Origin of the sequence: Methanoregula sp. (assembly GCF_028679125.1) — an archaeon.
Classification (GTDB): Archaea; Halobacteriota; Methanomicrobia; order Methanomicrobiales; family Methanospirillaceae; genus Methanoregula.
Genome location: NZ_JAJRCG010000013.1, coordinates 1 through 57671 on the forward strand (window position 1 = coordinate 1; position 57671 = coordinate 57671).

Genomic DNA, 57671 nt, shown 5'->3' on the forward strand with positions numbered 1-57671 from the left:
AAAAGAAGTGCCCCAGGCCTGATTTGAACAGGCGACAACCAGATCTTCAGTCTGGCGCTCTCCCGGGCTGAGCTACTAGGGCAGGGATACAAATGTTGTTCCTGTTGACTAATAAATGATCTGGTATTGCGGGCATCATTCCCCGCGACCCGGCCCGGCGTGCGGCAGTTCTTATTTATATGCCGGGATATCAGTATTAACCCATGGCATCCCCGAAGAACAGTGAAGATTCCGGTCTTGCGCAGGCAATAAAAAGCCGCGCAGCGCATGTCGTGCACCTGACGCACAATGATCTCGATGCAGTGGGTGCGGATGCGGTGCACCGGATGAAGTTCGGGAACGACGGAGTCTTCACCATCTGGAGTTCGGTGGGAAAATTTGCTGCCCTCTTCTCGCTTGTTGCAGCCTGTGACGGGAAGGGAGACCTCCTCTCGATCTCGGATCTCGGGTTCCATGCGGATGCAGAGTCCATTGCGGCGAAGGCAAAGAAGAACGGCTGGGTTGTCGAGTGGCGGGACCATCACCGCTGGCGTGAGGAAGAGGTGAAGAAGATCGAGAAGGCGGTAGCGCTGCTCCGGATCGATACCTCGGCCTGTGGTGCCGGTATCGTTGCCCGTGATCTCCTGCCCGGTGATCCGGTTGCAACGGAAGTTGCCCGCGTTGTCTGCGATTACGATCTCTGGAAACATGCGGACCCCCGCTCCGCGGTGCTCGGGCAGGTGCTCCAGAGAAAAGAGAACCGGGAGCACGTGCGGGACTGTCTGGTCAAAGGCGTATTCTCGGACGAGCAGATTGAGCGCGAGTACCAGGATATCAAAGCCGAGATGACCGGCATGATGCAGAGGAGCCTGCAGCACGCCACCTTCACCGGCACCAGATACCGGATCGCGTTTGCCCCGCTGTACGGGTACCCGAGCGAGACCGCCCATTTCATCCGGCACGAGAAGCAGACCGATATCGAGGTGATTATAGGTAAGGACGGGAAGTTCTCGATCCGGTCCGTCCCGCCCATCAGCCACCTCATTGCCCGCGAGTTCGGCGGCGGCGGCCACCCGAACGCGGCCGGCGGATCGTTCAGGTTCTCGGTGGTGGAACGATTCACCTGGTGGCTCTTCAAGAAGAGCCGGCATTTCGATGAACTCGTGAAGGTGGCAGAGAGCCACTAACACCGTTTCCGTTTTTTCCCTGTTTTCATTCCAAAAGCCCAACCATTAAATCCGTGTGAAGGAAAATCCGGTGAGGAACATACCATGAAATATTTCATTCCCATACTTCTCCTTGTAGCTCTCTGTCTCGGTGCTCTGCCTGTCTCGGCATCCGCACCCGCAGGGGGATCAGGCTGGCTGACGATCAACTGCGATACCAACGGGGCATCGGTCTATCTCGATGACACCTACAAAGGCGTTATCTCAGGGGGATCCCTGGATATTGCCGATGGGGCCTACGCTGCCACGTATACTGTGAAGATGAGTGGTTATTACGATGCCAGCGGCGAGGTTAACTATGTCCCGGGCGGGGATGCAAACCTTGAGATCGCGGTTACACTCACGCCCAAGCCCGTTGGCAACAGCAGGGGATGGATCAACGTGTACTGCAATGTCGACGGCGCAGCAGTTGCATTCGATGGCGTAACAAAGGGGAAGACCTCGGCCGGGGTCTATTCGCAGGAAGTCTCCACAACCGGAACACCCTACACCTCCTATACCGTCAGCAAGAGCGGGTACGAGACCTACTACGGAACTGTCTCTTCCATGCCCACGGAAGATGAGACCATCTCGCTGTATGCTACCCTGAACAAGGCTGCAACAACCGTGGCGACAACCTCGCCCACGCTCATTGGCGGCGCCAGCGGGTTTTACCAGGTTACCTGCAACGTGAACGGGGCATCGGTGTACTTCGATTCAAACTACCAGGGAAAAACTTCTTCCGGGTCGCTCACGGTCCCGGTCTATCTCACCGGAACGCCCTACAAGACCTATCGCGTGGAGAAGAGCGGGTATACCACGGTCACCGGCACGATGCCGTCCCTGCCGGCAAAAGACAAGACCGTGACCTTTGCTGTCACGCTCAGCCCTTCCACAACGCAGACCGTCCAGACAACGGCAACAACCGCCAGCCCTGCCGGCAGTGAACAGGGTTACATCGTCATCCACTCGAATGTTGACGGTGCAACGGTAACGATTGCATCGTACCCTGCCGGTGTCATTAAAAACGGCGTGCTCAGGATCCCCGTCTCGACCACCGGGACCCCCTTCTCCGAATTCACGGTCTCCAAAACCGGGTATGCAACGACCACCGGCACGGTTCCCCGCCAGCCTTCAGCAGGAGAGACTGTGGATATTTACGTAACGCTGACCGCCCAGCAGGCAACAACGACCCCGACACAGGAGGCCCCGGTGTCTGTTCCCGTCATCATTGGCGGGCTGTTCGGAGCAGCACTTCTTGCCGGAACCAGCCGGATCAGGAAATGAATCCTTACCAATCATCTTTTTCGCACCAGTCTCCTGGTTCCCGGTTGTTTTCGGACCGGGTCGGGCAGCAATTATTATCGCCCCGGCCATCCACTGATTTTTTATACCGCATCAACCAATGACAGGATACTATGAAAATACAATATATTGTCATAACCGGCCTCTGCCTCATGGCGCTGGCGGTGATGCCTGTACAGGCATTCACGATGAAGTCGCTTGCTATCACTGTTGACCAGAGCGGCGCAGCACAAATCGACATGCAGTACGACCTCAACTTTATCGAACAGACTGCGGTCTTCTTCAGGATTGCAGACCCGGCACAGGAACTCCAGTCTGCATTCAATTCGGCAAGCTCAAAGCCGGTTACGGTGACCTCGGCAACATCCTCCTCCTCGCAGATACTGGTGCCATCGTATGCATCCATTGCAGAGAAGGATGGCTCGACCGTGATGACAACCCCGTCACTCTCGTTTGAGCGTGCCGAGGCAGTCCTGAAGAACTACTGGTTTGCCCCGCTGGTATCCCCGGACTTCTCGCCCGCGGTGACAACCGTCACGTTCCCGGACGGGTACCAGGAGAGGTTCTATGACCAGATCAGTATCCCCGCGGTCACGCACCAGGTAGCCTGATCCGGCTCTTACGATAATCACTCACTTTTTTTCACATCCTGAATATTTTCCCATGCCAAATTCCTGTAAGACAGGTACCGTTTAAAATCATCCTTTACCAACCCGTTGTTAATCCCTGACGGGAATGATTAGCCCGAAAATCCGGGAACGTTGAACATTTGACAGGAAGGACTGCCGGGTGCCTGTTCCGGCAGTGCAAAACCGTCATCAAAAACATACTCTTAAAAACCCGGTTTTCCCACCATTGGTACACGCACTGCAGGGAGGCCCGCGGTACGGGGATCGCGGGTGGATTGCCCGGGGGTGTTTTTCATCGACAGGAAAAAAAACGGCTACATCGCGCTCGTCCTCATTATCCTGATTATCGGGATATGGGGCGGTTATACCATCAGCCATTCCCTCACCCCGGTCCGGGTCGGTGTGCTCCTCTCCATGACCGGTGACCTGGAGAACCGCGAACCGCTCGAATGGGCACAGGAGAACATCAACCAGAACGGCGGGATTGGCGGAAGGCCCCTTGAACTCGTGTACAAGGACACTGCCAAAGGGGATACCCTGACCCTTGCAAAGGAACTCCTCGCAGATGGCACGATCCACGTGGTTATCGGGCCGGACACCAGCGATGATACCTATACCCTCGCCCCGTTATTTGCGGAGAAGAATAAGATTCTCATCAGCCCGTACGCAACCTCCGGCGACCTGTACCGGGCATTCGGGAAATCCGGCACGTTCTGGCGGACCACCCAGGGAGATGTTGCACAGATAAAAACGATCCTCTCGATCCTGAAGAGCCGGAATGCCGGACACGTGGCCCTGCTGGTGGAGAACACGTCGTACGGCGATACGTTCTATGACTGGACCGGGTTCTTTGCCATCGAGTACGGCATCAACCTGACCTCCATCCAGCAGTTCGAGCGGGAGACCGGCCGGGTCGGCGAAAACGTGGACCTGGCACTTGCACAGGACCCGGACTATATCATCGCCATCTGCGGCCCGGTCGATGCGGCAACGATCAAACAGGCCATGGATCGTTCGGGGACGCAAACGAAACTCTTCCTTGCCGATTCCGCAGCATCGCCGCTGCTCGTGAGCCAGCTCGGCAGAGCTGCCGAAGGGATGGAGGGCACGACACCGACCGCTGACCCGGCAAGCGGTTTTGCGAGTGCCTACCAGGAGAAATTCGGGCACGCCCCCTCGGATTTTGCTGCACCGATCTATGATGCCCTCCTGCTTGCTGCCGCAACCGAGGCCCGGCAGGATGCGGTCTTTTCAGAGATCCCTGCCGATTCCCTCCGGCATGTCGTATACGGCAACGGGACTCTTGTCGGATGGAATGCAACAGGAATCCATGATGCGCTGAAATCGATCCGGTCCGGGGGAAGCCCGGATCTCTCCGGTGCAAGCGGGCCGCTCAGGTACGACGCCGAATACGGTGTTGACCCGTTGGTTGCCTATTATTCCATCTGGGTTGTCGAGAACGGCACCCTCTCCGCCCATGACGTGATCGGCTCCGAAAAGACCGGTTCAGCCGGCGTGGAAGGGGTGTCAGCATCCGGGTCACGTGCAACACGGACGAACATGGGCTCCGCGACATCCGGGACATCCCGTTATACCCCTCTCACGGAACGGAAGGATTTCCAGGCGGTTATTGTCGGATCATCCCGGGGCTGGAATAATTACCGGCACCAGTCCGATGCGCTGGCCGTATATGCCCTGCTCCGCAAAAATGGTGTTCAGGACGATCATATCATCCTCATGCTGTATGATGACATCCCGAACCTCCCGGAGAATCCGATCAAGGGGGATGTCCATAATACCCTGAACGGAATCAACCTCCGGTCCGGGGCCCGGACCGATTACACTGGCAGACAGGTGACTGCTGAGACCTTCGAGAATGTGATGCTGGGCAACCTGACCGCTGACACACCCGTGGTGCTGGAGAGCAACACCAGTACGGATGTCTTTGTATACATTGCAAGTCATGGGACACCGGGACGAACGCTCATCACCGGTAGTACCACCAGCCTCACGACAGAGGAGTTCACGAATCTGACCAACCGTATGGAGCGGGAAGGGAAATACCGGCAGATTGTGTACCTGGTGGAGACCTGCTTCAGCGAGGGTATTGCGCGGAACAGTACGGCAAAGGGCATGCTGTACCTTACCGGCGCTTCCGCCACGGAGCCTTCGCTCGGGGCAGTGTACGACATGGGGATAAAGCAATGGCTCTCGGATGAGTTCACGGCAACATTCCTGAACGTAATCCGGACCGATCCCGACATCACGTTCAGGGAACTCTACATCACCACGTACGAGCGGGTGACGGGCTCGCATGTCCGGATGCTGAATACGGAGAACTTCGGGAATATCGACATCCCGGTCCGGGAGTATCTCACACCCTGAACAGGAACAATCTCCCGTCCGCAACAACGGTCGCTGGCGCGCTCGTTATCCCCCGACTCTTCCAGACCCGTTCCCGCATGCGACACTCGTGCATGACGAAAAATGTGGGCCACAGTTTCACCATCACCTCACGTTTCGGCAGATCGTGGTGAACCCGGGGCAGAGTATTACATCCCGCACCCGGATCTGGCAAGGAGATGAGACCGGTATGCCTGCAGGATAGTTGCCGGTGTCACCGCACGTATGCCGCGTGATCGAAAAGATCCTTCCAGTACGTGTCGCACTCCATCGTACAATATCCCCCGGCAACAATCTGGTCCGGGTCAAGATGGGTGAGAGCGAGTGCAATGGCCTCCTTGTCGGGGTCGATGATGAACACTTTTTTGAGAGTGTATTCGCTCGTGAGATTGAAAAGAGTCTTCAGGCATTCCTTCCCGACCGCCACCTGGTCCTGGTGCTCCATCAGGAGGGCGAGATCTTCGGGGTTCGGTTTTGGCTGGAAGAAGACGATTTTCTGGCGGGCCAGCGCGGCGAGCTCGGTCTCCTGCATGGCATCGCAGACCAGGATATTCCCGGCAATACCCGTGTCCCGCATGGTCCGCATCAGGGTGCCGTATGCCTCGCAGATCGCACCCGACCATTCGTCGTTGTCATGGTAATACCGGTCTTCAATATCCAGGATATGGGGCGCGGGCATCGCACACCATGCACCTTTCTTCCTTACAACAATGCCCGCAGCATCCTCAACAATGTCGCGGGTATCAACATGGATCTCTCCGGTTGCCTTCCGCTCGCAGACATCTGAAAAAGCGGCCAGGATCCGGTCAGCGTAAAATTTCCCCCCGGCACAGGGTGTTTCTATCCCGGCTTCGACCTGCGGGGCAAGCGAACGGTCGAGCTGGTACGTGATGATGTCAGCCATATGGCCCCTGTGTTCTGCAATCCAACCAGCCAGTGCGCCCGCATCCGGCTGCCCGGGTTCAGCCCCGAATCCCCGCGTTGGGAGTTTCACCCGTTTTACCATAGTAGAGATCTTATTACTCATAAACATCTAAAAAGTACTGATGACTCAACAGCCGCTGCTCGTCACCTGCGGGTTGCCGTACACTAACGGCCCCTGCCATTTAGGACATCTGCGAACGTACGTCCCTGCCGACATGTACGTCCGCTACATGCGGCGGGCAGGCGAAGAAGTCCTCTTCGTCTGCGGTTCGGACAACCACGGCACGCCTATTGTGGTCTCCGCGGAGGAGCAGGGGATCTCCCCGCGTGCGCTCTCGGAACGCTATCACAAGCATTTCGATGAGACGTTCAAACGAATGGGTGTCATGTTCGACCGGTTCGGGATGACCGATGACCCGGCCACCCATCACCGGGCGCAGTCCATTGTTGCCGAACTCGAGAAGAAGGGCTACATCTACAAGCAAACCGTCCACCAGGCCTACTGTACGAAGTGCAAACGGTTCCTGCCGGACCGGTACGTGGAAGGGATCTGCCCCCACTGCGGCAAACCGGCCCGGGGCGACGAGTGCGACCAGGGATGCGGCAAGCACCTTGAGCCCGGCGAGATCAAGGACCCGGTCTGCAAGGTCTGCGGAACGAAAGCGGAGTTCCGCGACCAGGAGCACTACTTCTTCAAACTCTCGGAGTTCAAGGACTTCCTTCTCCCCTTCCTCGACCAGGTCCGGGGCACGAGCAATGCGAAGAATTACGCGATCGGCTGGATCAAGGAAGAGCTCCATGACTGGTGCATCACGAGAACCCTTGAGTGGGGCGTGAAGTTCCCGGGACGCGACGATCTCGTGGTCTATGTCTGGGTCGATGCCCCCATCGGCTATATTGCCTTCACCGAGGAATGGGCCAGGGCGAACGGCCAGGACTGGAAGCGCTACTGGTGCGGCGAGAACCGGGTCACCCATTTCATCGGCGGCGACATCATCTACCACCACTGCATCTTCTGGCCTGCGCTGCTCAAGGGAGCCGGCTATGGCGTGCCGCATGCAATCGTTGCGAGCGGGATGGTGAAGGTTGATGACCACAAATTCTCCAAGTCACGGGGATACGTGGTCTGGACCAACGACGATTATCTCGACAAGGGCCTGCCCGCCGATTATCTCCGTTACTACCTGCTTGCGTACACCAGCCACACCAAGGAACTGAACTTCTCGTGGAAGGTCTTTTCCGAGCGAATCAACAACGAGGTTGTCAATATCTTCGGCAACTTCGTATACCGTACGCTCTACTTTGCCCAGAAGGAATTTGACGGCATTCCGGCCGGCACGGTCGATCCCGCCATCATGGACGAGATCGGGAAGTGTCTTGCAAACGTGGACCAGTTCATGCGGGACTACGAGTTCAAGGGCGCTGTTGACGCGATCATGGCGCTCGCCGCGTTCGGCAACACCTACATCCAGACCAATGCCCCGTGGAAACTGATCAAGACCGACCGGGCTGCGGCTGCACAGGTGATCCTGAACTGTGTCCAGATCACAAAAGCGCTCGCGCTCCTGATCCAGCCGGCAATGCCCGATACGGCCGAGCGGTGCTGGAAGCAGCTCGGGTACTATGACAGCGTGGCAGCACATCCGATCAGCGATGCCACCCGCCCGGTGCCCGAGGCATGCATCAAACCCCCCACCCCCCTCTTCGTGAAGATGGAAGAGACGCAGGTGAAAGAGCTTGATGCCCTGCTCCAGAAACGAGTCGCGGAGGCGAACAGGAAGATGGAAAAGACACCCGCTATATCAATCGATGATTTTGCAAAAGTTGAGATGAAGACCGGAAAAGTGCTTGCGGCAGAAGCGATCCCAAAGTCCAGCAAGCTCCTGAAGTTGCAGGTGGATGTCGGTGGCGAGACGCGCCAGATCGTGAGCGGTATTGCCCAGTTCTACAAACCGGAAGAGCTCGTGGGCCAGAACGTGATCGTGCTGACCAACCTTGCGCCGGCAAAGATCTTCGGCGTCGAGAGCAATGGGATGATCCTCGCTGCCGGGGATGCGGCCTCTCTCCTCACGCCCCTGAAAGCGGTGGAACCGGGAACGAAGATCCGGTAATTCTTTTTTTATAAAACAGATCCGGGCTTTTTTATTTTTTTTAAGAAAAGTATGTTGAATCTATGCTGCCGGACAGACGTCGAAATGTACAGAGCGGTAATTAACTTGCCGGATGAGCCATCTGCGACTTTTTCAGATTCGTTACATCGTCAATAGCGACAACAACAAATCTCGCTTTATCAATCGAGACCGGCTCGGCATTCACCCTGAGCCAGCAGGGACAGAGCTTCCCATCGATCCGGAGGGTAAGTTCAATCATCGCATCCCGTATGCTACTACCGGTTGCGATCACCTGTTCCAGCCCCTTTCGGAGCGGACACGTCGGGCACATAGTTGCATAACCACATCCCCTTGGATCTTCCTCACTATTGACGCACCCGAGTCCTCCCCCTCCCCGGTTCCCGATCACATCTGCCGGTTCCCGCAGGACCATCCCCGCAATGAACCGGCTTGCGTGGGTGATGACGGTATCCTCATTCAGGAGCAGGACACCCACCGGAAGCGCTGAAAAGATCTTATTGAGGTTATCAACCGATTGTTCAGCCTTCTTTCTCAGGATAGCCTGGAGGGTTTTGTGCCCGAGCTCTGCATACTGGGCCGAAGGTTCCCCACCCTTCTGGACATAGAAATCCGCACCATTATTAAGGGCCTCGATCACGATCTCCTCCCTTCCTTTTCCGGTGTAAATAATGACCGGGATATCCCCGTACTGTTTCCGGATCTCTTTTAAGAACTGGATGCCGTTCATCTCCGGCATCTGGTAATCGGTGATGATCGCATCATACGTTGGAATCGTGGATGAATCCAACATCTTTTTTGCCGAATCACAGGTATCGACCCGGAAATTCCCGCCGTCTTCAAGAAAAATCTTAGTGATATCAAGAATATCCGGTTCGTCATCAACATACAGGAGTGTATACATGAAGCGTCTCTCCAGAATTCTCATTATCATAGAATCTGCGGGGGTATGAGGATATCGCACTGATGCAGGAGTGGTAACACCGGTGTCAACCCGGACCGGATTGCGCGGGTTTACAAGACACCGGGTCATACTCCGGGCACACGTGATTAATGTACCCGTTATCGGAATTTCCGGGCAGCATTTCCCACGGGGATTTTATTAAATCTCAACACCAAGATCAGCTAGTAACAGCCGGTATCCGGCTACCGGGAGAGTGCGTGCGTATGGGAAAAGTATTGGTTATTGATGATTCCTCGTTCCAGCGGAAAATTATTTCCGGTGTGTTAACCCAGAACGGGTACAACGTTGTCCTGACGGAGAACGGCAAAGAAGGACTTGAGCGGGCATTACAGGAAAAGCCGGACCTGATTTTTACCGATCTGCTGATGCCGGAATATGACGGGTTCTGGCTGTTGGAACAGTTACAGTCCCATGACCTGTCCATCCCGGTCATTGTCCTCACATCGGACATCCAGAAGACTACTGAACAGCGGTGCCGGGGTCTGGGGGCTGTCACAATTCTCAACAAACCAGTCAACAAAGAGCAGGTAATCTCAGCGGTCCGTACAATTCTCGGGAACCCGTGATGCTCAATGATCGATAAAGACTCCCGTGATGCCATCACCGAGATGATCAATATCGGGGTGGGACGGGCTGCCGGCATCCTCAATGAGATCACGGGTTCAAACATCAAGCTCCGGGTTCCCCATCTCCACATCATCCGGTTTGGTGACCTTTCGGATGCACACATCAACCTCATGGGAAAAGAGAGGCTCTCGACAATCATGCAGGAGTTCCACGGTAATTTTTCCGGGACAACCTCGCTTGCATTTTCCGAGGAGAGCGCAGCCTCGCTTGTGAAACTGCTCTCCGGTGAGTCCGGGCCGACACCCGATATGGATACCGTTCAGGTCGAGACATTAAAAGAGGTGGGAAATATCATCATCAACGCGGTGATGGGCTCGATCTCGAACGTTCTTGCAGAAAACCTCGTCTTTACCCTGCCGGAATATTGTGAAGGGAACATAACCGAGATCGCCTCCGGTCGCCACGCCATCAAACCTGACGACTGGATTATCCTCGCTCAGACCCAGTTCCTGATAGAGTCCATGAGTATCGAAGGCATGATCCTGCTGGTGCTGGAAGTCGGTTCGCTCGACCGGCTTGTTCAAAGTATTCATCAGCAACAATCCTGAAGGTGAAGAGATGAGTGGGACTGCAATTAACCGGGAGTGTCTTGTTCTCTACGATCATCTTTACATTGGGGTTCTTGTCGTACGAACGGATTTTACCATCTGTTTCTGGAACCGGTGTCTGGAAGAATGGACCGGGATAAAAAGAGACGATGTCGAAGGTGTCAACCTCTTCTCCCGCTTTCCTCAGCTCGACACTCCCTCGATCCGCGCGAGGTTCCCCGCAGTGTTCGAAGAGGGGCCCCCGGTGTTCCTCTCCTCACGGTTCCATCCCCACCTCGTCCCGTCGCCCCTGCCAGACGGTTCCTTGCGTGTCCAGAAAGGATCCATCCTGCCGCTCCGGCTGGAAGAGGAGACATTCGCCATGCTCGTCATCGAAGATGTGACAGATCAGGTACACCAGGTGACCGAGTACCGCAAAATGCGGGACATCGCACGGCTGGAACTTGACGAGAAGAAGAATGCCCAGGTCGCTCTCCGGATAGCCAATGCGAAACTCAGTCTTTTCTCTGATATTACTCTTCAGGACATCCGAAGTCAGGTAGTAGCCGCCCGGGGATTCGATCATTTACTTAAGATGAATCTGTCAAATCTCGAGAAGAGCAAGTCCTTCTCTGATAAGATCGACCATCAGCTTACCCTCATTGAGAAATATGTAACGATGATGCTTGAGTTTGTCCAGTTGGGTGCAGCGGTTCCCACGTGGCATCTTCTGGATCCGATTCTCCGGAAAGCAAAACTGGATGCGCAGCTGAAAAACCTCGAAACCGACTCCGGGCTGGAGGGTCTTGAGATTTTTGCGCCTCCTCTTCTTGATCGTATCGCAATAAACCTGCTGGAGAATGCACAGCAGCACGGTGAAAATCCAGAGGTCCGGGTAAAAATCTCGTTTCGGGAAGAGCCGGAGTATGGTGTTCTCCTGGTTGAGGATAACGGAGCGGGTGTGAAGCCGGAGGACAAGACCGCTATTTTCAAACCCGGCTTCGGGACAAAGGTCAAGCTCAGTCTTTACCATACCCGGGAGATTCTTGCGATCACCAGCATTACCATCGAAGAGACCGGATGTTATGGGACGGGTGCCCGGTTTGAGATGCATCTCCCGAAGGATACCTACCGTTACGTGCATACCTGATGTAATAACGGAGATCAATCCCCGGATGTGGTCATCCATTCGTTTAGAGAGAAGCAACAAAGACCGGAGAACTCTACGGTGGATATACAATTATTGACCGGGTCTGCCGAGATCAAGAATGTAGTAATTGAGAGGACCTTTTTTTTCGATAACAAATCATAGTAGTGTTTTGGACTTGAAACGCAGTACTCCCCGACAGGATTTTATCTTTTTATAAATATCTTCAATCAATTGTGTGTTATTTCAAAAAAGCTGTGACCGCATCCTGCCGGTATTTTCCCGATATTTCAGGATAGGTGAAACCATGCCGGGTTGGTCTCCCGGCATGGGTATGGATAAAGAGATATTCGGATCCTATGTGTGCAACAGGACCGGTTCACAATGGCACAGGTCTCGCAACGAGGTCGCGATGGCGCTGGACGATAGTTGTCGTGCGCCAGTTCTCGCTCGTTGCGATCTCCCGTATCCATCCCCCGACAGGCATCCGGTCCGGGTGGGCTCCGGTGCCTGCGGGTATGTTCTCACGGAAGGGAAGGCACATGGTGTACCGCTTCCTGCTCCCGAATGTTGCTCTTAGAGTTCATGGCATGGTCTCCCGGCCGCCCGTTGCAGATCTCTGGTGCATATCCTGCAATTGCGGCCTGCATGTCTCCTGTGCTATCCGCCACCGGCAGCACGGCCGCAGGAGAGATCTGCCGGGGAAAGTGAGCCGGCGGATATCTCCCGGGACCGTATGCGGGGTGGTTCGGATACGAGTGTTTCGTGTCCTGTATCGGTGACACAACACTCTGATCCCTATGTCGGGTGCGGCTGCACTTATATTGGTAAAATAGGGCTGGTAGGAGACTCATACTCCGCGGTTATACCAGATAACCGGGCGAACCGGAAGCGTATTTATCCAGATTGTGATCCGGCGGGATCCCGGATTGCCCGGATCCTGACCGGCGAAAGAAATGGTCCTGGACAGAGTGTTACTTCCGTCCCGCCATCTGCTTTGCAGTCAGGAACCAGTGCAGTTCGCCGGAGGGATGTCCGGTGAACGAATAATTCCGGATCTTTGCCAGGGCGCCCTTTGTCATCGCAATACCAGCATCGTTGTTACCGGAAATGATCCGGCTGATCAATGCCGAGAGCAGGGGTTCGTGGCCAACCAGCAGGACTGCGGAAGTATGGTGGTGCCGGTCGATCTCGCGGCAGATCGTATCCGGGTTCCCGCCCGGAACCAGTGTCTTCCACGTGACGATCTTTTCCGGGACGCCCAGTACGTCTGCAACAATCGCTGCGGTCTCCTGCGCCCGGACAAGCGGACTTGCCGCAATGAGATCGAACGTCAGTTGCTGCGCTGCGATCCAGTACGCAACGGCAAGGATATCGTCGCGTCCCTTTTTCGTCAGGTGACGGTCAGCATCGCTCCTGCCGGCCCCGGTATCCTCTGCCTTCCCGTGCCGTAAAATAAAAACATCCACACATGGACTGTTGCACGGCGGGGGATAAGTATTGTGATTTGAAAAAAACAAGGGAACGCCAGCGCTTAACGCTTCCCGGTCTTCTGGTGCCGGATCGCCATCAGCAGCGCCACCGCGGCCAGCACCACCGCCCCTTCAAACCCGGGCGTCGGTTTCGTTTTTGAAAGCCCGGTCACAAACTCGGATGTGGTTCCCGCCGTGATATCGGTTGTTGTCTCAAGATCCTGGTAACCGTCAAGGATCAGTCTGATGGTATGGGTTCCCGGTGTCAGCCCGGGGATCGTTGCCGGGGAGATCCCCTTCATCTTCCCATCGATATACACCAGTGCACCCACGGGGGAGGTTGTTACGGAAAGGGAACCGGTACTGGCGGAAACCGGGGTTCCGGTTCCTGTGATTGCGGTCGTTGCTCCTGCACCGGCCGGGGTTGCTGCCGGTGTGGCAGTCTGCGTCGGAGTCCTCGTATACAGGGTGACCTGGATATCCGTAAATCCGCCATCCACGGAAACATCCTGTGTATAATCTGCGTACCCCTCCGCTCTCAGGAGTACCGTGTGGCGGCCGTTTGGCACGGCATCGAGCGACATGGGGGTAATGCCCCTGATCGTGTTGTCGAGATAGACCGTTGCGCCCCTGGGATTCGAACTGACCGTGATGCTCCCGTACGCCGGTGTGGGGGTTGGCGTGGGCATGCCGACAAGATGCGTATACTCGGTCATGGTCGACGTGATCACGTGACTCCGGGCGTCCAGTTCCTGTACCTTGAGTACCGATATGTTCGATCCCGTTGCAGTACTGTCAGGCACCTGCCCTTTCAGGGAGAGTCGGACGATCACTTCATCCTTGGCCGGGTAGGAGAGTTCGTACCCCGCGAGAGTAAGGATCTTTCCCCGTTCGTTTGGCCGGGTATTCTCCACCCGGTCGATGATCACCGTATAGACCCAGATCGGGTCATCGAGCGCGGTAACGAACTGAAGGTCGTCATAGGATGAGAATGACGTGCCGGAAGCCGCGTACACCGTGGCGGTCACATTGACCGGATCGCCGGCATCCATAGTGTCCGGGCTGATCGTTACCGAAGAGACTGAAAATGCCATTGCACCCGGCACAAGAAGGAGTACAACAAGTGCGATGAGCCAGAATGTCCGGGAATACACAGGACTACACCTTGGTAAAGGTGAATCGCTGGTAGTATAATATCCTGGCGGCAGGAAAAAAAGAGGATTATTCAAAGAGCCGGTAGTTCGGCGCTTCGTCGGTGATCATGATATTGTGGGGGTGACTCTCGGTCATGCCGGCGTTCGTGATCCGTACGAACCGGGCTTTCGTGTGCATATCATCAATTGTCTTTGCACCCGAGTATCCCATCGCGGACTTGAGGCCGCCCACGAGCTGATAGATGACCTCTCCCACGTGACCGACATACGGGGTAACACCTTCCACGCCTTCAGGCACGAACTTCGTGCTGCCGATACCCTTCTTCTGGAAGTACCGGTCGCTCGATTCGCCGGTGCTCATGACCCCGAGCGATCCCATACCGCGGTACTGCTTGTACCGCCGGCCTTTCATGGTGATCACTTTGCCGGGTGACTCATCCGTGCCGGCAAACATGCTGCCCATCATCACCGTACTTGCACCGGCAGCGATTGCCTTTGCCACATCTCCACTGTACCTCACACCCCCATCGGAGATGATCGGGATGCCCGCGTTTCTTGCCACATCTGCAACCTGCGCAACAGCGGTTACCTGGGGGACACCCGTACCGGCAACGATCCGCGTGGTACAGATGGAGCCCGGTCCGATACCGACCTTGATACCGTCAACACCGGCATCCAGCAGCGCCGCAGCTGCCTCTTTTGTTGCAATGTTGCCTGCCACCACATCCGCCTTTACGCTGCCCTTGATCTCCTTGACTGCCGCCACGACTTTCATGTTATGGCCGTGGGCACAGTCCACGACCAGCGCATCCACGCCGTGCTGGTCAAGGAGCTCGGCCCGGGCGAAATCGAACGGGCCGACTGCCGCTGCAACCCTGAGGCTGCCGCTGGCATCCCGGCTCGCGTGCGGGTACTGGCGTTTTTCCAGGATATCCTGCAGGGTGATGATACCGATCAGTTTTCCATTCTTGTTGACAACAGGGAGACGTTCGACCTTGTTGGTATACATGATCTCCAGCGCTTTCTCGGCAGTGATCTCTTCGTTTGCGACAATGGGGTTCTTTGTCATAATGGTGGTGATATTCTCGTCGCCGCGTTTCACCACGATCGCCCGCACGTCCCTCCGGCTGACGATACCGATGATTTTTCCCTTGTCAACAACCGGCACGCCGCCGATGCTGTACTGCTGCATCAGCCGCTCTGCGTCCGAGACCGTTGCCGTGTCTTCAACGTAGAGCACATCACGCTCGATCATCTCTTCTGCCTGTTTGACAGCAACAACTTCCTGCATCTCGTGCTCGGCGGTCATATTGCGGTGGATGACACCGATGCCACCCATGCGGGCAAGCGTTATCGCCATCGTTGCCTCGGTCACGGTATCCATGGCGGCCGAGACCAGCGGGATATTGACATCGATCTTCTTCGAAAACCGTGAACGTGTGTCAACCTCGGAGGGTTCAATCCACGATTCCAGCGGTTCCAGGAGAACATCATCAAAGGTTAAGGAGAGAGGTACATCCAGTTTTTCGTTAAACATATGGTCACCTGATCATTGCGAGTGCTTTTTTGATCAAATCTTCCCTGACAGTTGCGGTACGGTCGCCCCCGCAGACCATGCCACGGACACCGATGATCTCCGGATCGATCCGTTTGAGCGCATCAATGTCCTCGAACTTCAGGGAACCGGCAAGAGCGGTTCCGAGTCCGAGTTTCCTGTTCTCCTCCGTAAAAGAGCGGAGTGCTTTCTCGTCCATGAAAGCAAACGTGCTCTGCCGGTCCTTGAGGCCGGTATCGACCATGGCAAAGTCTGCACCGCATTCCGCGGCAATGGGAGCCATGTCGAAAGGAGAGATGGCGTGCATGCGTTCGAAATCCGAGTATGCTGCAATGACGACATACTTCTCCGGGAACTCGTCCTTTACGGCCCGGACCACGGCACCGATCAGTTCGCGGGCCTCGTTCTTTCCTTCAAAGGCAAGCCCGATCTTGATGTAGTCAGCTCCGGCATGGGCAGCGCCGTACGCGGTGAGGGCAGCCCCGCCCGGTTTGAAGTCGAAATCGCCAATGGCTGCGCTCACGGGTTTTTTCACGTACTCCTTGATCTCACGGATGACCCAGGGAAAGTTGGCGCCGAGCGAGCCTTCGGACGGTTTCTTGACGTCAATAATGTCAGCGGCAGTAGAGTTTTTCGCCTCAGTGATGGAGCTGGGGCTGACCAACAATTGCATAAAGTTTAATGATCTTTTATCCTAATAGTGGTTTGCTTCGTCTATGGAACTGATTCTTGCAATGGATTTGAAGAATAATCTGGTCGTGCACGGGAAATCCGGGCAGCGTGAGGGCTACAAACCGCTGGACTGGGGCTGTTCACCGACGGCAGAGCCGCAGGGGTTTCTCCGGGCGATCCGACCCAGATCTATTTACATTGCGGATCTCGACCGCATCGGACGGACCGGTTCGCATGACCTGATTGTCCGGCAGTGCGCACGGGAAGTCCATTCCTGCTACATTGACCGGGGATGCCGGTCGCCGGGCGATCAGCTCGAAGGCTATCATATCCACAATATTGTTGGCACCGAGACCGGGGGAGACGATCTCGCACAGTACCCGGGCGGCCTCTTAAGCCTCGATATCAAAAACGGCCGGGTCATCCCCTCAGGCCGCGATCCGGGGGACGTGCTCCGGCAGGCCAATGGCTGGAAGTTCGAAGGATGCATCATCCTCAACATCACCGCGGTGGGAACGGAGTCGGGCATCGACCGGCAACGGCTCGATGCAATGCGGGCGGCCTATCACCGGAAATTATACTATGGCGGCGGGGTCTCGACCATTGCCGATCTCGAAGCGATCGAGTCTGCCGGGTTCGATGGTGCGATCATCGCAACGGCCTTACACCACGGGACCGTTCCGATCGGATGGATACGGAGGGGACGGATGTGTTAGTCACGCTTGAAGGCATTGACGGGAGCGGGAAGAGCACGCTCCATGCAGCGCTCAGGGACCTGCTCGCAGATCTCGATCCTCTCATGACCCGGGAACCCGGGGCAACCTGGGTCGGGGAGCAGGTGCGCCGTGCGGTCAAAGAACAGATAGACCCGGTAACCGAAGCAACCCTCTTTGTCGCGGATCACGCAGCTCATCTCGCGAAGGTTGTCCGCCCGGCCCTGGCGGAGGGGCGGCTCGTGATCTCCGACCGGTACAGCGACAGCCGGTACGCGTACCAGTCCGTGACCCTGCAGGGCATCGTCCCGGAGCCGGAGAAGTGGCTGCGGGCCATGCACAATGGCTGGACGATCATTCCCGACCGGACATTCCTCTGCGTTCTTCCCGTTGACGATGCCCTGACCCGGCTGAAACCGGATGCCCAGCGCGAACACTTCGAGAAGCGCGAGATTCTGGAGAAAGTCCAGAACAATTATCTTGCGTATGCCCGTGCGGAGCCGGGCCGGTTTGTGGTTGTGGATGCGATGCTTTCTCCTGAGATTGTTGCGGGGTTTGTGGCGGATGCTATTCGGTTGGATCTCTCTTCTGGAAAGAGGAAGCGGAAGAAGTAAATCGATCGGATCCTGATTGAAAATTATTTGATTTTCTTTTGTTCCGCTGACCGCAGCGGATTTGCGAGAGTGCCCACCCCCTGATGGGGGTCGCTCGGCCGCCTCGTCGGGGCCTCGCTGGGCAAGATTCTGTAACGTTGATTGTAGGAAATTGCCAAACCGTGAAATTCCCTGTCCACGGGGGTGTGTTAGGCCTGCAAACTCTTGTGAAATCATCTCCGCGTAAATCGCTCCGATTGGCGAACGGAGCCCATTTTGAAAAACGGGTTTTCTGATACTCGCGTTTTTTTGCGAATTATAGAGCAGTGTTTTTGAAAGAGGGCCATATCATCGATATTTTATGGATATGGGGGGTATTTCAGCCCCTAAAAAACGTCTAAATATTGCCTTTTGGAGGGCCATGGGATTGAAATCCTGTGGAAAAGGCTGCCCGGAGAAATGGCGGGGGGTAAATCCGGGGCTCTCTTTGGAAGAGATTCCGTCTTGTCGATTGCAGGTAAATGAGCCGCCGCGAGAGGCAATGGTCGCTCTTCCGAAAAGGCACACCGCATCCTGTACGAGGACACCACATACTATGTTGGTGGAGATCAGAGTACCTGGAGTATGCCGTGAAATCAGATTCTGGGAGTGTCCGTTCTGACGAGCGCAAACAAATATAAATGTTTAATATAATGAGCAATCAACAACAGCGTAGGGAATACTATGCCGGTTAGAAAATGTCCCAAATGTGGAGAAGATATTACCTGTCGTATGTGTAATGGTGTCGGTCTTATTCGTGAAAAATTAATGGGTGTTCCAGTAAATGAAAGAAAGTGTCTTGATTGTAAGGGAACGGGCAAACAACGTTATCATCGGTGCCGCAAGGGTGTAAGCAAAGGAACCCCGCGAGTACCGAGCGGTGGCATTCATATTAATAACTATATTCAAAACACTAACAAAAAATAAAAAACCCCTGCAGTATTTTGTAAGAGGACATTCAAAAGTTCGGCAAGAGAGTCATTGATGTATGACTTTTACGAGATGTCAAGAGATTTTTTTGCATAATTAAATCTGTTTTTTGCATGAGGATAATTCTTTGAAAAATTAAAATTTTTATTCCTTCTTCGCAATCGTCACGATCACATCGCCAACCGTCAAAACATCCACCTTCGCCCCTTCCTCCATGTAGGAGTATTTGGGCGTGAAGACGTTCTCCGGCAGGGCGACTTCGGTACCACCGAGCTGGATCGTCTTGGGCGGATTTGCCAGCTGCTCCGGCGAGAGCGCCTTCACCGCGTCCATGAATGCCTGCCCCTCCTTGCGGAAGGTCTTGCCGACAATCGAGCGATTGAACTCGATGTCGGAGATCACGCGGTCGAGCTTTGCCACATCGGTGCGCCAGTGGACATCGGCATTGAGCGTCCGCCCGGTGTCGCCCTCGTCATTGACCGAGTGCGGGGCATAGATGGTGACCTTGCCGAGCGGGGCATTGAGGGCCATGCCATTGTCATGCTTGTACTTCCGCACTTCCGCAACCACCTGGATAAGCGTGTTGCCTTCCTTCCGTGCAGCATCGTCCTCGTACGTGAACGAGACCCACGGCTGTTTGTGCACGCTCTGGCCCGGGTTGAAGTAGGAATAGCACTCCTCGGCAAAGTAGGGCGTGAACGGTGCAAGCATCCGGCAGAGCGCGTCGAAAGCTGTGTGGAGCACGAGGCAGGCGCTTGCCCGTGAGGCGTCCTGCTGGTAGAGCCGTCCCTTCACGAGCTCGATGTAATTGTCGGCCAGCACATCCCACGCGAACTCCCGGATTGCCTTGAGCGCGGTGTCGAACTGGTAGGACTCCATGGCCTTGCTCACCTGTTCGATCGTATCCGAGAGCCGGACAAGGAGCCAGCGGTCGGCAAGTGCGATGACCGGTGTGTCATTGTCAAACCCGCCCTTCTCCAGCTGAATCAGGGCGAACTTGGTGATGTTCCACATCTTGGTCTGGAAACGTGACGCGGAGACCACGTCGTTCCAGTTGAACATGATGTCGGAACCGGTTGCAGCTCCCATGGCGCCCCACTGGCGGAGGGCATCGGCGCCGTACTTGACGAGGATCTCCTCCGGGACGATGATGTTGCCCCGGCTCTTGCTCATCTTGAACCCATCCTCGCCCAGCACCATGCCGTTGACAAGGATCTGGTCCCAGGGCCTGCTGCCGGTGAGGGCAACGGCCCGGAGGATCGAGTAGAATGCCCAGGTGCGGATGATGTCGTGGCCCTGGGGACGGATCTGGGCAGGGAAGTACGGCGGTTTGCCGCTGCCGTCCCAGCCGGTAACGTTCATGACGGAGATGGAGGAGTCCATCCAGGTATCGAGCACATCGACTTCTCCGTCAAACTCGGTGCTGCCGCACTTTTTGCACGGGTGCTTCGGCTTGGTGAGGGTGGGATCGATGGGCAGATCCTTCTCGTCCGGTACTGCCAGCTCGCCGCACTTCTTGCAGAACCAGACCGGGATCGGGGTGGCGAAGATCCGCTGCCGTGAGATACACCAGTCCCATTCCATCTGCTCGACCCAGTTCTCCATCCTAAGAAGCATGTGTTCGGGATACCACGTGACCTCATGGGCTGCCTTCTGGATCTCGTCTGGCTTGATCTTGATGAACCACTGCCGCTCGGAGAGGATCTCGATGGGCGTCTTGCAGCGCCAGCAGGTTCCCACGCGCTGGGCGAGTTTCTCCTGCTTGTGGAGGATCTTCTTCTCCTTCATATCGGCAAGGATTGCGGCCCGGCAGTCCGTGGTGTTCAGGCCCTGGTATTTGCCGGCAATCGCGGTCATCTTACCCTGGCGGTCGATGGCCTTCCGGAGCGCGAGGTTGTGCTGCTTCCACCAGTGGACATCCTGCTTGTCGCCGAACGTACAGATCATGACCGCGCCGGAACCAAATGCCGGGTCAACGGCTTCATCGATGATGACCGGAACATCATGGCCGAAGAGCGGGACTTTCATGGTCTTGCCCTTAAGCTTTGTGTAGCGCTCGTCATTGGGGTGGACGGCAACGGCAACACAGGCAGCGAGGAGCTCGGGCCGGGTGGTCGCGATCTCCACGCCATCGAAATCAAAGTAGTTGAGCTGGGTCTCGCGGTCTTCGTACGAGACTTCCGCAAACGCGATCGCGGTCTCGCACCGGGTGCAGTAATTCACCGGGTGCTCGTCCTGGTAGATGTATCCCGAAGCCAGCATGCGCAAAAATGAGAGCTGCGTCTTGCTGTAGTACTTCGGTGTCATCGTGATGTACTCGTTGGACCAGTCCGTGGAGAAGGCCATCTTCCGGAGCGTGATGCGCATTGCCGCGATGTTCTTCTCGGTCAGCTCGCGGCACATCTTCCGGAACTCCTCGCGGGATACATCGTTCTTGGTGATGTGGTTGAGCTCCTCGACCTTCACTTCCGTCGGAAGGCCGTGGCAGTCCCAGCCCTGCGGGAACATCACGTTGAAACCCTTCATGCGCTTGTAGCGGGCAAAAAAGTCGATGTAGCACCAGTTCAGCGCATTGCCGATATGGAAGTTCCCGGTCGGGTAGGGCGGGGGGGTATCGATGACGAACTGCGGTTTTTTCGAGTTGCGGTCAAAATAATGATCCTCGTCGCGCCAGGTTTTGCGCCAGCGCTCCTCCACTTCGGCGAAATCATAGTTTTTCGGCAGTTGATCAGATGACACCATTCGGGACAAGGTTGGTTGTGGAATAAAATATAGTGATCGCATTGCGCAGGTCCCGGTACGATAAAACTCTTTTTGCTTGAAGACAAATGATGACCAATGCAGCGACAACGGGGCCTCGGGTATGCAGCAGCGCTGGCCGGTGGGACCACCCTCATAGGTCCGTACCTTGAACCCGCGTGGCTGATGGCGCTTGTTGTCATCCTGTACGCACTCATCCTCTGGAAATTTTTTGATACGAAATATCTCGCCTATACGATCTGTGCCCTTGCCGCCCTGTACGGCGTCGGTCTTCTCCCGTTCTTTGTCTTTGCCACCACCCTTGCAATGATGGTGCTTGGGGAACTGGTCTTCCAGCATGGTGCCGATGACCTGAACACGTACCTGTATTATATCATATCAACCGCATGGGCCGGCGTGCTCGTCATGGCCTACCTCCATGAGATGGCAATCCTGACCATCATCTTCGGCATCATTGCTGCTGTCCTCCTCAAAGTGATCCTGCTCAAGTACGAGGATTCTCTTGTTATCGAGGGCGTGGGCACTGCGATGACCATGCTGCTCATCCAGGAGCTCAATTACCAGGCCGATCTCCAGCTGGTTGTTATCGCGGTCATCGCTGCGTTCGCATTTGCCTATTTTGCCTATCGCTCAAAGACGGCAGACCTGTCCGGCCTCTTCTCCATTGCCCTTGTCGGTATCATCCTGCTGGTCTTTTCCAATCCCCGCTGGCTCCTGGTCATGATCGTCTTTTTCGTAATGGGATCGGTTGCAACGAAATACAAGTTCGAGTACAAGAAGCGGATCGGTGTCGAGCAGGGCCAGAGCGGGGCGCGGGGGTACAAGAATGTCTTTGCGAACGGGATTGCAGCGACTGCAGCTGCCATCCTCTATGGTGTCTTCCAGGATCCCGTTTTTGTTGTCATGTATGTCGGCTGCGTGGCAACGGCCGCGGCCGATACGCTGGCCAGCGAGATCGGGGTCACCGGTGGAGTTCCCCGTCTTATTACCACCCTGAAGCAGGTTCCCATCGGGACGAACGGCGGCGTCACGTTTGTTGGCGAACTGGTTGCACTGATCGGGGGGTTTGTCGTGTCCGTTGCAGCATTCCTGCTGGGAGTCATCACCCTCCCGATGCTGATTGCCTGCACGCTTGCCGGTTTCATCGGCACCAATATCGACAGTCTTGTCGGTGCAACGCTGGAGAACCGGGGATTCCTCGGGAACGCCGGGACAAACTTCCTTGCCACTATCAGCGGCGGGATCGTAGCGGTCGCAATCTTCCTGCTTATCCTGCCGTTTATTCCCGCATAATGTCCGGTAAAAATGTCCGGTAACAACGAATAAAAAAAGTTGGATCTTTATCGTATTCAGAAATTACTCTTGAGTGCCTGCGGCATCAGTATTTGTACCAGCGTCCCTTGCTATCGTATTCGCCGGTTACCTGCTGCTGGATGACGATTGTTGTTCCTTTTGCCAGGTTACGGAAGAAACAGGCCTTGTAGGTGCTGATGAGCGGGATGATGATGAGCCCGGCTATGAAGAGTACCGCCGCGGTGACCCAGATACCTTCTGTTCCGATCAGGGTCATGAACTGGTCGAACGTGAATGCCATCTGCTGCTCCTGGGTATAGTTCATGAAGGGCTCGAGTTTCGCTATCAGGGGGATTTCCCAGACAATCATCAGGCCAAAGAGAATAACGCAGACCATAACGACCGATACAACGAGGAACCTGATGAACTGCGACATGTTCGTACTGACCAGCTGGATGCTCCGCTGGATCGATTCGAACACTTTCCGGTCCTCGAAGACTGCTGCGTTGTCGGTGAAGATGGTGAGGAGGAGGCTTGGCAGGACGACTCCGAATGAGAGGAAAACCATGACCGCATTGCCCGGGGCAGTCCCGATGAGGGTGAGGGTCAGGACAACGAGCACGAAAACCAGCATGGTCATGAACATGATGACCATCAGGGGGAGGAGGACGCGGAAATAATACTGCCATGATGCGCCGATCATCGAACGGATATCACCGCCATTGCTCCGGATGAGGAAGAGGGCCCCGGTAACAAAGAAGAGGAGCACCAGTCCCGCAAGCACAAGAAGCCGCCCGGCAAAGAACACACCGGAGAAGACCGCGAGCAGCCAGAGCGCGGCGGCAAGGAGACCTCCGATAATGCCGGGTATCCAGAGCAGCGGCATCCGGGCAAGAAGACCGCATGCCTCTTTCAGTTCTGCGATCGCCATTGTTACCGGTTCCTCGGCATTGCCACGATCTCACGAACCTGGAGGTCGAAGAAATTCGCCGTGTTTGCCGGGCGGATGACGCAGACCGTATCGGCACCGGTTGCCGTGCCCCCGACCGCGATGACTTCTTCGCTGATCCCGATGGCGCCCTGGTCGGCGGCAATCAGTACGCATTCCACGCCAACCTTGAGACCGATGGCAACGGTGCGCCGGAGCGCTTCGGCAATCGCTTCGGTGCGCGACCCGCCTCCGACTTTCGGTGACCGGGAGAGGGCGCGTTCAAGACCGGAGAGCGCATGGGTGCCGGTGACGATGGTCACACCCTCTTTACGGAGCTGTTCGGCAATACCGTTTGAAAACTCCCATTCGCCCGGTTTGGCGAATCCGAACACGTGGGTGACGACAACGAGCCGGAGTCCCGATCCCTTCATGGCGTCCGCAAATACCTGCGCGGTCTTACCGGACGAGCTTGCAACAACAATGGTTTTGAGCCCCAATTCCTTTGCCCGCTCGACAGAAAACCGGGCCGCATCCCCCGTGTTTGCCGGGCCCGGCGTATCAAAATAATAACATTTCTTCTGAACAAACGTCATAAGTACCTTTTAATAAGCCGTAATGAAAAACTTTGTCAGATTCTATCCGGAGGAATCCGGGATCAAATCTGCATATCGAGGATTAGTATCATGCTCACGCTTGCACTTGCAGGAAAACCCAATTGCGGGAAATCCACCTTTTTCAAGGCCGCCACGATGGCGAATGCCGAGATCGCGAACTACCCGTTCACCACCATCAACCCTAACTTCGGGGTTGCGTATGTGCGAACCAGGTGCGCCTGCACCGAACTCAAGGTGAAGTGCACCCACTGCGTTGAGGGTAACCGCTTCGTTGCGGTCAATTTAATCGATGTCGCCGGGCTCGTGCCCGATGCGCACAAGGGCAAAGGGCTGGGCAACCAGTTCCTCGATACCCTCCGGCAGGCAGACGCGATCCTCCATATCATTGATGCAAGCGGCGGGACGGACAGCGAAGGAAACCCGGTTGGCGTGGGCAACCATGACCCGGCCGAGGATGTGAAGTTCCTCGGGTACGAGATGACGATGTGGGTCCACGGGATCCTTGACAAGCACTGGACCCGGATCAGCCGCGGATCACAGGGGAAAGGGCATGCCATCCAGGAGGGCGTTGCCGAGACGTTTGCCACCCTTGGCATCACGTTCGAGGACGTGCGCGACATCGAGCTGAACCTGAAGATCGATCTCGTGCATGCAACCATGGACGATCTCATCCCGTTCTGTGCGGAGATCGTGAAGATCTCAAAGCCGATGCTCATCATCGGCAACAAGTTCGATGAGGCGCCCGAGGCTCTCCGGGCAAAACTCGCTGAGGCGAAGGTGGCCTTTTCAAGCGCGGCATCCGAACTTGCGCTGCGCAATGCTGCGACAGCAAACGTTGTCAAGTACCTGCCGGGCGATGAGGAGTTCAAAGTAGTGAACGAAGCGTCACTCTCTGCTCCCCAGAAGGCCGGCCTTGCGAAGATCGCCGGCGTGATGAAGGAGTGCAAGGGCACGGGCGTCCAGCAGGCCATCAACCGTGCGGTCTTCGAACTCCTCGACATGATCGTGGTCTACCCGGTGGAGGATGAGAACCACTACTGCAACAAGCAGGGCGATGTGCTGCCCGATGCCTACCTGATGCGGAAGGGCTCGACGCCCAAGGATCTCGCGTTCCAGGTCCACACGGAGATTGGCAAGGGGTTCCTCTATGCGGTCGATGCCAGGACCAAGATGCGGATCAAGGAAACCCACGAGCTGAAGAACGGGGACGTTATCAAGATCGTGAGCGCCGCGAAGTAAGCGTGCAAACGAAAGGGTGCGGCGGGTTCCGGGGGGCGTATGACGATTGTCATGCAATTGTCAGACAATCCAGCCGCCCTTTGCCGAAATATCCTCTTTTTACCTCTTTTTTTACGCTAAAACCGTGCTTTTCCCGGAAAGTTTATATAGGGACAATGTGAACAGGTCATTTACCGAAGAGAAGGCAGGAGGTGGAGATGATAGGAGGAGAAATTTATCAGGCCCAGGTGATCAGGAACTTCTTTGACTGTATCACCGGCACGGACCGGAACCTGACCCGGATCTTTATGTGCGTCATGAGCCTTGCAAAACTCCGCATGGAATCCCCCGAGAAGATGGCTTCTCTCACTGACCAGCTCAAGAAGAGCAAGATCCATAAGGAACTCTCGGTTGACATCCTGGACTACATGTGCGATGCTGCAAACCAGCTCGAACTCACCAGCGTCAAGACCGCGTTCGGGGTCAAGGATATCCAGGAAGTTGCGCAGGACTTCACCGGCATCAGTATGGACAGCCTGTAACCGGGCTGGGAATAATCTTTTTTGAAGATAATCAAAGTAAATAACAGTAACTTTATGCATTAACGTCTAAAAACGCGCGTATAAACGCACTTTTGTTTTCCATCGGGAGATACACAATCACTTGTGAATTAAACAAAATTTTCTATCCATTCATATAACTCATTAAATTTTGTATCATATTCAAGCCTAGTGGACATATCGTAGATGGCATTCATTGAGTTACTGATTCGTTTTATCTCAAAAATGATTTCTGGGGGATTTGGCTCAAGTCTAATAATCTGATTATAGCACTCCTTTGCCTCATCAAGCCACTCAAGATTCGTACACATATTTCCTTTTCTATATAAAAGTTCTAGATTATAGGGATCGAGTTCAATAGATTTGTTATAGCATTTAAGCGCTGTTTCATATCGGTGAAGAAATAAATTAGCAATTGCCTTTTCATGCCATATTTCAGAATTGAGTTCTTCGTCTGGTTCAAGAACAAGAAATCGATTTATGCAACCAATCGCCTCGTCAAATTGCAATAAAAAAAGTAATGCTCTCGCTTTAAATCGCCATAAATATGCATTATCTGGATTTTTATTTAGTTCTCGCTCGAATTTTTGGTTTTCTTGAGTATATCGGGTAAAAAGATCCGGATAATAGAATTCGATATCAGATGGATCATCTTCACCAAATAGACTGTAATCTAACATTAATACTCAATTTAATAGTTCTCTCAGTTCAATTTATAATATTACCCCAATCCAAATAATTCCGCATTTTACAGTGTGAGTTATTCTATATTAGACTAGATAAAAAAAACGCTAGAGACTTGCAGGGCTCATTTTCACCCTATGTGCCTCGCGCTCTGTCGGCAGGTGCTCTCAAAGGGGCTTCTCGTTCACATTACCAGATTTCTTCTATCTATCCGGATCCGGGTAAGTGCGTAGCGCAAAACCCGCCAGGCGTTTTGCGCGTAAGGCATCGCAACGGGGGGTTCTGATTCCCCGAAACAAGAACGATTCGCTGTTAAATTCCCTATGTTCCGCCGCTCCAACATTCTGTACCCACGCGACCCCCCCTCCACTAAAATATCCGCACCCACTCACAATTACGACGTGAAAATCCCCCATTTTCACACAAAAACCGAAAGGGGCAAGGGGGGGTCGCGTGGGTACAAAAATATTTTTGCGGCCCGGACCGCCCAGCCGTAACCGGATAATTACGACAGTAAATCTCCTTGTATCCCCGGATCCGGGCCGGAGGATTGTACCCACGCGACCCCCCCACTACGGTAAAAAGCCGGAAGCCCGGGCTCAGCGAATCATATTCACCAGAACCGGAACCATTCGCCCGGCTCCTTCAAAACCGGGAGAAAAAAAAAGTTTACGCTATCCCCATTGCCTTCTTGTAATCGTTCAGGAGCCGGACGATCATCCTGCGGTGCTCGTCCAGCGCCTCCGCATCATCCTCTGAAGTGATGAGCGCGACCACGTAGATCAGGATAAGGGCATTGTCGAGTTCGAGCGTTCCCGCGTCCTCGATCTTTTCCGGGGACAGGTTAATGGCGGTATACGCATGTTCAGCGGGAGTGAACGTAAGGGAAAGATCGGCAGTGACCTGCGAGTTATTCCGGTCCTCCGCATTGGCACGGAAAATGGCAAGCGCTTTTTTCAGCGCTGCATTGGCGGGACTGTCGGGGATCAGGGAAATGGCATGGGTACATTCCCGGCTTGCGTTCTCGTACAGGCCGAACTTGAAGGCAAGGAATGCGGATGCGATCTCGTGGGCGGTCTCCGGGGGAAATTTTGGGTAGTGCGCTCTCATCTGTCCTATATAGGCATCAAGATATTTTTCCATCAGGTCACGTCTCCGTTGTAAAAAACAGGGTGAACCCGGGGAAAGCCGGACTGCACCTGAATTTTCCGGGGTCTGTCAGGGAACAGGAACCCGCAGGTTCCCGTTGACAGGGTTACCGGATAATAATGTGAATCCGATTCTCATGAACATATCCATACGCGCCGCCACGGTGCCGGATATATGTAACCCGGGGTATCAATGGTTTTTATCAGGAAGAGGCTCCAATAGTTCACTGACGGTATGGGTGCAGTAATTTTTTCTGATGTGCACGCTGATGCAGATGCGATCGGAGCGCTTGCGTCCTGCATTCGTACACCGGTATTCAGGCAGACATTCGGACCGGTCGACGTTCTCGTTAACCTGGGGGATCTCCTCCACCGGGGGAGCCGCCCTCAGGAGACCCTTGAGAAGGTCCATACCCTTTCACAGGAGTTCCGGCTGGTCTCGGTGATGGGCAACCATGACCATGCCTACCTCAACGGGATTCTTGTCAGTGGCAGCGATGCGGCGAGCACGTACCGGCACGAACAGCTCCGTGACTCCCCGCTCCTCTCCATCTTCGATGCCATGCCCATGGACTGGCAGGATAACTGCATGCTCTTCGTGCATGGCGGCCCGCTGGAGTTAGGTACCCAGACGCTCCGGCTCAAGTGCTGGCAGCGGCTCTCCCACCAGAGCGGCGATTTCTTCACCGGTTACCACTATACGGCAACGATGGCGTTCGATGCCCTTGCAGAGCGCGGGCTTACCCATATGGTCTGCGGTCACCAGCACGAGCACATCTGCTGCAGGAAGACTCCTGACGGGATTTTTGAGCAGCACCTGGATTTTATACCCCTGAAGATCTCCAATGGCGAATCGGATATCCTGCTTGAGGTTGCCCGCATCCCGCTTGACTGCCCGACCCTCTTCCGGCTTGGCGGGTGTCATGGGGATACACCGGAATTTGCCTATACTGACTATTCGACCTTCTCCTTTATCCGGCTCATGCCCCGTGCCTGAACTTTGTTTTCCGGGATGGGTATCTGAAAAACCATGACGGTTCGCCGTCGTGAATATGAGGATCTCGCCAAATCGCGCTGCCTTTTCCCATTGCATATAAAGTCAGACGCGTATTTTCGCATTTTTCGGGCAATATTTATATAACGTGACCACAAAGTGGTTATTATGCCTCGTGCTGGTGAGGGACGGTCGATACGGATCGATCCTGATGTGTATGAGGCGCTTCTCACGCTGAAATGTGGGAATATGACGTTCTCGGACGTTATAGCAAAAATGCTCCAGGAATCCTATGGCTGGTCGGATCACTATCCCGCCGGCCAGAAGAACCTGGAGGATTTCATCGATATGCCAGCCCGGTGATACCCGGTGCATTGCGCAGTCTTCCGGGGAAGATCCAGAGTAATTCCAGAAAATGCAGATATCTGTAGAGAATATCTCAACCTGCTGGCAGCAGATAGTGATGAGATTCTCCGGGATCCAAAAGGAAGCAGATAATGAAACCTGAATCAATGATCCCTGTGTCGTCCTGTTACCATCACGACGATGCCGGGTCGTTCATCTGAAGTTGCACGTCACCCTCACTCATTCCCATAATTTTTTCCTTAAGTTCACGAAGCAGTTCGGGGATATGCTTTGCAGTTTTCAGACGCCATTCTTCCAGCTCCCCGAGCGTCTGGTTTTCCTTCTCAAGCATTGCACGGATCTGCGCCTTCTCCCGTTCCAGCGACTGCATCTTCGTGATCAGGCAATGGGTTGAAAGGGCCAGCTCAGCCTTCCGGCAGGACTCCTCGAGTTCTTTGAGTGAGGAAACAGCGGTGCAGATATCGCCGCGGAACCCGGGCGTATCAGAAAAGACCGCACGCTCTTCCTTGTTCTTCAGGAGAACTTCCCCGGAAGCAATCATCCGCTCTGCAACCGGGCAGGCCGCTTTCAGTGCTGCATCCAGCTGTTCCCGGTCCGGGATTTCATGATCCGACAGCAGTGCCATGGCGGTATTCAGGACGGCGATCTCGGTCGGGTGGCGCTGCCGGGATGCAATCTTCTCCGCTTTCCGTAATACATGGGATGCGGTCATGGAGAGTGCCGAGTAGGTCCTGGCTGCATCGTCACGCTGCCGGGCAAGGTCTGCTATTGCAGATTTCTGAGACTCGATCTCCCCCATGCGGGGATCCTGCGGCAGGGCGCCCAGCTCCGCATCTATCGCTGCCGACCGGGTTTCAAGTTCTGCAATCCGCGTATGGGCCCGCCCGAGTTTCTCTTCCGATTTATCGTAATCGATCCGGAGATCGGTCACTGCATCGAAGAGCTCCCGCGCTGCCGACACTTCGGCCAACTCTTTCCGGTACGTGGCGATCAGCGGGTTGATGGTATTGATACCGTGCCCGATCTCATCGATCCCATGGCGGACAGTTTTCATCTCCTCCGGGAAGATGGCCTGGAGGTACCTCCCCTGCCCGCGTGTGCTGTTGATACAGCTCTTTGCGCATTCGACCGCAACTGCATAAAACTCTTCAGGATCTTCCGGCAGGTCCTTTGCCAGGGAACCTTTCATTGCCCTCACAAACTGCGGCAGGGAATTCTTTGCAATGGTCTTGAGTTTGGGGTGAATCGCCGGATCATGTTCAGCACCGGCAATATTGTTGATGATGAGGTGGAGACCTGCAACGCCGTTTCGTATCGCGTTCATCGGCTCTCTGGTTCCGGCAACAAAGGATTCTTTTGCGGAACTCTCCCGCCCGGTCAGCCATGCAGGGACTGCATCAAAGGTAATGTCCTGCGGCTCGGTTTTTTTGGTTCCGAAGATCTTTTTCAGGAAATCATGCATGCCAAATTACTCCCGTGATATTACTCCGTGACCTCGCTGGATGGCGATCACTCTCAATCGTTCCTGGAAATCTGGCGCAGGCGCTTCTCGCCATCGATCTCTTTGAGCACCTGAACAACTGCGGGAGGAACGAGTTTCTTCCATGGCTCCCCCTGAATGATTCTCCTGCGAATCTCCGTGCCGCACAGGAGTTCGCGTTCGTACATGGCCGGCGACTGGACGTTCACACCGGCCTCATGGAAGAGCCGGACAACGAGCGGGTTTGAGGAATAGCATACATCGAAAGGCGGTGCCATGGACCGGACGTGGGCAACCCAGAGCGCGTTCCGCTGGACATCTTCGATCGGGATGACATAGTACGGGCAGTCGAGCGTTGCGAGCGAGCGGGTGATCATGAGCACCCGCTCACCGGCCGTGAACGGGTTGTCCACGTGGTGCGAGAGCTGTGCGCTCCCGATACCAATGATGATCTCGTCAACCTTGCCCGCAATGTGTTCGAGCACGGTCTGGTGCCCGTTATGGAATGGCTGGAATCTCCCTACATAGAACCCGCGTTTCATGATCCTGCTCCTGCTCCTGCTCCGAGATTTGCAATCCGCGCTGCAAACGCCCCGCCCGTGAACCCGGCATCGATGTTGACAACGGCAATGACCGAGCACGACTGGAGCATGCTCGCAAGCGCGGCCCGGCCTTCACCCATGTAGCCATACCCCACGCTGACGGGAATGCCGACAACCGGTTTGTCCACGAGCCCTGCAACAACTGCGGGGAGCGTCCCTTCCCGTCCCGCGCAGACCACAAAAACATGGGCGCCGAGCAGCGGTTTGAGTGCTGGGAAGAGACGGTGGATGCCGGCAGCGCCGACATCGTACGCGGTCCGCACCTCGCATCCCATCTCCTCGGCAATGATCCGCGCCTCTTCCGCAACCCGGATATCCGAAGTCCCTGCCGTGATGATCCCGACAATGCCCCCGGTCCGCTTCGGTGCCGGGCCATTGCCGGCAACAAGGACGCGCCCCGCTTCACGGTAGTCGACCGCGAGGCCGGCCTTTCCTGCCGCATCCCGGATACCGGCTGCCTGATCTGCACTGACCCGTGTGACAACGCATCGCCCTGCTGCCGTTGCATGGCGGATGACAATCTCTGCAAGATGGAGGGGATCCTTTCCCTCGGCAAGGACGACCTCCGGCATGCCGCAGCGGACGCCCCGCCCGAGATCGATGCAGGCAAAATCGCCGATCCGGTCAAGGCGCAGGCCCTCGATGGCTTCCGCGGCAGACTCAAGCGTGATCGTGCCGCCCCGGTATTGTTCGAGAAGATCCTGTAATTGCGGATTTGCCGGCATGGTAGTAGTAATAAGTTATGGACCGGCGTATTATAATACGTTCATTGTCATGTCGTATCTCGTCTATATTGCCGCCTTCGGAACCGCAGCCGTGATCTTTCTCTGGCTGCGCGATGCGAGGATCTTCTTCCGGACCGGTCTTCCGGGTTACCGTAAAGCTGCCTACTGGGGCGTTGCCTATGGCGCGCTGGCATCGCTGGGGTTCCAGATAGCATGGTTCATGCAGGACTACGAGATCCTCGGCCTTGGCCTGATCCTCGGCGCCATCTATCTCCAGACCAACCGGAAGAAAGAGGATATCTGGAAGAACGAGGAGACCCTGGATCGTTTCCTTGGCAGCGTACCCATAAACAGGACGAACAAGAAATAATGTGATAACAACAGATCTAACAGGAAGGATTTTTCACCATGCTCCAGAAACCACGAGGAACCAGGGACTTTTTACCGGATGAGATGGAGGCCCGGCGCGCTGTCGAATGGCGCCTGCGGGAGGTTGCGCGGCGCTGGGGCTACCGCGAGGTCTGCACCCCGGAGTTCGAGGATCTCGAACTCTTCACCATGCGTTCCGGTGAAGGGATCATCGGGGAGATGTACGTCTTCGAGGACAAGGGCGGCCGGAAGCTCGCCCTGCGCCCCGAGATCACGGCAGCGGTCATCCGGATGTACATCAACGAGGCGAAGGTTGCCCCCAAGCCCCTCCGGTGGTGCTACTATGCCGACTGCTTCCGGTACGAGCGGCCGCAGAAGGGAAGGTACCGCCAGTTCTGGCAGTTCGGCGTGGAACTGATCGGTGCCGACTCGGCGATTGCCGATGCCGAAGTGATCATGCTCGCGTCGGACATGCTGAATGCAACGGGCGTCCGCTACGATCTGAAAGTCGGGCATCTCTCGTTTGTCAAGAATCTCCTGAAAGACGTGGAACCTGAGATCCAGCGGAAGATCCGGGCCCAGCTCGACAAGAAGGACTTCGAGGGGCTGAACCTGACCCTTGACAGCATGAACAAGCCGGACCTCGCGGAGTCTCTCACCACCCTTGTCGCATGCCAGGATCTCAATGAGGCATTCGAGATTGCCGGTGCGATCCCGGAGCGGGAGCGGATCGAGCAGACCATGGGATATCTGGATGCGGCGAAGGTGAAGTATTCCCTGAATCTCGGCATTGCCCGGGGGCTCGACTATTACACCGGCATTGTCTTCGAAGGGTTCGCAGACAACCTCGGGGCCGAGAACCAGATCCTTGGCGGCGGGGTGTACCGCCTCGCCCATCTATTTGGCGGGGACGACGTGGCGTCCTGCGGGTTTGCCATCGGCTTTGACCGGGTGATGGTCTCGCTGGGAGAGTCCGCCGGTAAGAAGGATACCGTTGCTGCGATCGTCTGCACCCCGGAGGCGCGGAACCGTGCGCTCGACGTGGCGAAGGCCTTCCGCTCTGCGGGCATCCGGACCGAGATGGATCTGATGGGCCGGGGTTTCGGCCAGCAGCTGGCGCATGCCGCGAAATCCGCAGCCTTTGCCGTGATCATCGGCCAGCGCGAGGTCGAATCGAGCGAAGTGACGCTCAAGAACCTGCAGAGCGGGGAGCAGAAAACCATAACGCTGGATGCCGCAGTTGCCGAGGTGGTTGCGTCTGGTTCTCGCGGATGAGCTGGCCAAGCAGCAGCGGAGCATCAGCGTTGCAGAATTCTTCGAGAAGAACAAGCACCTGCTCGGTTTCGACTCCCCCACGCGCGGCGTGATCACCACCATCAAGGAAGCGGTGGACAACTCCCTGGATGCCTGCGAGGAAGCGCAGGTGCTCCCGGACATTTTTATCAGCATCAAGAAGACCGGAAATGACATCTTCCGGATCATTGTCGAGGACAATGGCCCGGGAATAGTGCCCGCCCAGATCCCGTTCGTCTTCGGGAAACTGCTGTACGGTTCGCGGTTCCACCAGATCCGGCAGACCCGGGGGCAGCAGGGTATCGGGATCTCCGCCGCGGTACTGTATGCCCAGCTCACGAGCGGGCTGCCCTCGATTGTCATCTCCCGCACCGGGCATAAGGAACCGGCGTACCGGTTCGAGATCCAGATCAAGATCGAGACCAACGAGCCTGACATCATCGCGCAGGGGCCCTTTGAATGGGATCGTATCCACGGGACAAGGGTGCAGATCGAGTTCAGGAGCACGATGGCGGCGAAGAAGAAACTTCTCGAATACCTCCGGTACACGTCGGTTGTTAACCCCCATGCACGGTTCCGGGTGGAACTCGATGACGAGTCCTTCACCTTCGAGCGCGTCAGCCAAGAGGTGATCGTCTGCCCGGTTGCGATCCAGCCGCACCCCCATGGGATCGAACTGGGGCAGTTCAAGCGCATGACTGCCGCAAGCAACCAGAACCTGATCGATTTCCTTGAGGAAGGATTCAGCCGTGTCGGGAAGAAGACCGCGCAGGATATGTGCGACCGGGCCGGGCTGAAGAGCAGCCTGAAGGCAAAGGGACTTTCCGCCGATCAGCAGAAAGCCCTGCTTGCCGCCATGCAGGAGATCGCGGTTCCTGCCCCGCCGACATCCCAGTGCCTCTCGCCCATTGGCGAGGAACTGATCCGGCGGGGGCTCGACAAGGAGTTCCAGATGGACTTTGTCGCTGCCCGTACCCGGGCAACGTCCGTCTTCTCAGGCCACCCGTTCATGGTCGAGGCAGCGATCGGGTACGGCGGGAAACTGCCTGCGGAGGGAAACGCGATCATTCTCCGGTTTGCCAACCGTGTCCCGCTCATGTACCAGCAGGGCGCGTGCGCCATCACGGAGTGCATTGCGAACGTGAACTGGAAGAACTACAATCTCTCCCAACAGGGGCTCCCGATGGGCCCCGTTCTCATCCTTGTCCACGTGGCCTCGACCAATGTCCCGTTCACGAGCGAAAGCAAGGACGCCATCGCGAGCATCCCGGAGATCGAGAAGGAGATCGTCCTTGCCCTCCAGGATCTCGGCCGCGAGCTCAAGAACTTCGTCTCGCGCCGGGACAAGAATAAACTGGCCGAGGACCGGGCACGTGCGGTCTGCGCCATCATCCCGGAGATTGCCGTGAAGGTGAGCGAGATCGTGGAGAAGCCGCTGGTCGATACCTCGCCCATCGAGGGCAGGCTCATGCGGAAACTGATTGCCAAGAAGTGGACCCGGGACGGGAAGGTCACGATCGAGCTCGCCAACTACAGCGGGCATGAGGGCGAGATCTCCGCGTACGATATCTCGGCCGACAATGCGACAGATGCGGTGCCGAAAGCAGATTTCGTGAGCGAGATGGACGGCCAGTTCACGAAGGTCTGGAAGATGACGATCCCTGCAAAGAGCGTGTGGCATGTCTCGTATACCGGGAAAGGCGGGGGCATCCTCGAGATCCGGGGCGTAGACGACAACAAGAAGATGGTGGTGGATCTCGATGTCTAAAGAGGAACTTGAGAAGAAGGCGATGATCTCGCTCCTCCATATTGCGAGCGCGTGGTACGACCAGATGAAGTCCGGCGAGATCCCCTCCATCTCCCTGCCGTCACGGACGAAATTCAATATCGAGTATGACGATGCAAGCGAGGTCTGGAAGTACGGGGACAAGGAGAGCATGCGGAATGCTGCCTCGGCCAAGAGCGCAACGCACCTCTTAAAGATGGCCTACGTGATCGGGTTCATCAAACAACAGTTGCGCGAGAACCGTTCGTCAACGCTGAGAGAGATGTATTACATCTCTGAGGGCTGGAAGCGTGCGAAGTTCGGCGCACAGGACGAGAGCAACTACCTTATCGAGGATCTTGAGATCCTCTCAGATGTCCCCCGCGAAGGGTTTCACCTCCATCCCGAGGAGAACGGCGCCTCTATCTACGGCCCGATGCGTATCCGCGAGGAGACCCGGCGCGGGATGAAGACGATCCACTGCCAGGACGATGTCGGGCTCGCGGGGTATACGATCCCGAACAGCGTGGAGAATATCGAGTTCGTGGACCATGATGCCAAGTTCGTCATTGCCATAGAGACCGGTGGTATGTATGACCGTCTGATTGAGAACGGCTTCGACGAGGAGTACCACGCAATCCTCCTCCACCTCAAAGGCCAGCCGGCGCGTTCAACCCGGCGGATGCTCAACAAGATCAGCTCGAACTGGGATCTGCCGATCCTCGCATTCACAGATGGCGACCCATGGTCCTACCGCATCTACGGCTCGGTTGCCTACGGGTCCATCAAGAGTGCCCACATGTCGGAACTGCTCGCAACCCCGAAAGCGCAGTTCCTCGGCCTGCGCCCGAGCGATATCCGGGATTATGACCTGCCCTCGGATACCCTGACCGAGAAGGATATCGAGGCGCTGCGATCCGAACTGACCGATCCCCGGTTTGCCACCGATTTCTGGAGAAAGGAGATCAACCTGCAGCTCGAACTGGGACTCAAGTCGGAACAGCAGGCATTTGCCGCACACGGACTGGACTTTGTCACGAAGAAGTATTTGCCGACGCGGCTCTCCGAGATGGGGATCATCTGAACGCTGGTATGACTGTTGCTGTCTGTTACCCGGAGAAATATCCTGTTGAGGAGACATTTCAGCTCCTCAGGATACCGTGGGAATGGTATATTGAGGGCAACCGGTACGATGTTGTCATTGCCCGGAAGGCCGATGTCGCCGGATATGACGGACCCGTTATCGATCTTACGGATAATGATTTTTTCCGGAAGATCGCGGACCTGCTGAACCGGGGTGAGATGCATCTCCACGAACCTTCCTGCGACATCGAACTGGATCGCGTCCGGCAAGAGATAAAACGGTATATCGTTCTCGTGGAGATCCCCCCGGTACCCTGGGGGCACCCGTACATGGTTGCCCTCACCCATGATGTGGATGTCACTTCAGTGAAGGAATGCCGGTTCACAACAGTGGGATATGCGGCATACCAGTGTTGCATACAGGGCAATGGCGCAGCCGGGCTCCGGCTGCTCGCTGCCCGGTGCGGGTTCGGGAAGGACCCGTGGATACTCTTCGACCGCTGGAAGGAACTGGAAGGATCGATGGGCGTCAGGTCAACGTTCTTCTTCGTGCCGCGCCCGGATGAGCCGGGACAGTGCGCCCACCCGTACCGCTCTGTCTGCTATCATGCGGATCCGGGGGTGATTGCATCTCTTCCCACAGAGGGGTGGGAAGCCGGCGTCCACGGCATCGACAACTGGATCGATGCCCGCCTCGGGGCGGAGGAGCGGGAAGTGCTGGGAGGAACGTCCGGTGGCAACCGGACGCACTGGCTCCTCTTTGGCGAGAAGAGCTGGCAGGTGCTGGAGGCTGCCGGGTATTCCTGGGACTCGACCTTCGGGTACAACGACGACGCCGGTTTCCGTGCAGGCACGCTCCAGGTGTACAGGCCGGAACACGTGGACAATCTCCTTGAACTCCCGCTCCATATCCAGGATCTCGGGCTCTTCGGGGAGTTCTGCTGGGCCCTCGCGCGGGATGAGTGGGAGAAGACACCCTGCCTCCACCTGTCAGCACCCGCTGCACGCGATCACTGCGATCATATCTTCGGTTATGCCCGGAAGTACGGCGGCGCAGTCACCCTCCTGTGGCATTACGAGAACCTGGTCCCGCCCCGCGACTGGTCCGGGTTATACCGGGATCTCATTACCCGGGCAAAGTCTGATGGTGCATGGGTAACGACCGCAGGGAACGTTGTGGAATGGTTCAGGAAACGGCGGCAGATTCATATTACCTGCGTCCCTGGAAAGAACAAACTTACAATATCTGTTGAGGGCAATCTCTCATCAGATTTGTCACCCCCTCTGATGATGAGAATTCATATCCCCGGCAACCGAATGATATCTGTCAATGCCGATTATCTCCCGAGCGGAGAATATATCGACGTTAAACTGGACAAGATGTGTATAACGGTCTCATTTGTATGATCCTCCAGAAAATTTTTCTTAAATTAAAAAGTCCTGAAATCGCGGATTCCTGGTTCATGCATACGTCTGTAGTTCAGCATGCGGTGAAAATCTGCCTGAAAATGTATAATTGCATTGCACCGAAACTTCCGCTCTGTCGCAGGGTAAATGGGGGATACCTTGGAACCGGCAACCAGATCCACCCAACCGCAATTATTGACTATGATCATGTCGTTATCGGGGATTTCTGTATCATTGAAAAAAACGTTGTGATAGACAAGAATTCCATTATCGGTAATTACGTTATTATACGGGAGGGCGCCGTCATAGGATCAGAAGGTTTTGAGTTTCGCAGGATAGCCGGAGAGATTGTACCGGTGGTGCACCTGGGGGGCATCATCATTGGTGACAATGCAGTCATTGGTCCCCGGGTTTGTATTGACAAAAGTGTCCTTGGGGAATATACCGAAGTTGGAGCATCAGCCGACATCCGCTCTGAAGTACAGATTGGGCATGGGATAAAAATCGGATGCTCTACCACGATCCTGGATGGGACCATGGTCGGAGGATATGCAAAGATCGGCAATCAGGTAACGATCGGCCGGCACTGCTCGATAGCTGATGGTCTCAACCTTGTGGATGGTGCAGTGATACCGGATTCCGCTATCATTACACGGGATATGAAAAACACTGCGGGAAATCGAGAGGATTCATGACTGGATATATGCCAAAAAAGCGATGGGAGGTGAATCCGGATGAGATTATCTGAATGCCTGTCTGAAAAAAATGCAATTGTCCGGGATGGCGATTTTTCATCGATAGGCACATTATTTTCCCACAACCCGCAACAGGTAGTTTATGCTGTTTCCGAACAGGACATACGAAAAATTGCCGGCAACCCGTCAGTTTCCTGTGTCATCACGACTGCGGCTCTCTCGCAGAAAGTCCCCTGCACGGTAGGTATTGCTGCGGTCCGGGATCCTCGGCGCGAATTCCAGGCACTTCAGTCATTGATGGCCAGACATCCGGAATTTATTCTCCCTACCTTCATCAACAGGATCTCATCTTCCGTAAAAATTCACCCGAGTGCGCTGATTGCTCCGCATAGCGTTGTAATTGGCAGGGATGTGGTTATAGAAAAAAATGTGGTTGTCAACGAACAGACCATCATAGATGAGGGGTCCATTATCAGGTCAAACTGCATTATCGGTGATGCGGTGGCGCCATTTGGTAATACTCATGAGGGTTCCCTGATACAGCCGCCCGGCGGGGTACATCTTCACCGTGACGTTGACCTTCACGCAAATATCATCATTCGCCGTGCGGCATTCAAAGGATATACCGAGATCGGCGAACAGACAAAAATCGATAATCTGAGCACGATTGGGCAGGGCACTGTGATCGGAAAACACTGCCTGCTCTGTGGCGGGGTCACGCTGGGTGATTTCATTACCATCGGTGATGATGGATGGATTGGTCCCAATGTGTATCTTTCTGACCAGATCGCCATCGGGAATCGTGTTTACATCACGATTGGTTCACGGGTCAGCAGGGATATTGCTGATGCGAAAGTCGTGAAAGATAATTTTGTCCTTGATCGAAACCGGTTCAAAGGAGTTATCCGGGGAATGTAATATGGAGGATACTCCCACATACTCATGAGGATATCCCACCACGGTCAAAACAGAGATGTGAGAACTGGAACTATGCAGAATATCGGTATTGGCACGGATATTGTCGAGATCAAACGGTTTGAAAATTTCGGTGATCCGCAATTCACCCCGTTTTTAACGAGGAATTATACGCAAAAAGAACGGGATTATTGCCTGTCAAAAGATGCTCCGGCCCCGCATCTTGCTGCAAGGTTTGCCGGGAAAGAAGCGGTGATAAAAGCCCTTTACAGTTTGCATATCACCCATATTTTTTATCCTGCTATTGAAATCCTTAACGACGATCGTGGTGTTCCATACGTCAGGATTAATACCGATCAAGCAGAAAAAATAAGTATTAAAATCAGTTTGTCACACAATTCTGATATGGCACTAGCTTTTTGCATAATAATTCAGGAGATTTGACATGGCACCATTTAACGAGGATACTATAAAAAATATTTTTTGTGAAGTGCTCGGTCTTCCTGCACAGAACGTTACGGATACCCTTGCCTACAATTCCTGCGAGCAGTGGGACTCCCTTAAACATCTCCAGATAGTCGCAATGTTTGAAGAGAGTTTCGGGATCGAGATTGATATGGATGATATCATCGCAATGGAAACGTACGGGAAAGTAAAGGAAATCCTGCACAAATATCTGACGTAATCCGGTTATGAATTTTGTTGAATATCTCTTTGAAAATGTTCGGGATACCGGTAAGGACTGCCTGGTATTCCGTGATGGCAGCCTTACCTATCAGGATCTCATCTCCAGGGTCAACAGCCTTTCAGTGCATCTCGCATCAACCATCGGCAGGGGAAACGAGTGCCTCATCCTTTCCGAAAACACACCATTTTTTGTCATTGCCTATCTTGCGATCATCCGGAGCGGAAATACCGCTCTCCTTGTCGAGACCCGGATATCTGATACCCAACTCGCCACGATTTATCGTGAATGCCGGATACGGACATCGTTTGTCCAGAAAAAATTCATAACAAAATCTGTCGGGAGGGACAATGTCATTACCGAGGACATACTCATAGAATTGTCTCCCGCAGATACATTCGCGACCAGTCCCGTGCAGGATGATGCAGTTGCTGTCGTGATCTTCACCTCCGGCAGTACCGGGGCAAAGAAGGGTGTCATGCTGACGCATAAAAATTTATGTGCCAACACTACGTCGATTGTCCAGTACCTGGGCCTGACACCGGATGACCGGATCTGTGCAACTCTCCCCTTCTTTTACTGTTATGGTGCATCACTGCTGCACACGCATCTCCGGGTCGGCGGGAGCATCCTGCTCTCGAAGAATATCTTCCTTGGCGGTGTCATCCGCGATATCAATACGTTCCGGTGCACGGGATTTGCCGGCGTTCCCAGCACGTACCAGATCCTGATCAACAAAACGCCGTTTCTCAAAGAACCCCTTCCGACCCTGCGGTACATGCAGCAAGCCGGGGGACAGCTGCCGAACAAATATATCCGGATGATTGCGGAAGCATTCCCGGAAAAAAAGTTCTTTGTGATGTACGGGGCTACCGAAGCAACCGCACGGATGTCCTATCTCCCGCCGGAGATGATCCTTACTAAACTGGGATCACTGGGCAGGGGAATCCCGGGTGTCACTCTTGACGTGGTCAATGAAGCCGGCATACCGGTGCGACCCGGGGAGATCGGGGAGATTGTCGCTTCCGGTGACAATATCATGGAGGGATACTACGGCGATCCGGAGGGTACCGCTGAAGTGTTAAAAGACGGCCGGCTCCGGACCGGCGATCTCGCAACTGTTGATGACGACGGGTATATCTTCATCCACGGGAGGGCCAAGAACATCATCAAGTCCGGGGGGTACCGTATCTCCCCGAACGAGATCGAGGATTTCATCTGTACCCTTGACGGTGTATCGGGGTGCGTTGTCCTGGGATTGCCCGATGAGACGATGGGTGAGGCGGTTACTGCTGTAGTCCAGCACACGGGAAAAGATCCTGCACCGGATTTCAGGGAGATGATCGTTACACGGTGCAGGCAGCACCTTCCTTCATATAAAGTCCCGTGCCGGCTCTTTTTTGTCCGGGAATTCCCACTCAATGCTTCTGATAAAGTGGATAAGCCGGCACTGACTATGACTATCCAGGAAGAACTCAAAAGTGATCCCAGGGCAGGTCAATGATGCCGTGTGCAGAAGACGATCGTTCTCATAGTTCCCGTCTGCGGGATATTCTCCTCTCAAAGGAGCCGTATTCAGAGAGCGATGCACACAAATGCGAAACGCTCATGCCTATCCTGCGGGAGCAACTCAAAGGGGCACGGGAGAACAACCCGCAGATTGACCATTTTCTCACCCGACAGGGGATTATTGTCGACGATCTCCAGAATCTCGAAGAAGTTCCCTTCATGCCGGTCCAGATGTTCAAGCGTTTCGATCTCCGGACCTGCCCGGAACAGGCAATTGCAAAGATCCTCCAGTCGAGCGGGACAACGGGCGGCACGCCGAGCAGGATCCCGCTTGACAAGTCCACGGCCATGAACCAGATCAGGGCGCTCAAGACGATCCTCGCGGATTACCTGGGGAAGAACCGGAAGATCTTCCTGGTCATCGATCATGAAGGGATCAACAGCCCGTCCATGGCGTTCTCTGCCAGGACGGCCGGTGTTCGAGGGTTGAGCATCTATGCAAAGAAGACCTTTTACCTCTTAAAAGAAGAGAACGGGAAACTCGTCCTGAACCTGCCGGTGATCCGGGATGTCATGGAGAAGTATTCGCAGGACGATGTGTATGCGTTCGGGTTCACGTACATCATCTGGACCACCTTCTACGAGCAGGTGAAGAAGGAGGGTCTCCGCTTCTCTTTTAAGAATTTCACGCTCTTCCATGGCGGGGGCTGGAAAAAGATGCAGGATCTTGCGGTTTCCAAAGATGAGTTCTCCGCATCGATAGCAGCGATATTCGGAGCGCAGCCCGAAAACATCCTGGACTTTTACGGGATGGCGGAGCAGACCGGGATTATTTTCGTTGACTGCAAGGAAGGACACAAGCATGTGCCCGCGTTCTCCCAGGTGATTATCCGCGATCCGTATACGCTCCAGCCATGTCCCCCCGGCAAGCCCGGGCTGATTGAGGTGATGAGCGTCCTTGCCGACAGTTATTACGACCAGGCCGTCCTGACGGAAGATCTCGGCGTGCTTGTCGGGGTAGATGACTGCCCGTGCGGGCGCAAGGGCCGGTATTTCCGGTTTGTGTCCCGGGTCGAGAAAGCCGAAGTGCGCGGATGCGGCGATACGTTCCGGGAGTGAGAGGATGATCACCTGCCACCTTGTTGATGGAAAGTTCGAAAAGCAATCCTGCACGGATTTTGACGGGATCGTCACCAGTATCAACCGGAACCGCGAGGTGCTTACAGCACTCCCGGTTGATGCCATCATCAAAATCCTTGACGGGCTGGGAAAACGCGTACTGAAAAATCCGGAGATCAATACCGTGCCCGGGGTCAGTTTCATCTCGCTCTGGCTGCGCCGGGAAAACCTGGATAAGATCTGCCAGATTAATTACTCGGATAAACGGTATATTGACGGGTTCGGTAAAACCGGGCAGAACTTCCTGATGATGGCCCAGCCACGGGGAATCGTCTGCCAGTGGATAGCAGCAAACATGCCAACGCTGGGATTCTTCTCGGTTGTCCAGGCGATCCTTTCCAAGAACGGGAGTATTGTCAAGATGCCGGAAGAGTATGTCCCGCTCATCTCCTCCATTCTCCGGGAACTGCCGGCTATCTCGGTTGAGTACGAGGGGAAGACGTATTCCGGTAAGACAATCCTCGATGCCATTGCCCTTGTTTCCTTTGAGGGCAGGACGCAGGAGACAAGCGAGCAGTTCTCCCTTGCAGCAGACTGCCGCATCATCTTTGGGGGGAGCGAAGCGGTCCGCATCATCTCCCGCCTTCCCTGCCGCGACCACTGCGAGACCGTCATCTTCGGCCCGAAATACTCGTTTGCCGTATTCGACCGGGAGTTCATCGCATCCGAAGGTTTCAGGAAATCGCTGGATCTCGTTGCAAAGGATGTTGCCGTTTTCAACCAGATGGCCTGTTCCTCCCCGCATGTGCTCTTCCTGGAAAAGAGCCGGTATTCCGTGGAGACGATCGCATCCTGGCTGAAAGAGTCATTTGAGAAGATGCCCCCCGTACTCCGACACCAGCCGATCTCATCCGGCATGTCGGCAAGGATCATCAATGCCCGGGCTGAATACCAGCTCGCAGACGGGAGGAACTGTATTGCACCGCAGGATCTCGGCTGGACGATCCTCATGAACCAGGAGCCATGCCTGGAAGAGCCGGTCCAGGGCAAGTGTATCTTTCTCAAGGAGATCGGGTCAGCAGATGAGGTGATTCCCCTGGTCAACCACAAGATCCAGGCGATATCGATCGGGATCCTTGATCCCGTAAAGCGCGAATCGTTTGCCCGACAGGCGACCTACCGGGGGGCGGACCGGATCGTCATCCCCGGAACCATCCACGACTTCACGCTCCCGTGGGATGGGATCATGACGTTGAACCGGCTGGTGCGATGGGTTATCCTGAAACATTCCTGAAATGATGGTTTTCCGGATATCCCGGTCCATGAAGCAGGGTTCCGGAACAGCGGATCCTGTCTGGTGTTATGGATGGTATCAGTATATGGCTTAAGTACCCCTGCGTTAAATAGAATAACTATACCAGAACCGATTTGATGGATGGAATATGCCTGAACGGTTATATTCTCATAAAAGAAATCGTGCGAACAGAGAACCTGCGACGTGATCATGATGCTACTTCAGGGAAAAACAGCAGTCATCACAGGGTGCTCAAGGGGAATTGGGAAGAGCATTCTTGAAGCTTATGCAGAGAATGGGGCAAACATCTGGGCATGCAGCCGTACATCTTCTGAGGAGTACCAGCATTATCTCCAGGAATTATCCGAGCGCCACTCAGTACAGATTACTCCCGTTTTCTTTGACATGACAGATTGTGAACAGGTGGCCCAGGCAATGAAGCAGATTCTTGCATCGCATGACCATCTGGATATCCTTGTGAACAATGCAGGTATTGTATCCAAGAATGCATTATTCCAACTCACTCCCATGAAAACCATAAAGGAGGTTTTCGAAGTAAATTTCTTTGCACACCTGCTCATCACGCAATATATCCTCAAAGCAATGACCCGGCAGAACTCCGGCAGTATCATCAACATGGCCTCCATTGCGGGAATTGATGGCGAACCAGGTCAGCTGGAATACGTGTGCAGCAAAGCCGCCATCATCGGTGCCACCAGAAAACTTTCACGGGAACTTTCATTTGCGCATATCCGGGTGAATGCTATTGCACCGGGAATAACCGATACGGATATGATTGGACAGATGTCTGAAGATGTATTGAACCGGTTTATGCAGCAGTGCAGCCTGAAACGCCCGGCCCGGCCGGAAGAGATCGCCCGCGTTGCCGTGTTCCTGGGATCCGACATGGCATCCTATGTGAACGGGCAGGTTATCCGGGTTGACGGTGGTTTGTAAATGCCGGTGGACAGATCAAACGATGATGAAATTCACGCTCTCCAGGACAGGGCAAAACGGATGCGGGAGACTGCGCTGCACATGGCATTCTCTGCGGGTTCCAATGGTGCGCATCTGGGAGGTGGTCTCTCCCTGATCGAGATTATGGCAACACTGTATGGAGGCGTGTTGCATATCGATCCAAAAAATCCAGAATGGGATGATCGTGACCGGTTCATTCTCAGTAAAGGGCATGGGGTTCTGGCGTATTATCCGGCGCTTGTCGAAGCGGGTTTTTTCCCATCAGAAGATCTGAAAAAATTTGAAGTAAACGGGAATTACCTGCCGGGTCACCCAATCATGAACATGAAAAAAGGGATTGAGTGTTCCAGTGGCAGCCTCGGCATGGGGCTCTCATTCGGTGTTGGCGTGGCACTCACCGGCAAAATGCGGAATAAATCCTATCACACGTATGTCGTGCTCGGTGATGGGGAATGCGATGAAGGTACCGTCTGGGAAGCGGCCATGTCAGCATCGCATTTCCATTTGAATAACCTCATCGCTATTGTAGACCAGAACCAGTTACAGTATGACGGTGTATGTTCTGAAATTATGGACATGGGAGATTTCAAAGCTAAATGGGAGAGTTTCGGGTGGGATGCAACTGAGATCGATGGCCATGATATCAGAGCGCTGCTTCACGCGTTCAGGTGCTGCCTGCAAACCCCGGTATTAAAACCTCATGTTATCATCGCAAGGACCGTTAAGGGGAAAGGTGTCTCGTTCATGGAGAATAAAAAAGAATGGCACCATGGAAGCCTGACACAGAAACAGTATGAGTCGGCGATCGCAGAGATCCGGGGTGTGCAGTGATGGCTCCCCTGACTCCGCTGAATGCCCGGATCTATTCCAAGCTGGGCCAGAGAGGATCGTTCTCTCTTGCGATTGAAGAGGTTGCAGCGCAGGATGAAGAACTGGTGGTGATGACCGCCGACCTGACAACACTGACGGGGCTGACACGGTTCAAGGAGAAGTATCCCGGCAAGTTCCTGAACATTGGTATTGCGGAACAGAATATGATCTGCCTTGCTGCGGGGATGGCAAAAGAGGGAAAGAATGTATTCGTGACAACCTATGCCAATTTCCTTGCCATGAGAGCCTACGAGCAGATCCGGATCCAGCTCGGGTATATGCAGTTTCCCGTCAGGGTCATTGGTACCGGTAGCGGTCTTGCCATGGGGATGTCCGGGAATACTCATTATGGGATTGAGGATATTGCTCTCATGCGGGCCGTTCCCGGTCTTATGGTGGTCTCTCCGGCCGATGGAGCGGAAACCACAAAGGTCATCCATGAGGCAGCACACTATCCCGGGCCCGTGTATGTGCGCCTGAGCGGTGTGATGAATACCCCTATCGTCTATACTGAAGAGTACCCGTTTGCATTTGGGAAAGCGGTACGACTGCGGGAGGGAGATGATGTGGCGGTTATTGCAACCGGTACCATGGTGCATGAATCGATCCGTGCCGCTGAATTGTTAAAGGAGAAAGGCATCTCTGCATCCGTTCTTAACATGCATACGATAAAACCCCTTGATACTGCGGCAATCCGGAATGCCTGCACCCGGTCAAACCTCATTGTGACGGTTGAGGAACATTCGATCATTGGAGGTCTGGGAAGTGCTGTGGCGGAATGTATCAGTGAAACTGCGGGTAGCCCCCGGCTTTTACGCATCGGAATTCCGGATGCTTTCCAAAAAGTCGGGGATTACCGGTATCTCCTTGAGCAGAATGGGCTTTCCGCTCCCCAGATTGCAGAGAAAATTTCCATTACCTTTGGTCCGGGCTTTCGGTCATGATGACAGAAACTGAGTATACAGTAGTATTCCCTTTTTGGAATCCTCTCGAAAAGAGCCGGAAAATGTACTATGAATCCGGTGATGGGTCCGGGAAAAACAGATGATACGTTGGGGCGTTGCGAGAATGACAGACCAGGATCCGGCTGCAGGTTCATTGGCAGGGAGTGAAAAGGTACTGGGCGAAAGAACGCTTCTTGTCATCTCGCCGGATTTTCCTGCCCAGGATAACCGGTACATGGGATCGCTCTTTGTAAAGAACCAGCTTGAATCCCTGAAACATCATTTTAAACACGTTATCGTGATTGTCCCGGTACTCTTCAGTGGAGGAATACTGCCAAATGACCGGTACTGCCACGATTACTCCTATGACAATATATCTGTCTATTATCCCCGGTGTTTTTTCTTTCCCCGAAGTGTATCCCTTCCCCTCATAAAAAATTCCCAAAAATTCTCCTTTGATACCCGATTGTCTGCAGTTCAGAACCTGATCGAAAAGAAGCACCTTCAGTTTGATCTGATTCATGCGCATTTTACATGGCCATCAACATATATTGCGACCCGGTTGAAGGAACAGTACCATATTCCCGTAGCAGCCACCATCCATGAAGATTCCGGCTGGCTGAAGGAAGAGATCCAAGACGCTAATCAGAGTCTGGTGGACTCCTGGAGGAATGCGGATGCACTTATCCGTGTGAACCGACAGGAAATACCCTTGTTGAAACAGTACAATGATGCAGTGTTTTTTGTCCCGAACGGATTCTCACCCCTGTTTAAGCCCATGGATACACGGACATGCCGTTTACAACTCCAGGTATCCCTGGAAAAACCTGTACTGTTCAGTGTCGGAGATCTTATTCCCCGGAAAGGTTTTTCGTACCTGATCGATGCGTTGACGATTGTCAGAAGGCAGTATCCGAATATCATCTGTTACATTGGTGGCCATGGGCCGGAGGAGAAAAATCTCCGGCGGCAGATCCGGGATAACCACCTGGAAGATAGGGTTATTCTCCTGGGATCCATCCCGGAAGATATACTCCCCCTGTGGATGAATTGTGCAGATCTCTATGCCCTTCCGAGTCTCCAGGAAAGTTTCGGTATCGTGCAGATCGAAGCGCTTGCCTGCGGGAAACCGGTAATTGCAGCCCGGAATGCCGGCAGCAGGGAGATTGTGGTCTCTGATGATATCGGCGTATTATGTGACCCTCATGATTCGGATTCCCTGGCATGTGCACTTGTTCAGGGACTGAGTCGGAAATGGGATCATCAGAAAATTCTTGCATACTCGGAAAAGTACTCCTGGGAAATGGTTGTTAAGTCAATACTCCCCATTTATATACGGATTATAAGGAACAACCGGACGCATGACCCGCCATAACCCTCTCGTATCAGTTGTAACGCCATCGTTCAACAAAGGACCCTTCATCAAAGAGACAATCCAGAGTATCCAGGACCAGAGTTATTCTCATATTGAGCATATTGTCATTGACGGGGGCTCAACAGATGAGACGCTCGCAATCCTGAAAAAGTATGAAGGGCAGATCTCCTGGGTCTCGGAGCCGGATCGGGGTCAGTCGCACGCGATTAACAAGGGGTGGGAGAGGGCTCGGGGAGAGATCATCGCGTACCTGAATGCCGATGACACCTATACCCGCGATGCTGTTGAAACTGCGGTTACTTACCTGAATGAACATCCCGATGTTGGCATGGTCTACGGAGATGGCATCATGACCGATGAGAGGGGTCGGTTTCTTGAAGAGGGACGCGCCGGTGAATTCAGCCTGAGAGAACTCGTGTATTGTCGTGATGCCATCCTCCAACCCGCGGTATTCCTCCGGAAATCTGTGTATGACCGGATAGGCGGTATTGATGAGAGCCTGCATCTTGCCATGGACCTCGACTACTGGATCCGTGTCGGGCTTCTCTTTCAGGTTGTTCATATCCCTCACATCCTTGCTACCGCAAAAGTATACGGAGATGCAAAGAGCGTTGCACTGATGCACAGGTACGTGAGTGATTACGAGCATATTCTGGAGAAAGTGTTTGCAGATTCGTACCTGCCCCCTGAACTGGCTGCCGAAAAAAATGCTGTTTATAATTACGTGTATGTCAAAGGGGGACTCGATTTTATCCACCTGGGTAGGAGACGGGAAGGGATGCGGTACCTCGGGAAGGCATTCCGGATGAACCCGTTCCGGTGTGCGGGGAATGTGCTCGCCCTTCTCGGGCGATATGGTTACCGGAATATTATCGGACGTCGATAAAAATCCAGATAACCCCGAAATATTTGATAAAAAATCGTTGGTTACCCAGGAATTTTTTAATGGTAGTGTTCTAAAGCGGTCTCGTACACTTTTTTTGTCATGGCTGCGGTTTTTTCCCAGGAGAATAATTTCGCTCGTTCGCGACTCCGGGCGATCAGATTTGCCCTTATGCTCTCATCGGCGATGATCCGTTCAACGCTGTCTGCCAGTGATGCACCGTCAACAGGATCGAAGTAGAGCGCTGCATCGCCCCCGACTTCCGGAAGCGAGCTGGTATTGCTCAGGAGTGCCGGGCAGCCACAAGAAAATGCTTCCAGAACAGGAATACCGAATCCTTCATACAATGAGGGAAAAATAAACGCATATGCGTTATTATACAACTGCACCAGGGTGGCATCATCTGCTGGAAAATTGTGCACCCGTGAGACCAAGCCTATTTCGCGTATCAGTTTTTTTTCTGAATCCGTGAATTTTCCCCCGCCGGCACACACGAGGTGCATATTGACTTCCTTTTTCAGTACCGGGGAGAGTGCCTTGATCATGAATGTGAAATTTTTGTAACTGAATCTGTTCCCGCAAAACAGAAGATATTTTTCAGGGATATTCTTTTCCCCGCCAAGCCGGGGGAGTGGTGGATCTTTTTCCGGATTGAATGAACTTGCAAGGTGGATTACCTGTATCCTATCCGGATCCATCCCCAGAAACTTCACAATATCTTTTTTGGTATTATCAGAAATTGCAATAATCTGCGTTGCATCTTCAACAAGCCTTTTTTTCCACGCAGGTGCAGGATCACGTCGGTCAAAATTGTCCGGATATGTTTCCTGAATCATATCATAAATTGTCACAATGTACGGACGCTTTTTAAGATATTTCAGAAAATATGGCTGATAATAAGTCGGGTGAAAAACGTCAAAATCCTGTGCCTGTAACTGCTTTATCGCCTCATGCTGGTTGTTGAAGATGTGATTCATGAAATTTACATGAATTTTTCTCTGGATATCCATGAAAAAACGGGAGTCCGAGAGATTGTCTCTATGTGTCCAGTACCGGTTCAGTTGAGGCATCTGAGCCAGATGATCATTTTGCGAATAGCGCAATGTGAGACGAAAATTGATCATCCTGTCATGAGAATATTGATTCATCAGTTCGCAAAAATACCGGGAGATCCCTCCAAAGTACTGGATGGTAAATATCTGATGGTCATAGAGAATTTTCATGTTTCCCTCATATATTATCTCGATGCAGATTTACAGGATTCCAACCTTGAAAAATTATCTGACTGTCAGTCAGATTATACTTACTCTCACTTCCATGTATCGGGATTCGTGATGTTTTCATCATTATTGGAAAACTTCCGTGACCGGCAGCTTTTTTCCCCCTTCCAATTCATGCTTTTTATGAAGTTAATTCTCAATCTTAATTCCCCTGAGATAATAACGATTCAAATAATTATGAATGGTGACCGTTTTGTTTCAGAAATATGCCCTATCGATATCCGTGGGAAATTTTTTTATCATTGTGATCATCAGGCCATGAAACCGGGAATGATTCTTTAATTCACAGATTTATTTCAGTTTAAATGAAGATCTCACGCAGGTAGTGTACCGAATCCCGGCAATAGGGAAATTGATATAAATCCTGGTATCGGTATGCATTATCTAAAAGCAGAACATATCAATAATTATAGATTTATCCGGATAGGAAATCTGGTTTTTCATGGGGAAATGAGCAACATGCACACGTTTCAAAGGACTTTCATAAATCACTCGAAAAAAATATTGAGGCAAGTACATTCGATGGTTTTCAGGCCCAATGATCGTATCATCTGGAATTTTGACGAATACCTGCCCCCCTGCAACCTGACAGGAAGTGGAGCTGCGCCAAAGAAAGCTCTGGTATCGTATATTGTCAAACCTCTCCTGCCATGTCAGGGTAGACGGGATACCTCCACATTCAGCAACAATGGAATAGCTCAGTATATCCCCCGGGCATTGAACGAACTGGGATATTCCGTTGACATTGTCAATTATGATAACCGGAAGTTTATCCCTACAAAAAAATATGACCTGTTTATCGGTCATACCGGTATAAATTTTGAGAATATCACTGAAAAACTGGACTCTCAATGCACAAAGATTTACTTCTCAACCGGTACGTACTGGAAATCCTGGAACCTTGCGGAGCAGAGTCGACGGGATGATCTCCAGAGTCGCAGAGGGGCCCAGTTGCCCGTCGATCGATTCATAGGGATTGATGAGGAATATGCAAATACGGCTGCTGATGGGATTATCTGCCTGGGAAATGACGTTGCCAAAGAAACCTATAGCAAATTTCCCTCGGTAGTGAATATCAACAATGCGGTGTTTCCTGACAAGTATTCCATTGCGAATAAAAATTTCAATGCAGGACGTAATAATTTCCTCTTCTTCAATGGCTGGGGCAATGTGCATAAAGGATTGGATTTATTACTTGATGCATTCACTCAACTTGACCAGCACCTCTATGTGCGACAGGATATAGAACCGGCCTTTTTGAAAATATATAAAAAGGAACTGACCGAGTATCCGAATATTCACCTGGTACCGTTCCTGGAAAAACCCTCGAAGGATTTTTTCTCTCTCATGGATACCTGTAATTTTATCATTTCCCCGACATGTGCCGAAGGGCAGCCGGGCTCTGTCATCGAATGTATGGCCCACGGGTTAATTCCCCTCTTGAGCAGGGAAGCGAATATCGATACCAAAGAATTCGGTCTCACTTTCAAAGAGAACCGCGCTGAAGAGATCATTTCTGTTGTGCGTGAAGTTTCTCAAAAACCTGAAGCATGGTATAAGGACAAATCTTCACAGACTCTTGAAGAGATCCGGAATTATTATACTCCGGAGCAATTTCTTAAAAACATGAAAAGTGCTGTCCAGACAATTGTCCAGAACAAATCACAGACCTTGACAAAAACTCAGAATATCACGTAGTAAGAATGTATTGAGACTGGTTTGGATACGCTTGCATTTGTGATGTTTTCATTGAAAAATGGTAATAAAATTCCTTCAGGTATTACGGAATGCCGGGAAGATGCATGGTTACCAGTAATTCTTTCAGGTCGTTCCTGATCGTACGATCAATTCCAAGCACGGCGCAGAAATAGATTACCGCACTGAATGCCAGGACAAGTATTAGGCCGATAAATGTCTGGACTGGCAGAACGGTTGTGTATGCCAGAAGGAACGCAACCATAATAAATGCAGAAATAATCAGATTGATGACGGATCTCAAATCAACGCGGACATGTAGGGAAGATCTCAGTATGCCATATGCAAGAACCGCGTTCATCGACATGGTGACAAGCATCGCGATTGCAGCTCCTGATATTCCCCATACCGGGATCAGCAGAATGTTCAGAATGATATTCATGATTGCTGAAGCCGCCGTGATATAGAATGAAATCCTTGGCATATCCATAGCATTCAGGCACGTTGTCTGGAGATACATGAAGATATTTGCAACCTGGACAAACAACAGGATGATGAGAATCGGTGCTCCGGATTCAAATGCAGCCCCGTAGAAGAAGTAGAGCAGTTTATCCGAAAGAATAATCCCGCCCGCAATTACCGGGATGGCCAGAAATAATGAATACGTGATGGCTCTTGCCAGTGCATATTCGATTAAGTGAAATTGTTTTTCTGCATGCCAGTTGCTGATCCGGGGGTACAAAACCACATGAAATGCGGTTACAAGGAATGAGGCAGCCGATGTCAACTGGAATGCAACGCGGTAAATCCCGACATCGGCTTCTGTCATGAGGAGGCCAATGAGGATTGTATCTGCATAGTTGAATATGAGGAGACCCCCGGATGAGAGAAATGTCCAGATGGAAAAAGAGAAGAGCCCTTTAAAATGGGAGAGATTGCAGTGCGTAAGACTCAGACGGATGAATTTCAGGTCAATCACAATTGCTACGATCATTCCTGCAATGAAGCCGGCGACAAGTCCCCCGACACTACAACCAACAAACACTGCCAGGATCTGAACCAGGTTTTTTGCTATGGTATTGAACAGGTTACTGACCTGCATGATCCCGACCTGTGCAGTTCCGTAGAGATTTGTTCCAGCAACACTTGCCAGTGTTCCAGCAATAAGTGCGATAATCAACCAGTAGATCAGTCCGTTATTCTCCAGTCCTGCCAGATACGGGGAAAAAATAATGAACACGGCAATTGAGAGGCAGAGAAGCACCATCCGCATAATAAAAAATGCGGTAAAAAATTCGTTTTGTTCCTTCCCCTCACTGATCCTTTTTACTGCGGCCCCGCCAAGGCCCCCATCCCCAATCAGATCAAAAATTCCATAATATGCAAGGAAGAGGAAATATGCACCAAGGACCGCGGGTCCAAGGAAATGGGCGAAATAGAATGTTGCAATATAGCCAAAGCCGGTGACGGCAAGGAGCGACCCGAATGACAGCAATGCCTGTCGCTGGATTGGGTTGATGGTCATGAAATCTGACAAGAGTTTCCTCAAAAAAATCATGGCTGTTCCATCCCGGTGATCATGGACATATCCCGCAATGCACCGGATTTGGAGTACTGAGTGGAATCACGTGCACACTGGTGCCAGGGTTTGAGGGCATGGGAACAATCGTTCATTCAGGTATTCTTACTGGTTATCTCAATTAACACTAAATTATGTTGCCGTTATCTTTAGTGAGAAAAATCCCGTTATGAAAATCAGGACTGTGCCGGATAGTCCTGCTGGGTCTTAATCCACGCAATGGTCCTGTCCAGCCCGTGTTCAAGGGAAGCCTTTGGTACCCACTTCAGAATCTCTTTTGCCTTCGTGACATCAGGCCGGCGCCGGAGCGGATCGTCCTCCGGTAACGGGTGGAATGACAACGAGGACTTCGATCCTGTCAGGTGAATGACCTTCTTCGCAAGTTCGAGCACCGTGATCTCGTTCACGTTGCCGATATTAATGACCTGCCCTTCAGCAGCATCGAGCGCTGCAAGGCGGAGGAGCCCCTCTATCTGATCGGTCACGTAGGTGAAACTCCGGGTCTGTGAGCCATCGCCGAAGATAGTCAAAGGCTGGTTTTTCAACGCCTGGTCGATGAACCGGGGGATCACGCGACCGTAGATCCCGTCCAGCCGGATCCGCGGGCCGTACGTGTTGAAGATCCGGGCAATGCGCGTATTGAGGTGGTGCTGGCGGCGGTACGCGATCACGTATGCCTCGCCGCACCTCTTTGCCTCATCGTAGCAGCCCCTGGGACCAATGGGGTTTACATTGCCGTAATAGGTTTCCGGAGTCGGTACAATATCCGGATTACCATATACTTCGCTGGTGGATGTGTACACGAGCCTTGCATTATGCTTCTTTGCGATCCCCAGTGCTACCATGACCCCCAGGGTATTTGACTTGAGAATCTGGATGGGGTAATGTTCGAATTCAAACGGCGATGCACGGCTTGCCATCTCGAAAATATAGTCAAGGTGTGTATCCATAGCGATGGGAACCGAGATGTCGTGCTCGATAAAACGGAACCGTTCGTTTCCCATCAGTGACTGAATATTGCACTTCTGTCCGCTGGCAAAGTTATCGATGCAGGTGACCTCTGCGCCTAAATTGAGCAGGGTCTCGCACATCCATGAGCCGAGAAAACCCGCACCCCCGGTAACGAGGACTCGTTTGTCTTCGAAGGATATCTCTCCAAGGTTTTTCTGGATGGTTTTCAGTTCAGCACGTGAATCAAACGTCATGATTTATTCTCTTTCAGTAACTCGGATAAAAATGGCCGGAGATCCTTTGCAAATTCTTCCCGTTCGAGCGTCAGTTCGATACTGGATTTCATCCAGCCCAGTTTGTCACCGATATCATACCGGCGGCAGTTGGTGACAAGGCCGAGAGGTCGATCCAGTTTTCGGAGTGCATCGGTGAGTTGGATCTCACCCCCGTACCCGGAAGGAATCTCATGTAATAACGGGAAGATCTCCGGGGGAAGGATGTACCTTCCGATTGCACCGAGATTCGAGGGAGCGTTCTCCGGAGCAGGCTTCTCGACAATATCGCGGATCTCATAGACGCCCTTTTCGATCTCTTTTCCATCTATAATGCCGTAATCCTTGATCTTATATTCCGGCACGGGTTCAACGGCAATAACCGGGCGGTGGTACCGGTCAAAGGCATCCATCATCTGGCGGGTACAGGGACCGGCGTTTTTGGGCGAAATGCAGATCGTGTCCCCGAGGAGAACGGCAAACGGCTCATTGTCACAGTGGCGTTCGGCATGGAGAACTGCATTTCCCAGTCCCTTCTGCTCCCGCTGCCGGATGAAGTGAATGTCCGGGAAATCCGAGAGGGATTGCAATGACTCCACGAACGGGTTTGTCTCATGCCCGGTGAACCTGGCCTCCAGTTCAAAACACCGGTCGAAATGATCCTCAATAGCCCGCTTGTTGCGCCCGGTGATGATAAGGATGTCTTCGATACCGGAGAGGATTGCCTCTTCCACAACGTACTGGATGACCGGCTTGTCGACAACCGGGAGCATCTCCTTTGGCTGTGCCTTGGTGATCGGTAAAAACCGGGTCCCAAGTCCTGCTGCGGGAATGACAACCTTTCGCACGCTCTGTTTTTTTGTCATGAAATCCCCTTCGATCGCGGGGCTCCGTTTACCAGCATATCCCCTCGCGATCCTTCCGGGACAGGATGTGCCGGCCTTCAATGATAACCGTGTGCGCCATGAGATCAAATTCTTTGTCAAGACGGGTGAACTCCGGCCATTCCGTCATCACCAGGCAGCCATCGGCTCCGCGCAATGCATCGGCAGCGGTCGGGCAGTACTCAATGGCAGGGAAGATCTTTTTCATGTTCGGGGCTGCCATTGGATCATACGCAATGACGCGGGCACCTTTCGCGAGCAGCATCTGGATTACCGGGACTGCCCGCGAGTCCCGGATGTCATCGGTGTTGTCCTTGAAGGCAAGGCCGAGCACGGCAATCCGTTTGCCGGCAAGGGAGCCCGCCCGTTTTTCAAGAATGGTGATCATCCGGGAGGGTTGCTGTTCGTTGATCGCAAGAACGGATTGTAGTAAAACAGGTTTTTCACCGGCATGCTCTGCAAGCGAGACGAGGGCCGAAACATCCTTTGGGAAGCAACTTCCGCCAAAGCCGGCGCCGGCATTGAGGAACAGGGGGCCGATGCGGGGATCAAGTCCGACACCTTTCATCACGTCATAGACATCGATACCCAGGTTCTTGCAGATATTCCCGATCTCGTTGGAGAACGAGATCTTTGTTGCAAGGAATGCATTGGAGGTGTACTTGATCATCTCTGCGGCAGAGATGCCCGTGTGTATCAGCGGTGCCCTGACCGACGTGTACACTTCTTCCACCTGTTTGCCGGATCGGGGATCGCTGCTGCCGATGACAAGACGGTCCGGGTTCATGAAATCCGCAACAGCCCGACCCTCCCGGAGAAACTCCGGGTTCATGGCAAACCCGATCTCGCGTTCGGTTTTTTTTGCCATCTTAAGAACGACAGGACGCACAACATGTTCGGTAGTACCCGGGGGAACCGTGCTTTTAACGACAACAACGCAATATCCCGGGATATCTTTCAATTTTTCCCCGATTGAACAGCTTGCCGATTCAATATATGACAGGTTTGCACTGCCATCCGGTTTTGGCGGTGTGCCGACACAGATGAAAACAATGTCTGCCCCAGCCACGGATTCATACCCGTCTTCTGCCCGTAACCGGTGCCCGGCATTCTTTTTCAGCAGGTCTTCCAGACCGTCTTCATAGATCGGTGGCTTTCCCTCATTGATAGCCTTAATTTTTTCAGGATCGATCTCGATGATGGTCACCTGGTGCCCGAATTCAGCAAAACAGGTACCGGTCACGAGCCCTACATATCCCCCTCCGACAACTGAGATCCTCATGGAATATTGCTCCTCTCTTCAGACAATATCTGCATAATACTGCTCCATTCTCCGGAAATAAAACATGCCCGTGACCAGCAACACAATGACCATGCCTACCGATACGAGAACCATCGCACTGGGTGTCCCGCTGCCCAGCAGTGCCCAGCGGAATCCTTCAATCACGCCGGTCATGGGATTGAGGCCAAAGACCATGCGCAAT

Annotated in this window: 56 protein-coding genes and 1 tRNA gene (1 of these 57 running past the window's edge); 34 read left to right on the plus strand and 23 right to left on the minus strand. The window is 53.7% G+C overall.

Annotation, left to right across the window (positions count from 1 at the left end):
• Positions 1–8 precede the first annotated feature (8 nt).
• A tRNA-Phe gene (locus LUQ43_RS09260) sits at positions 9–82 on the minus strand.
• Between the two features lie 121 nt (positions 83–203).
• On the opposite strand from LUQ43_RS09260, the gene LUQ43_RS09265 reads away from it, so the two are divergent.
• The 4 genes from LUQ43_RS09265 to LUQ43_RS09280 all read left to right on the plus strand — a co-directional run bounded on the left by LUQ43_RS09265 (position 204) and on the right by LUQ43_RS09280 (position 5503).
• The gene (locus LUQ43_RS09265) at positions 204–1166 is read left to right on the plus strand and encodes a phosphoesterase (protein WP_299966640.1); all 963 of its coding nucleotides are present in this window, start codon (positions 204–206) and stop codon (positions 1164–1166) included.
• An 84-nt stretch (positions 1167–1250) separates the two neighbouring features.
• Complete coding sequence (locus LUQ43_RS09270; protein ID WP_299966643.1) at positions 1251–2471, plus strand: PEGA domain-containing protein; 1221 nt, start codon at positions 1251–1253, stop codon at positions 2469–2471.
• Positions 2472–2602: 131 nt separating this feature from the next.
• Positions 2603–3100 (plus strand): hypothetical protein, encoded by a 498-nt coding sequence (locus tag LUQ43_RS09275; RefSeq protein WP_299966645.1) that lies wholly within the window; start codon positions 2603–2605, stop codon positions 3098–3100.
• Between the two features lie 303 nt (positions 3101–3403).
• Complete coding sequence (locus LUQ43_RS09280) at positions 3404–5503, plus strand: C13 family peptidase (protein WP_299966647.1); 2100 nt, start codon at positions 3404–3406, stop codon at positions 5501–5503.
• Positions 5504–5735: 232 nt separating this feature from the next.
• On the opposite strand, the gene LUQ43_RS09285 is transcribed toward LUQ43_RS09280, so the two are convergent.
• On the minus strand, positions 5736–6425 hold the full coding sequence (locus LUQ43_RS09285; RefSeq protein ID WP_299966649.1) for a hypothetical protein: 690 nt from the start codon (positions 6423–6425) through the stop codon (positions 5736–5738).
• Between the two features lie 142 nt (positions 6426–6567).
• Between LUQ43_RS09285 and metG the strand changes: the two genes are divergently transcribed.
• Complete coding sequence (metG, locus tag LUQ43_RS09290) at positions 6568–8556, plus strand: methionine--tRNA ligase (protein ID WP_299966651.1); 1989 nt, start codon at positions 6568–6570, stop codon at positions 8554–8556.
• A 100-nt stretch (positions 8557–8656) separates the two neighbouring features.
• Here metG and LUQ43_RS09295 read toward each other — a convergent pair whose 3' ends face one another.
• A complete protein-coding gene (locus LUQ43_RS09295; RefSeq protein WP_299966654.1) occupies positions 8657–9478 on the minus strand; it encodes a response regulator in 822 nt (273 codons plus the stop codon).
• Between the two features lie 263 nt (positions 9479–9741).
• Between LUQ43_RS09295 and LUQ43_RS09300 the strand changes: the two genes are divergently transcribed.
• The 3 genes from LUQ43_RS09300 to LUQ43_RS09310 are packed head-to-tail and all read left to right on the plus strand — an operon-like array spanning position 9742 to position 11842.
• Positions 9742–10104 (plus strand): response regulator, encoded by a 363-nt coding sequence (locus LUQ43_RS09300; protein WP_299966656.1) that lies wholly within the window; start codon positions 9742–9744, stop codon positions 10102–10104.
• 6 nt (positions 10105–10110) lie between these two features.
• A complete protein-coding gene (locus tag LUQ43_RS09305) occupies positions 10111–10713 on the plus strand; it encodes a chemotaxis protein CheX (RefSeq protein ID WP_299966658.1) in 603 nt (200 codons plus the stop codon).
• A 10-nt stretch (positions 10714–10723) separates the two neighbouring features.
• Positions 10724–11842 (plus strand): PAS domain-containing sensor histidine kinase, encoded by a 1119-nt coding sequence (locus LUQ43_RS09310; protein ID WP_299966660.1) that lies wholly within the window; start codon positions 10724–10726, stop codon positions 11840–11842.
• Positions 11843–12218: 376 nt separating this feature from the next.
• Here LUQ43_RS09310 and LUQ43_RS09315 read toward each other — a convergent pair whose 3' ends face one another.
• From LUQ43_RS09315 to LUQ43_RS09335, 5 genes are all read right to left on the minus strand, one after another.
• Positions 12219–12383 (minus strand): hypothetical protein, encoded by a 165-nt coding sequence (locus tag LUQ43_RS09315; protein WP_299966662.1) that lies wholly within the window; start codon positions 12381–12383, stop codon positions 12219–12221.
• 430 nt (positions 12384–12813) lie between these two features.
• Complete coding sequence (sixA, locus tag LUQ43_RS09320) at positions 12814–13308, minus strand: phosphohistidine phosphatase SixA (protein WP_299966664.1); 495 nt, start codon at positions 13306–13308, stop codon at positions 12814–12816.
• Positions 13309–13373: 65 nt separating this feature from the next.
• A complete protein-coding gene (locus tag LUQ43_RS09325; protein ID WP_299966667.1) occupies positions 13374–14465 on the minus strand; it encodes a PEGA domain-containing protein in 1092 nt (363 codons plus the stop codon).
• Positions 14466–14532: 67 nt separating this feature from the next.
• The gene (gene guaB, locus LUQ43_RS09330; protein ID WP_299966669.1) at positions 14533–16002 is read right to left on the minus strand and encodes an IMP dehydrogenase; all 1470 of its coding nucleotides are present in this window, start codon (positions 16000–16002) and stop codon (positions 14533–14535) included.
• A 4-nt stretch (positions 16003–16006) separates the two neighbouring features.
• Positions 16007–16693: a (5-formylfuran-3-yl)methyl phosphate synthase gene (locus LUQ43_RS09335; protein ID WP_299966672.1), complete on the minus strand. Its 687-nt coding sequence runs from the start codon at positions 16691–16693 to the stop codon at positions 16007–16009.
• 43 nt (positions 16694–16736) lie between these two features.
• Between LUQ43_RS09335 and LUQ43_RS09340 the strand changes: the two genes are divergently transcribed.
• Together LUQ43_RS09340 and tmk are read left to right on the plus strand one after the other, a co-directional pair.
• The gene (locus LUQ43_RS09340) at positions 16737–17408 is read left to right on the plus strand and encodes a HisA/HisF-related TIM barrel protein (protein ID WP_299966675.1); all 672 of its coding nucleotides are present in this window, start codon (positions 16737–16739) and stop codon (positions 17406–17408) included.
• Complete coding sequence (tmk, locus tag LUQ43_RS09345; protein ID WP_299966678.1) at positions 17402–18019, plus strand: dTMP kinase; 618 nt, start codon at positions 17402–17404, stop codon at positions 18017–18019. The genes LUQ43_RS09340 and tmk overlap by 7 nt, the downstream gene beginning before the upstream one ends.
• Positions 18020–19111: 1092 nt before the next feature.
• On the opposite strand, the gene LUQ43_RS09350 is transcribed toward tmk, so the two are convergent.
• Positions 19112–21709 carry a valine--tRNA ligase gene (locus tag LUQ43_RS09350; RefSeq protein ID WP_299966681.1) on the minus strand — a complete coding sequence of 866 codons (2598 nt, stop codon included), beginning with the start codon at positions 21707–21709 and terminating at the stop codon, positions 19112–19114.
• A gap of 96 nt (positions 21710–21805) precedes the next feature.
• Here LUQ43_RS09350 and LUQ43_RS09355 point away from each other — a divergent pair, with 96 nt between their 5' ends.
• Positions 21806–23020, plus strand: a complete 1215-nt coding sequence (locus LUQ43_RS09355) for a TIGR00297 family protein (RefSeq protein WP_299966685.1) — start codon at positions 21806–21808, stop codon at positions 23018–23020.
• 85 nt (positions 23021–23105) lie between these two features.
• On the opposite strand, the gene LUQ43_RS09360 is transcribed toward LUQ43_RS09355, so the two are convergent.
• Entirely contained in the window at positions 23106–23951 is an 846-nt protein-coding gene (locus LUQ43_RS09360) for a hypothetical protein (RefSeq protein WP_299966687.1), read from the minus strand.
• 2 nt (positions 23952–23953) lie between these two features.
• A complete protein-coding gene (locus tag LUQ43_RS09365; protein WP_299966689.1) occupies positions 23954–24544 on the minus strand; it encodes a pyruvate kinase alpha/beta domain-containing protein in 591 nt (196 codons plus the stop codon).
• Between the two features lie 90 nt (positions 24545–24634).
• Between LUQ43_RS09365 and LUQ43_RS09370 the strand changes: the two genes are divergently transcribed.
• Both LUQ43_RS09370 and LUQ43_RS09375 read left to right on the plus strand, forming a co-directional pair.
• Positions 24635–25804, plus strand: coding sequence for a redox-regulated ATPase YchF (locus LUQ43_RS09370; RefSeq protein ID WP_299966690.1), 1170 nt, complete (start codon positions 24635–24637; stop codon positions 25802–25804).
• Positions 25805–26004: 200 nt separating this feature from the next.
• Entirely contained in the window at positions 26005–26325 is a 321-nt protein-coding gene (locus LUQ43_RS09375; protein ID WP_299966780.1) for a hypothetical protein, read from the plus strand.
• A gap of 128 nt (positions 26326–26453) precedes the next feature.
• On the opposite strand, the gene LUQ43_RS09380 is transcribed toward LUQ43_RS09375, so the two are convergent.
• Positions 26454–27023, minus strand: a complete 570-nt coding sequence (locus LUQ43_RS09380) for a tetratricopeptide repeat protein (RefSeq protein WP_299966692.1) — start codon at positions 27021–27023, stop codon at positions 26454–26456.
• A 673-nt stretch (positions 27024–27696) separates the two neighbouring features.
• The gene (locus LUQ43_RS09385; protein ID WP_299966694.1) at positions 27697–28170 is read right to left on the minus strand and encodes a hypothetical protein; all 474 of its coding nucleotides are present in this window, start codon (positions 28168–28170) and stop codon (positions 27697–27699) included.
• Between the two features lie 240 nt (positions 28171–28410).
• On the opposite strand from LUQ43_RS09385, the gene LUQ43_RS09390 reads away from it, so the two are divergent.
• Both LUQ43_RS09390 and LUQ43_RS09395 read left to right on the plus strand, forming a co-directional pair.
• Positions 28411–29172, plus strand: a complete 762-nt coding sequence (locus LUQ43_RS09390) for a metallophosphoesterase (protein ID WP_299966696.1) — start codon at positions 28411–28413, stop codon at positions 29170–29172.
• A gap of 165 nt (positions 29173–29337) precedes the next feature.
• Positions 29338–29532 carry an antitoxin VapB family protein gene (locus LUQ43_RS09395; RefSeq protein ID WP_299966698.1) on the plus strand — a complete coding sequence of 65 codons (195 nt, stop codon included), beginning with the start codon at positions 29338–29340 and terminating at the stop codon, positions 29530–29532.
• A gap of 175 nt (positions 29533–29707) precedes the next feature.
• On the opposite strand, the gene LUQ43_RS09400 is transcribed toward LUQ43_RS09395, so the two are convergent.
• Genes LUQ43_RS09400 through larB form a run of 3 tightly spaced genes read right to left on the minus strand, consistent with a single transcriptional unit; the run spans position 29708 to position 32342 of the window.
• A complete protein-coding gene (locus LUQ43_RS09400; protein WP_299966700.1) occupies positions 29708–30997 on the minus strand; it encodes a hypothetical protein in 1290 nt (429 codons plus the stop codon).
• Positions 30998–31050: 53 nt separating this feature from the next.
• A complete protein-coding gene (locus LUQ43_RS09405) occupies positions 31051–31557 on the minus strand; it encodes a nicotinamide-nucleotide adenylyltransferase (protein ID WP_299966702.1) in 507 nt (168 codons plus the stop codon).
• On the minus strand, positions 31554–32342 hold the full coding sequence (gene larB / locus LUQ43_RS09410) for a nickel pincer cofactor biosynthesis protein LarB (protein ID WP_299966704.1): 789 nt from the start codon (positions 32340–32342) through the stop codon (positions 31554–31556). Before larB ends, LUQ43_RS09405 begins: the two co-directional genes overlap by 4 nt.
• Here larB and LUQ43_RS09415 point away from each other — a divergent pair.
• The 15 genes from LUQ43_RS09415 (at position 32341) to LUQ43_RS09485 (ending at position 47268) form a co-directional block, all read left to right on the plus strand.
• Positions 32341–32712, plus strand: a complete 372-nt coding sequence (locus tag LUQ43_RS09415; protein WP_363318512.1) for an ABC transporter permease — start codon at positions 32341–32343, stop codon at positions 32710–32712. The two genes, larB and LUQ43_RS09415, sit on opposite strands and share 2 nt — an antisense overlap.
• Before the next feature lie 38 nt (positions 32713–32750).
• On the plus strand, positions 32751–33986 hold the full coding sequence (hisS, locus tag LUQ43_RS09420) for a histidine--tRNA ligase (RefSeq protein WP_299966706.1): 1236 nt from the start codon (positions 32751–32753) through the stop codon (positions 33984–33986).
• The gene (locus LUQ43_RS09425) at positions 33970–35772 is read left to right on the plus strand and encodes a DNA topoisomerase VI subunit B (protein ID WP_299966785.1); all 1803 of its coding nucleotides are present in this window, start codon (positions 33970–33972) and stop codon (positions 35770–35772) included. Before hisS ends, LUQ43_RS09425 begins: the two co-directional genes overlap by 17 nt.
• Positions 35765–36853 carry a DNA topoisomerase IV subunit A gene (locus LUQ43_RS09430; RefSeq protein WP_299966709.1) on the plus strand — a complete coding sequence of 363 codons (1089 nt, stop codon included), beginning with the start codon at positions 35765–35767 and terminating at the stop codon, positions 36851–36853. Before LUQ43_RS09425 ends, LUQ43_RS09430 begins: the two co-directional genes overlap by 8 nt.
• 8 nt (positions 36854–36861) lie before the next feature.
• Positions 36862–38259: a hypothetical protein gene (locus LUQ43_RS09435; protein ID WP_299966711.1), complete on the plus strand. Its 1398-nt coding sequence runs from the start codon at positions 36862–36864 to the stop codon at positions 38257–38259.
• Positions 38260–38360: 101 nt separating this feature from the next.
• Positions 38361–38954, plus strand: a complete 594-nt coding sequence (locus tag LUQ43_RS09440) for a hypothetical protein (RefSeq protein ID WP_299966713.1) — start codon at positions 38361–38363, stop codon at positions 38952–38954.
• Positions 38955–38993: 39 nt separating this feature from the next.
• Entirely contained in the window at positions 38994–39872 is an 879-nt protein-coding gene (locus LUQ43_RS09445) for a hypothetical protein (protein WP_299966715.1), read from the plus strand.
• A 72-nt stretch (positions 39873–39944) separates the two neighbouring features.
• A complete protein-coding gene (gene acpS, locus LUQ43_RS09450; protein ID WP_299966717.1) occupies positions 39945–40313 on the plus strand; it encodes a holo-ACP synthase in 369 nt (122 codons plus the stop codon).
• Position 40314: 1 nt separating this feature from the next.
• Complete coding sequence (locus tag LUQ43_RS09455; protein WP_299966720.1) at positions 40315–40554, plus strand: acyl carrier protein; 240 nt, start codon at positions 40315–40317, stop codon at positions 40552–40554.
• Positions 40555–40561: 7 nt separating this feature from the next.
• Positions 40562–42058 (plus strand): AMP-binding protein, encoded by a 1497-nt coding sequence (locus LUQ43_RS09460; protein ID WP_299966723.1) that lies wholly within the window; start codon positions 40562–40564, stop codon positions 42056–42058.
• Complete coding sequence (locus tag LUQ43_RS09465; protein WP_299966726.1) at positions 42055–43182, plus strand: acyl-protein synthetase; 1128 nt, start codon at positions 42055–42057, stop codon at positions 43180–43182. Before LUQ43_RS09460 ends, LUQ43_RS09465 begins: the two co-directional genes overlap by 4 nt.
• 4 nt (positions 43183–43186) lie before the next feature.
• Positions 43187–44476 carry an acyl-CoA reductase gene (locus LUQ43_RS09470; RefSeq protein ID WP_299966729.1) on the plus strand — a complete coding sequence of 430 codons (1290 nt, stop codon included), beginning with the start codon at positions 43187–43189 and terminating at the stop codon, positions 44474–44476.
• Positions 44477–44689: 213 nt separating this feature from the next.
• Positions 44690–45433 carry an SDR family NAD(P)-dependent oxidoreductase gene (locus LUQ43_RS09475; RefSeq protein ID WP_299966788.1) on the plus strand — a complete coding sequence of 248 codons (744 nt, stop codon included), beginning with the start codon at positions 44690–44692 and terminating at the stop codon, positions 45431–45433.
• Positions 45434–46285: a transketolase gene (locus LUQ43_RS09480; RefSeq protein ID WP_299966732.1), complete on the plus strand. Its 852-nt coding sequence runs from the start codon at positions 45434–45436 to the stop codon at positions 46283–46285.
• The gene (locus tag LUQ43_RS09485) at positions 46285–47268 is read left to right on the plus strand and encodes a transketolase C-terminal domain-containing protein (protein WP_299966735.1); all 984 of its coding nucleotides are present in this window, start codon (positions 46285–46287) and stop codon (positions 47266–47268) included. The genes LUQ43_RS09480 and LUQ43_RS09485 overlap by 1 nt, the downstream gene beginning before the upstream one ends.
• A 151-nt stretch (positions 47269–47419) precedes the next feature.
• On the opposite strand, the gene LUQ43_RS09490 is transcribed toward LUQ43_RS09485, so the two are convergent.
• Positions 47420–47791 (minus strand): hypothetical protein, encoded by a 372-nt coding sequence (locus LUQ43_RS09490; RefSeq protein ID WP_299966792.1) that lies wholly within the window; start codon positions 47789–47791, stop codon positions 47420–47422.
• Here LUQ43_RS09490 and LUQ43_RS09495 point away from each other — a divergent pair.
• Positions 47735–48643, plus strand: a complete 909-nt coding sequence (locus tag LUQ43_RS09495; RefSeq protein WP_299966790.1) for a glycosyltransferase — start codon at positions 47735–47737, stop codon at positions 48641–48643. The genes LUQ43_RS09490 and LUQ43_RS09495 overlap by 57 nt on opposite strands.
• Positions 48630–49529, plus strand: a complete 900-nt coding sequence (locus tag LUQ43_RS09500) for a glycosyltransferase family 2 protein (RefSeq protein WP_299966738.1) — start codon at positions 48630–48632, stop codon at positions 49527–49529. Before LUQ43_RS09495 ends, LUQ43_RS09500 begins: the two co-directional genes overlap by 14 nt.
• Positions 49530–49585: 56 nt before the next feature.
• Here LUQ43_RS09500 and LUQ43_RS09505 read toward each other — a convergent pair whose 3' ends face one another.
• A complete protein-coding gene (locus LUQ43_RS09505; protein ID WP_299966741.1) occupies positions 49586–50536 on the minus strand; it encodes a glycosyltransferase family 1 protein in 951 nt (316 codons plus the stop codon).
• On the opposite strand from LUQ43_RS09505, the gene LUQ43_RS09510 reads away from it, so the two are divergent.
• Together LUQ43_RS09510 and LUQ43_RS09515 are read left to right on the plus strand one after the other, a co-directional pair.
• Positions 50477–51088, plus strand: coding sequence for a hypothetical protein (locus LUQ43_RS09510; RefSeq protein WP_299966744.1), 612 nt, complete (start codon positions 50477–50479; stop codon positions 51086–51088). The genes LUQ43_RS09505 and LUQ43_RS09510 overlap by 60 nt on opposite strands.
• Positions 51089–51256: 168 nt before the next feature.
• Positions 51257–52504, plus strand: a complete 1248-nt coding sequence (locus tag LUQ43_RS09515; protein ID WP_299966747.1) for a glycosyltransferase — start codon at positions 51257–51259, stop codon at positions 52502–52504.
• 82 nt (positions 52505–52586) lie between these two features.
• On the opposite strand, the gene LUQ43_RS09520 is transcribed toward LUQ43_RS09515, so the two are convergent.
• The 5 genes from LUQ43_RS09520 to LUQ43_RS09540 all read right to left on the minus strand — a co-directional run.
• On the minus strand, positions 52587–54026 hold the full coding sequence (locus tag LUQ43_RS09520; protein WP_299966750.1) for a flippase: 1440 nt from the start codon (positions 54024–54026) through the stop codon (positions 52587–52589).
• A gap of 230 nt (positions 54027–54256) precedes the next feature.
• Complete coding sequence (locus tag LUQ43_RS09525) at positions 54257–55285, minus strand: UDP-glucuronic acid decarboxylase family protein (RefSeq protein WP_299966753.1); 1029 nt, start codon at positions 55283–55285, stop codon at positions 54257–54259.
• Complete coding sequence (galU, locus tag LUQ43_RS09530; protein WP_299966756.1) at positions 55282–56169, minus strand: UTP--glucose-1-phosphate uridylyltransferase GalU; 888 nt, start codon at positions 56167–56169, stop codon at positions 55282–55284. Before galU ends, LUQ43_RS09525 begins: the two co-directional genes overlap by 4 nt.
• Positions 56170–56197: 28 nt before the next feature.
• Positions 56198–57469, minus strand: a complete 1272-nt coding sequence (locus LUQ43_RS09535) for a UDP-glucose/GDP-mannose dehydrogenase family protein (protein ID WP_299966759.1) — start codon at positions 57467–57469, stop codon at positions 56198–56200.
• A gap of 18 nt (positions 57470–57487) precedes the next feature.
• Positions 57488–57671: the 3' portion of an ABC transporter permease gene (locus LUQ43_RS09540; protein WP_299966761.1), read on the minus strand. It continues 695 nt past the right edge of the window; the window shows 184 of its 879 coding nt (coding positions 696–879); its start codon lies beyond the right edge, outside the window; its stop codon occupies positions 57488–57490.

Bases quoted from the DNA above. Each gene is read 5' to 3' on its own strand.
- LUQ43_RS09265 (WP_299966640.1), top strand. From the start codon at position 204: ATGGCATCCCCGAAGAACAGTGAAGATTCCGGTCTTGCGCAGGCAATA.
- LUQ43_RS09270 (WP_299966643.1), top strand. From the start codon at position 1,251: ATGAAATATTTCATTCCCATACTTCTCCTTGTAGCTCTCTGTCTCGGT.
- LUQ43_RS09275 (WP_299966645.1), top strand. From the start codon at position 2,603: ATGAAAATACAATATATTGTCATAACCGGCCTCTGCCTCATGGCGCTG.
- LUQ43_RS09285 (WP_299966649.1), bottom strand. From the start codon at position 6,425: ATGGCTGACATCATCACGTACCAGCTCGACCGTTCGCTTGCCCCGCAG.
- metG (WP_299966651.1), top strand. From the start codon at position 6,568: ATGACTCAACAGCCGCTGCTCGTCACCTGCGGGTTGCCGTACACTAAC.
- LUQ43_RS09295 (WP_299966654.1), bottom strand. From the start codon at position 9,478: ATGTATACACTCCTGTATGTTGATGACGAACCGGATATTCTTGATATC.
- LUQ43_RS09300 (WP_299966656.1), top strand. From the start codon at position 9,742: ATGGGAAAAGTATTGGTTATTGATGATTCCTCGTTCCAGCGGAAAATT.
- LUQ43_RS09305 (WP_299966658.1), top strand. From the start codon at position 10,111: ATGATCGATAAAGACTCCCGTGATGCCATCACCGAGATGATCAATATC.
- LUQ43_RS09310 (WP_299966660.1), top strand. From the start codon at position 10,724: ATGAGTGGGACTGCAATTAACCGGGAGTGTCTTGTTCTCTACGATCAT.
- LUQ43_RS09315 (WP_299966662.1), bottom strand. From the start codon at position 12,383: ATGTGCCTTCCCTTCCGTGAGAACATACCCGCAGGCACCGGAGCCCAC.
- guaB (WP_299966669.1), bottom strand. From the start codon at position 16,002: ATGTTTAACGAAAAACTGGATGTACCTCTCTCCTTAACCTTTGATGAT.
- LUQ43_RS09335 (WP_299966672.1), bottom strand. From the start codon at position 16,693: ATGCAATTGTTGGTCAGCCCCAGCTCCATCACTGAGGCGAAAAACTCT.
- LUQ43_RS09340 (WP_299966675.1), top strand. From the start codon at position 16,737: ATGGAACTGATTCTTGCAATGGATTTGAAGAATAATCTGGTCGTGCAC.
- LUQ43_RS09350 (WP_299966681.1), bottom strand. From the start codon at position 21,709: ATGGTGTCATCTGATCAACTGCCGAAAAACTATGATTTCGCCGAAGTG.
- LUQ43_RS09355 (WP_299966685.1), top strand. From the start codon at position 21,806: ATGCAGCGACAACGGGGCCTCGGGTATGCAGCAGCGCTGGCCGGTGGG.
- LUQ43_RS09360 (WP_299966687.1), bottom strand. From the start codon at position 23,951: ATGGCGATCGCAGAACTGAAAGAGGCATGCGGTCTTCTTGCCCGGATG.
- LUQ43_RS09365 (WP_299966689.1), bottom strand. From the start codon at position 24,544: ATGACGTTTGTTCAGAAGAAATGTTATTATTTTGATACGCCGGGCCCG.
- LUQ43_RS09370 (WP_299966690.1), top strand. From the start codon at position 24,635: ATGCTCACGCTTGCACTTGCAGGAAAACCCAATTGCGGGAAATCCACC.
- LUQ43_RS09380 (WP_299966692.1), bottom strand. From the start codon at position 27,023: ATGTTAGATTACAGTCTATTTGGTGAAGATGATCCATCTGATATCGAA.
- LUQ43_RS09385 (WP_299966694.1), bottom strand. From the start codon at position 28,170: ATGGAAAAATATCTTGATGCCTATATAGGACAGATGAGAGCGCACTAC.
- LUQ43_RS09390 (WP_299966696.1), top strand. From the start codon at position 28,411: ATGGGTGCAGTAATTTTTTCTGATGTGCACGCTGATGCAGATGCGATC.
- LUQ43_RS09395 (WP_299966698.1), top strand. From the start codon at position 29,338: ATGCCTCGTGCTGGTGAGGGACGGTCGATACGGATCGATCCTGATGTG.
- LUQ43_RS09400 (WP_299966700.1), bottom strand. From the start codon at position 30,997: ATGCATGATTTCCTGAAAAAGATCTTCGGAACCAAAAAAACCGAGCCG.
- LUQ43_RS09405 (WP_299966702.1), bottom strand. From the start codon at position 31,557: ATGAAACGCGGGTTCTATGTAGGGAGATTCCAGCCATTCCATAACGGG.
- LUQ43_RS09415 (WP_363318512.1), top strand. From the start codon at position 32,341: ATGGTAGTAGTAATAAGTTATGGACCGGCGTATTATAATACGTTCATT.
- larB (WP_299966704.1), bottom strand. From the start codon at position 32,342: ATGCCGGCAAATCCGCAATTACAGGATCTTCTCGAACAATACCGGGGC.
- hisS (WP_299966706.1), top strand. From the start codon at position 32,751: ATGCTCCAGAAACCACGAGGAACCAGGGACTTTTTACCGGATGAGATG.
- LUQ43_RS09430 (WP_299966709.1), top strand. From the start codon at position 35,765: ATGTCTAAAGAGGAACTTGAGAAGAAGGCGATGATCTCGCTCCTCCAT.
- LUQ43_RS09435 (WP_299966711.1), top strand. From the start codon at position 36,862: ATGACTGTTGCTGTCTGTTACCCGGAGAAATATCCTGTTGAGGAGACA.
- LUQ43_RS09440 (WP_299966713.1), top strand. From the start codon at position 38,361: ATGTATAATTGCATTGCACCGAAACTTCCGCTCTGTCGCAGGGTAAAT.
- LUQ43_RS09445 (WP_299966715.1), top strand. From the start codon at position 38,994: ATGAGATTATCTGAATGCCTGTCTGAAAAAAATGCAATTGTCCGGGAT.
- acpS (WP_299966717.1), top strand. From the start codon at position 39,945: ATGCAGAATATCGGTATTGGCACGGATATTGTCGAGATCAAACGGTTT.
- LUQ43_RS09455 (WP_299966720.1), top strand. From the start codon at position 40,315: ATGGCACCATTTAACGAGGATACTATAAAAAATATTTTTTGTGAAGTG.
- LUQ43_RS09460 (WP_299966723.1), top strand. From the start codon at position 40,562: ATGAATTTTGTTGAATATCTCTTTGAAAATGTTCGGGATACCGGTAAG.
- LUQ43_RS09465 (WP_299966726.1), top strand. From the start codon at position 42,055: ATGATGCCGTGTGCAGAAGACGATCGTTCTCATAGTTCCCGTCTGCGG.
- LUQ43_RS09470 (WP_299966729.1), top strand. From the start codon at position 43,187: ATGATCACCTGCCACCTTGTTGATGGAAAGTTCGAAAAGCAATCCTGC.
- LUQ43_RS09475 (WP_299966788.1), top strand. From the start codon at position 44,690: ATGCTACTTCAGGGAAAAACAGCAGTCATCACAGGGTGCTCAAGGGGA.
- LUQ43_RS09480 (WP_299966732.1), top strand. From the start codon at position 45,434: ATGCCGGTGGACAGATCAAACGATGATGAAATTCACGCTCTCCAGGAC.
- LUQ43_RS09485 (WP_299966735.1), top strand. From the start codon at position 46,285: ATGGCTCCCCTGACTCCGCTGAATGCCCGGATCTATTCCAAGCTGGGC.
- LUQ43_RS09490 (WP_299966792.1), bottom strand. From the start codon at position 47,791: ATGAATCAGATCAAACTGAAGGTGCTTCTTTTCGATCAGGTTCTGAAC.
- LUQ43_RS09500 (WP_299966738.1), top strand. From the start codon at position 48,630: ATGACCCGCCATAACCCTCTCGTATCAGTTGTAACGCCATCGTTCAAC.
- LUQ43_RS09510 (WP_299966744.1), top strand. From the start codon at position 50,477: ATGCTGGTTGTTGAAGATGTGATTCATGAAATTTACATGAATTTTTCT.
- LUQ43_RS09505 (WP_299966741.1), bottom strand. From the start codon at position 50,536: ATGGATATCCAGAGAAAAATTCATGTAAATTTCATGAATCACATCTTC.
- LUQ43_RS09515 (WP_299966747.1), top strand. From the start codon at position 51,257: ATGAGCAACATGCACACGTTTCAAAGGACTTTCATAAATCACTCGAAA.
- LUQ43_RS09520 (WP_299966750.1), bottom strand. From the start codon at position 54,026: ATGACCATCAACCCAATCCAGCGACAGGCATTGCTGTCATTCGGGTCG.
- LUQ43_RS09525 (WP_299966753.1), bottom strand. From the start codon at position 55,285: ATGACGTTTGATTCACGTGCTGAACTGAAAACCATCCAGAAAAACCTT.
- galU (WP_299966756.1), bottom strand. From the start codon at position 56,169: ATGACAAAAAAACAGAGCGTGCGAAAGGTTGTCATTCCCGCAGCAGGA.
- LUQ43_RS09535 (WP_299966759.1), bottom strand. From the start codon at position 57,469: ATGAGGATCTCAGTTGTCGGAGGGGGATATGTAGGGCTCGTGACCGGT.